This window comes from Winogradskyella marina (assembly GCF_015645385.1).
GTDB classification, from domain to species: domain Bacteria; phylum Bacteroidota; class Bacteroidia; order Flavobacteriales; family Flavobacteriaceae; genus Winogradskyella; species Winogradskyella marina.
This window is the reverse complement of record NZ_JADOET010000004.1, coordinates 1-57,671: the sequence shown is the minus strand read 5'-3', so window position 1 is coordinate 57,671 and position 57,671 is coordinate 1. Positions and strand designations below refer to the sequence as shown.

The following is a 57,671-nucleotide window of genomic DNA, read 5'->3' as shown; positions in this document are numbered from 1 at the left end:
TAATATTGCGGTTAAGCCAAACGGTATTTTAGACAACCTAACATTGCACCATCCAAATGAAGCTGCACGTCACAAATTATTAGATGTGTTAGGTGATTTAGCTTTAATCGGAACTCGTATTAGAGGTAAAGTTATAGCTAATAAACCAGGACATTTTGTAAACACTCAGTTTGCTAAAAAAATGTCTAAATTAATTAAAAACGAAAGACGAAATAACGTTCCTCAAATCGATTTGAATTCAGAACCTTTAATGGATGTGAATCAAATTATGGATATGTTGCCACACAGACAACCTTTCTTACTGTTAGATAAGGTTTATGAGTTAACTGACAATCACGTCATTGGTATGAAAAACGTGACCATGAACGAGGAATTCTTTAAAGGTCATTTTCCAGGTGCACCAGTAATGCCAGGTGTTTTAATTGTGGAAGCCATGGCGCAAACAGGTGGTATTTTAGTATTAAGCACTGTGCCAGATCCAGAGAATTACTTGACATTTTTTATGAAAATGGATAATGTAAAGTTCAAACAAAAAGTAGTTCCTGGCGATACCTTAATATTTAAGTGTTCGTTAATTACACCGATTAGAAGAGGTATTTGCCATATGCAAGGTTATGCTTATACTAACGGTAAATTGTGTGCAGAAGCCGAATTAATGGCACAAATATCAAAAGTTAAATAAAATACGTTGAATTACTGTTAAGCTGTTTAGTCGTTAAGTCGAGCAAATCAGCAGCAAACACGTCAACTACAAAACATATATTAAAATGAACCAACCGTTAGCTTATGTGCATCCTGGTGCAAAAATTGCAAAGAATGTTGTTATAGAACCTTTTACAACCATTCATAATAATGTGAAAATTGGAGAAGGTACCTGGATAGGAAGTAATGTAACGATTATGGAAGGTGCTCGTATCGGTAAAAACTGTAACATCTTTCCTGGCGCTGTTATTTCGGCAGTACCACAAGATTTAAAATATAACGACGAAGACACAACTGTAGAAATTGGTGATAACGTTACAATTAGAGAGTGCGTAACCATTAATAGAGGGACCACAGATAAAATGAAGACTGTAATTGGCGACAATTGTCTTATTATGGCATATTGCCACATCGCACACGATTGTATTGTTGGTAATAACTGTATCTTTTCAAACAATAGCACGTTAGCGGGACATATTAGTGTTGGCGATTATGTGGTTTTAGCCGGAATGACAGCAGTTCACCAGTTTTGTTCTATAGGAAATCATGCTTTTGTAACCGGAGGATCTTTAGTGCGTAAAGATGTTCCGCCTTTTGTAAAAGCAGCTCGTGAACCATTATCTTATGTAGGAATAAATTCTGTAGGTTTAAGACGACGAGGATATTCGTCTGAAAAAATTAGAGAAATTCAGAATATATATAGAATATTATACCAAAAGAATTACAATAACACTCAGGCTGCAGATTTAATAGAAGCAGAAATGGAAGCCACTCCAGAACGTGATGAAATTCTTCAATTCATTAAAAATTCGCATCGTGGAATAATGAAAGGTTATTTTAAATCGAATTAATTCTTAGTATTTTATAGACTAAAGAAGAATAAAAGGTTTTCTGATTAAGCAAATAGGATTAGGAAAACAACGCAACAACAAACAATTTAATAAAAAACAATAAATTAAAATTATGGCAAGTACTTCAGATATTCGAAACGGATTATGCATCAGATATAACAATGATATTTATAAAATTGTCGAATTTTTACACGTAAAACCAGGAAAAGGACCAGCTTTTGTAAGAACTAAAATGAAAAGTGTGACTACAGGTAAGGTTTTAGATAATACGTTCTCTGCAGGTCATAAAATCGAAGATGTACGTGTAGAAACACATAAATTTCAGTATTTATATAATGATGGTGAATTTTACCACTTTATGAATGAATCTGATTATAGACAAATCCGATTATTAGAATCTGCGATCGATAGAACAGATCTAATGAAAGAAGGGGAAGTCGTTACAATTCAAATTAATACCGAAGATAATATGCCGTTGTCTGTAGATTTACCAGCTTCTGTTATCTTAGAAGTGACAGCTACAGAACCTGGCGTTAAGGGAAATACAGCAACAAATGCAACCAAACCAGCAACTGTTGAATCTGGTGCAGAAGTTAATGTACCTTTATTTATCAATGAAGGTGATAAGATTAAAGTTGAAACAGAAAAAGGAACGTACAAAGAACGAATTAAAGAATAATCTCAGTTGGTAATCACAGTCCTAATGAGGCAGGCTGTAAACAATAACTGAGCATTGTAAACTGAGAGATGAAATTTCCAAAACCACATACTTTAAAACAAATTGCAACTTTAATTGATTGTGAATTTAGAGGTTCAGAAGATTTTGAAGTTTTAGGCATAAATGAAATTCATGTCGTAGAACCTGGCGATGTTGTATTTGTAGATCATCCTAAATATTATGATACAGCATTAGAATCTGCAGCAACTATTGTTTTAATAAATAAAGATGTTCCGTGTCCAGAAGGCAAAGCACTTTTAATATCAGATGATCCGTTTCGAGATTTTAATAAGATTACGGCTCACTTTAAGCCTTTTAAAGCTTCAAATAGTGCTATCGCTACTGATGCTGTAATTGGAGAAGGAACGATTATTCAACCCAACTGTTTTATTGGAAATAATGTAAACATTGGTAAAAACTGTACTATTCATGCTAACGTGAGTATTTATGACGATGCTATTATTGGTGATAACGTTACGATTCATGCAGGAGCAGTTTTAGGTGCTAGTGCATTCTATTACAAAAATAGACCAGAAGGTTACGATCAGTTAAAATCTGGTGGTCGTGTTATTATCGAAAACAACGTAGATATTGGTGCGCTGTGTACAATAGATAGAGGTGTTACAGGAGATACAACTATTGGAGAAGGCTCAAAATTAGATAATCAGATTCAAATTGGGCATGATACCATCATAGGTAAAAAGTGTTTAATCGCATCTCAAACAGGAATTGCTGGTTGTGTTGTCGTTGAGGATAATGTTACTATTTGGGGACAAGTAGGCATAAAGAGTGGTATTAAAATATCAAAAGGAACAGTAATCTATGCGCAAGCAGGATTAAATAATTCAACAGAAGAAGGTAAAACATATTTTGGTACTCCGGCACAAGAAGCAAGAGTATCTTTTAAGGACCTTGCTTATGTGAAAAAAATTCCTGAAATTCTTCAAAAATTAAAAAATATATAATGTCAGCTATAGAGGTGATTAAGCGATTTTACGATTCAGATATAGCTAATGATTCTAGTTTGGTTGCTACTCGTTCTAGCACATTTCTCAACAATTTGGGAAGTTAGAGATGGTAAATTAAATCGTGGTTTTGAGATGAGTCATCAAGCTGATGAATCTGATTAAAAAAGCATAGAATCCTATAAAGAAATAAAAATATAAAAGAGGTCGGTTTTGCATTTAAAATCTCTTATTTTTGCAGAACGAAATACATAAAACTTAAAATCAACAATATCAAATGAGCGTTTTAGTTAATAAGAATTCTAATATTATAGTTCAAGGTTTTACAGGTAGTGAAGGTACTTTTCATGCTGAACAAATGATTGAATATGGTACAAATGTCGTAGGTGGTGTAACTCCAGGAAAAGGTGGTCAAACACACTTAGACAAACCTGTTTTTAATACCGTATCAGAAGCTGTTGAAAAAGTAGCTGCAGATACTACAATTATTTTTGTACCACCAGCTTTTGCTGCTGATGCTATTATGGAAGCTGCAGATGCAGGTATTAAAGTAATTATTACAATTACAGAAGGAATTCCTGTTGCAGATATGATTAAAGCGTCAGACTATATCAAAGGTAAAGAATGTCGTTTAATTGGTCCTAACTGTCCTGGTGTTATTACTCCTGGTGAAGCTAAAGTTGGTATTATGCCAGGTTTTGTTTTCAAAAAAGGAAATGTTGGTATCGTTTCTAAATCGGGTACATTAACGTATGAAGCTGCAGACCAAGTTGTAAAACAAGGTTTGGGAATCACAACTGCTATTGGTATTGGTGGAGATCCAATTATTGGAACAACAACAAAAGAGGCGGTAGAGTTATTAATTAACGATCCAGAAACTGAAGCTGTGGTAATGATCGGTGAAATTGGAGGTCAATTAGAAGCTGATGCTGCACATTGGTACAAAGATAGTGGAAGTAAAAAACCAGTTATTGGTTTTATTGCTGGTGAAACTGCTCCTGCTGGTCGTACAATGGGACACGCTGGTGCTATTGTAGGCGGAAGTGATGATACTGCACAAGCAAAAAAGAAAATAATGAAAGCATGCGGAATTCATGTTGTAGATTCTCCTGCTGAAATAGGAAAGAAAGTAGCTGAAGTTTTAGGTTAATCAACAACCTATGCATAAAAATTGATGCTGAATCTCATTCAGCATAAACATAAAAAAACCTTACAAAATCTTGTGAGGTTTTTTTATGTCGCACAATTTGTAATTGCTATCTTTGAATTAGGTCTCAATGTGTAAATTTCTTGAAACCTTTTTTAATATTATATTGTAACACTAACTAATTATAAATTAATAATGAAACTTTTAGAAGGAAAAACAGCCATAATTACAGGCGCAAGTAGAGGTATAGGAAAAGGTATTGCAGAAGTGTTTGCTGACCATGGTGCAAATGTTGCATTTACATATAGCTCTTCAGTAGAAGCTGCAAATGCATTAGAAAAAGAATTAAATTCTAAAGGAGTAAAAGCAAAAGGTTATCAAAGTAATGCTGCAAGCTTTGATGAATCTCAAAAGTTAGCAGAAGACGTTTTAGCAGAGTTTGGTTCTATCGATATATTGGTAAATAACGCAGGAATCACAAAAGACAATCTCTTAATGCGAATGGGAGAAGACGATTTTGACAAAGTTATTGAAGTGAATCTTAAATCGGTTTTTAACATGACCAAAGCAGTTCAACGTACTATGCTAAAACAACGTAAAGGATCCATTATAAACATGAGTTCTGTAGTTGGTGTAAAAGGTAATGCTGGCCAAACAAATTATGCAGCCTCTAAAGCTGGAATCATAGGGTTTTCAAAGTCAGTTGCTTTAGAATTAGGATCACGTAATATTAGAAGCAACGTTATCGCTCCAGGTTTTATTGAAACCGAAATGACTGCAAAACTAGACGAAGAAACCGTAAAAGGTTGGAGAGCAGGAATTCCATTAAAAAGAGGAGGTTCACCAGAAGATATTGCCAACGCTTGTGTGTTTTTAGCAAGTGATTTAAGTGCCTATGTTACAGGACAAACACTTAATGTAGATGGTGGTATGTTGACTTAAACTATCATTCCTGCGAAGGCGGGAATCTTATGACACTCGTGAGATTTTAATGAATAACTTAACAATAATATACATAACAATTGCTGCAATTACAGCGCTTTTATTAGCGCTGTTTCAGTATTTGTATAAATCGAAATTAAAGTCGAATCTCAAATATGTACTTATAGCATTGAGAGCGATTTCAATTTTCGGTATTCTAGTATTGCTTATCAACCCAAAGTTTGAATCCTTTACGTATTTCGATGAAAAACCAACTTTAGTGGTTGCTGTCGATAATTCGGAATCGGTTTCCTATCTAAAACAAGATGAAAAGGCTAGGGAAGTGGTCAATGCTTTAAATACTAATTCAGTATTAAAAGACCGTTTTGATATTCAGACGTATAGGTTTGGAAAAACGGTAAACACTTTAGATAGTTTAAATTTTAATGAACGCCAATCTAATATGGCATTGGCTTTAAAACAGTTTGGTGAAGTGTATGCCAACCAAACAGCACCAATTGTAGTGTTGAGTGATGGTAACCAAACCTACGGTTCAGATTACAGTTACATAGCAAAAGGTGTTAAACAACCAATTTATCCTATAATTCTTGGAGATTCTACAGTGCATTCAGATTTAAGTATTAAACAGTTGAATGTAAATCGTTATGTGTACTTAAAGAATAAGTTTCCTGTAGAAATTATTGCCAATTACAGTGGAACTGAAGCGATAAACACAGAACTAAAAATTTGGTCTGGTAATTCTGTTGTTTTTAGAAAAAACCTTCAGTTTAATGCTTCCAAGTCATCTGAAATTGTGTCTACAGCTTTAATGGCAAATAGTGTTGGTGTAAAAACATATCGTGTAGAGTTGGTGGCTTTAGATAATGAAAAGAACAAAGTCAATAACATTAAGAATTTTGGAGTAGAAGTTATCGACCAGAAAACAAATGTAGCTTTAGTTTATGATCGTTTACATCCAGATTTAGGAGCCCTTAAAAAGGCTATTGAAAGTAATGAACAACGCAGTGTTTCAATATTAAGTCCTAAAGATGTTTTAAATAAGGTGAATGATTTTCAGTTAATTATACTGTATCAGCCGAATAATAACTTTAATGCGTTATTAAAAGAAATTAAAGCACAGAAAATTAATACATTCATCATTTCTGGCGCAACTACGAGTTGGAGTTTGCTGAATCAGACTCAGACCTATTTTAAGCAAGCCATTACTAATCAAACCGAAAATTTTCAACCTAGTTTAAATAGAAATTACGGAACGTTCATTGTAGAAAATTTAGATTTTAATAGTTTTCCACCTTTAATATCTGAATTCGGGGCACTTCAAATTTCGGTTCCGCACGAAACCTTATTGTATAAAAGTGTCAACGGAATTACAACAGAAGATATATTGTTAGCGACATTTGAAGTAGATGCTACAAAGCATGCCATCTTAAACGGTGAAGATATTTGGCGCTGGAGAGCACAATCATTTCTAAACACTAATAGTTTTAGCAATTTTGATGAATTTATTAATAAACTCGTTCAGTATCTAAGTTCAAATAAAAAAAGAACACGAATTAATATCGATTACAAATCGTTCTATAACGGTAACGATGATGTTATAATTTCAGCGCAATATTTCAATAAAAATTTTGAGTTTGATAATTCGGCTTCATTACGAATTAAATTAAAAAATAAGGATAACCAAAGTGTAAGAGAGGTGCCTCTTCTTTTAACTAATGGAAATTACACAGTCGATTTAAGTGGTATAAATGCTGGTTTATATGACTTTACAATTAAGCATAATACAGAATCGGTATCGGCCTCGGGAAGCTTTCAAATTCTGGAATATAATGTAGAGCAGCAATTTTTAAATGCAGATATTTCAAAATTAAAATCTATAGCAACTCATAGTAATGGAGCTGCATATTTTTCGACACAAACAAAAGATATCATAAATGCTTTAGTTAGCGATAATCGTTACAAAACCATTCAAAAAAGCACTAAAAATATTGTACCTTTGATTGATTGGAAATATTTGCTCGGTTTAATTGCGTTAAGTCTTTTTATTGAGTGGTTTATTAGAAAATATAATGGATTAATTTAAATTTAAAATAATGGAAAAATTAGCAAAGGTTGGCTTGCCAATTTTAATTGCAATAGTATTATTAATAATCGTTTTAGCTAAGTCTGCTGTCACTATAGACTCAGGTCATGCAGGTGTGTTATATGAAACTCTTAATGATGGTGTGAGTTCTGAAAAAGCGCCATTAGGTCCTGGTTTTCATATTATAGCGCCTTGGAATCGTGTGATTGATTATGAAACACGCCAGCAAGAAATGCCAGAAAAAATGTCTGTATTGTCTTCAAATGGATTAGATATAAAACTAGATGCTTCTATATTATTTCAACCAGAGTTTAATAGTTTAGGAAAATTGCATAACGAGAAAGGAGAAAGCTATGTTAGTAGAGTGCTTCAGCCTGCTATAAGAAGTGCAGCAAGAAGTGTTGTAGGTCGTTATACGCCAGAGCAATTATACTCAAGTAAAAGAGATGCCATTCAAGAAGAAATTTACGAAGAAACTAAAAAGCTTGTTGAGCCACAGTTTATTCAATTAAATGATATTTTAATTAGAGATGTGACGTTACCACCTACTATAAAGCAAGCAATTGAGCGTAAACTGAAGCAAGAGCAAGAGTCATTAGAATACGAATTTAGATTAGTAACCGCACAGAAAGAGGCTGAAAAAGTAATTATTGAAGCACAAGGTAAAGCTGATGCTAACCGTATTTTAAGTGCTTCGTTAACAGATAAAATCTTACAAGATAAAGGTATTGAAGCTACGGTGAAATTATCAGAATCACCAAACAGTAAAGTTGTGGTTATAGGTTCTGGAGATTCAGGAATGCCGATTATTTTAGGAAATCAATAATATTTAGGGCAAATATTAAAATTTCATTAAATATTTAATTTTATTAATATTTAATTAGGATTAGTGATTTTATTTAGAAATATTTGCACTATTAAATAAAAACAATGATACTTATTCAATTACATCATCATTTTCATATGATCGCTCAAGCGAGGTGAAATTGTATTGAATAAATTCAAAATATATTTTAAAACCCGTTTGAGAAATCAGATGGGTTTTTTTGTTTCCAATCATTTTGTAAATGATTGGAAATAGTCCCAACGAAGGTTGGGATCTTAATAAAAGTGTAAAAAATAAATTTCCGGTTATTCGGAAACAAAAAATAAATTTTTCGATGAGTAAATTAAAAATTGCAGTTCAGAAATCGGGTCGACTAAACGAAGACTCTATGAAAATTCTAAAAGAAATAGGTATTTCTGTAGATAATGGCAAAGACCAACTTAAAGCTTCGGCACGTAACTTTCCACTTGAGGTGTTCTATCTTAGAAATGGAGATATCCCACAATACTTAAGAGATGGAGTGGTTGATGCCGCTATTATTGGCGAAAATGTCTTAATAGAAAAAGGAAACGATTTAAAGATTGTTGAACGTCTAGGATTTTCAAAATGTAAAGTCTCTATTGCGGTGCCTAAATCGTCTAAGGTTAAAAGTTTAAAAGAATTAGATGGTAAACGTATTGCGACATCGTATCCAAATACAGTGAATCAGTTTTTAGAAAAAGACGGTGTTAATGCTAATTTACACATCATTAATGGTTCTGTAGAGATAGCACCAAATATTGGACTTGCAGATGCCATTTGTGATATCGTTTCTAGTGGAAGTACACTTTTTAAAAACGGCTTAAAAGAAGTCGAAGTGCTTTTAAAATCTGAAGCTGTTTTGGCAACATCACCTAAGATTTCAGAAGAAAACCAAGCATTGATTGATAAACTTCAATTTCGATTAAAATCTGTTTTAAAAGGAAGAGAAAGTAAATATGTTTTGCTCAATGCACCAAATGATAAATTAGATGATATTATAAAAATTCTTCCAGGTATGAATAGTCCTTCTATTTTACCTTTGGCTCGTGAAGGTTGGAGTTCTGTCCACTCTGTTTTAGATAAGAATGATTTTTGGAATATTATAGATGAATTAAAAGCCAATGGCGCAGAAGGTATTCTGGTTTGTCCTATTGAAAATATGGTGCTGTAAAAATGTCACACGGAGCACAGTCGAAGTGCTTTTAAAATTAATGATGAAATGAAACAATACATTAATCCACCAAAAGAAGAATGGGAATCTTTATTAACACGACCAACAAAATCGGTTGAAGTTATAGAAGATACTGTAGATGAAGTATTCAAAGCAGTTCAAGAACATGGAGATAAAGCGATTAAAGAATTTACGCTTAAATTTGATGGAGTAGAACTAGAATCAAATATAGTTTCACAAGAAGAGATTCAATCTGCCTTACAATTAGTAAGTGAAGATTTAAAAATCGCAATATATTTAGCAAAGACGAATATTGAAAAATTTCACAGTGCACAAAAAACGAGCAAAGTAGAAGTTGAAACCATGCCAGGTGTTCTCTGTTGGCAAGAGAAGCGACCAATTCAAAAAGTTGGTTTATATATACCTGGAGGAACAGCGCCTTTATTCTCTACGGTTTTAATGCTGGCAGTTCCTGCACAGATAGCGGGTTGTAAAGAAATTGTTTTGTGTTCACCACCCAATAAAGAAGGGAAAATTGCGAATGAAATTTTATATGCTGCGCAATTATGTGGTGTCACTAAAATTATCAAAGTAGGAGGAATACAGGCGATTGCAGGTTTGACCTTTGGGACAAAAACAATTCCCCAAGTACATAAGATTTTTGGTCCAGGAAATCAGTTTGTTACCGTTGCAAAGCAATTATCTACTAAATATGGTGTCGCTATTGATATGCCAGCTGGTCCAAGTGAATTATTAGTCATGGCTGACGAATCAGCAAATGCGGCTTATGTGGCTTCAGATTTATTAAGTCAAGCAGAGCATGGAAGTGACAGTCAAGTTATTTTAGTGACAACATCTCAAAATTTTGCAAACGATGTTTCTATAGAAGTTAATCAGCAATTAGAGGCGTTACCAAGGAAAATAATGGCAGAAAAAGCGATAGCAAATTCAAAGTCCATTATTGTGGATTCTAATGAGATTGCATTAGATTTAATAAATGAATACGGTCCAGAACATTTTATTGTAGCGACAACTAATAATGATTTCTTTGTAGAGCATATTAGTAATGCTGGTTCGGTATTTATCGGGAATTACACACCTGAAAGTGCGGGAGATTATGCCTCAGGAACCAATCATACATTGCCCACTAATGGATTTTCAAAAGCCTATTCTGGAGTTAATTTAGATAGCTTTCAAAAAAGTATGACATTTCAAAAAATATCAAAAGCAGGTATTCAAAATATCGGAAATGCAATTGAGCTTATGGCAGAAGCAGAAGGTTTACAAGCTCATAAAAATGCAGTGACCTTAAGATTAAACGATTTAATTAATGAGTAACGTCGTCACTTCGAGTGATTTTGAGGAACGAGAAATTGTATCGAGAAGCTACTAAAATGAAACAAAAATTCAACATAAATAATCTCTTAAGAGAAAACATCAAAAACATCAAGCCTTATTCCTCAGCACGAGATGAATATAAGGACATCACTGATGGAATGGTTTTTATTGATGCCAACGAGAACCCTTTTAATACGAATGTGAATCGTTATCCAGACCCTCAACAAACGAATGTAAAAGCACGTTTGTCTGAATTGAAGGGTATTCCGACGAACCAAATTTTACTAGGAAATGGAAGTGATGAAGTTTTAGATTTAATATTTAGAGCGTTTTGCGAACCGAATCATGACAAGATTATCACATTACCACCAACATACGGCATGTACAGTGTTTTATCAAATCTTAATGCGGTTGAAAATATTGAAATTCCATTAACTAGCGATTTTCAGCCAGATTTTGACGAGATATTACGTGCAGCACATTCACATACTAAACTGCTATTTTTGTGTTCGCCAAATAACCCAACAGCAAACAGTTTTGAAGCTGATGTAATTGAAGAACTAATAGAAGAGTTTCAGGGAATTGTAGTTATAGACGAAGCTTATATTGATTTTTCAAAGGATGAAAGTTGGTTAAGTCGTTTAAGTGAATTTCCGAATTTAATTGTAACACAAACGTTATCAAAAGCGTATGGTTTAGCAGGAATTCGTTTGGGTATTTGTTATGCTTCTAAGGAGATCATTTCAGTTTTGAACAATATAAAACCACCTTATAACATCAATCAGCTGACGCAAGCAAAAGCTTTAGAGCGGTTAAATGATATGGATGCTGTTCAGAGTGAAGTGAAAAGTATAATTTTTGAAAGAGAAAAACTAAGTAAAGCCTTAAAGTCAATTACGTTTGTAAAAAACGTATTTCCTTCAGATGCCAATTTTATTTTAGCAAAAGTAGATGACGCTAATAAACGCTATCAGCAATTGATAGAAAAAGAAATTGTGGTAAGAAATAGAACCAATCAACTTTTGTGTGACAATTGTTTGCGATTTTCAGTTGGGACTAAAGCCGAGAATGAGAAATTAATCGAAGTATTAAATCAATTATAATAAAGCTTGTCATTCCTGCGAAGGCAGGAATCCAAAATGATAAACTATAATTTAAAATAGATTCCTGCCTTCGCAGGAATGACAGAAAAGATGAAACCAGTATTATTCATAGACAGAGACGGAACACTAATTAAAGAACCAGCAGACGAACAAATTGATTCGTTTGAGAAATTAGAATTCTATCCAAAGGTATTTCAATATTTAAGCAAGATTGCTAAAGAATTGAATTTCGAAATTGTAATGATTACCAACCAAGATGGTTTAGGAACAGAAGTTTATCCTGAAGATACCTTCTGGCCAGTTCATAATTTTGTTTTAAAAACTTTTGAAGCGGAAGGAGTTGTGTTTAAGGAGCAGTTTATAGACAGAACATTCGCCAAAGACAATGCACCAACACGTAAACCAAATACAGGTTTATTAACTAAGTATTTTTCTGAGGATTATGATTTAGCGAATTCTTTTGTGATTGGTGATCGTCTTACCGATGTTGAATTAGCAAAAAACTTAGGTTCTAAAGGTATTTTTATCAATGATAATACTAATTTAGGAACAGATGAAGTTACGGTTAGTAATAATGAATTAGAAGATTACATCGCTTTAGAAACCAACGATTGGGAAGCGATTTATAAATTCTTAAAAACTACAGAACGTGTTGGTTCTATTGAAAGAAACACTAATGAAACCAAAATAAAAATTGGTTTAAACTTAGATGGTACCGGAAAGAGTAACATCGAAACAGGAATAGCTTTTTTTGATCATATGTTAGACCAAATTGCGCGTCATGGCCAAATAGATTTAGATATTAAAGTGGATGGGGATTTAGAAGTTGATGAGCATCATACTATAGAAGATGCGGCTATTGCTTTAGGAGAAGTCTTTGCAACCACTTTAGGTAATAAGTTAGGTATTGAGCGGTACGGCTTCTCTCTTCCAATGGACGATTGTTTAGCGCAAGTTGGTATTGATTTTGGAGGTAGAAATTGGCTTGTTTGGGAAGCCGAATTTAAACGTGAAATGATTGGAAAAATGCCAACTGAAATGTTCTATCATTTCTTTAAATCCTTTACAGATGGAGCCAAATGTAATTTGAATATTAAAGTAGAAGGAACTAACGAACATCATAAAATAGAAGCGATTTTTAAAGCTTTTGCGAAAGCGATTAAAATGGCTGTAAAACAAGATGTGGATAAGATGATTTTACCATCAACAAAAGGAATGTTGTAAACCTTTGTCATTCCTGCGGAAGCAGGAAGCCACTTTGAAACATAAAATAATTAGATTCCTGCCTTCGCAGGAATGACAACAAATTGTCAAAATGAAATTATCAATAGTAAACTACGGAGCAGGAAACATCAAAAGCATTCAATTCGCATTTAAGCGTTTAGGTGTTGATGCGGTTTTAACGGATAATCCAGAAGAAATAATGGCATCTGATAAAGTGATTTTTCCAGGCGTTGGTGAAGCAGGTTCTGCTATGAAAATGCTAAAAGAAAGTGGTTTAGACCAATTAATTCCGACATTAAAACAACCTGTTTTAGGGATTTGTTTAGGTATGCAATTAATGTGTAAATATACAGAAGAAGGGAATACTAAAGGTTTAGGTATTTTTGATGTGAATGTAAAACGATTTTCAAATAAAGTAAAAGTCCCACAAATGGGTTGGAATACGATTTCAAACTTAAAATCAGATTTGTTTAAAGGTATTAAAGACAATGAGTACATGTATTTGGTTCATAGTTATTATGCTGAAAACTGTGTGGAATCTATTGCAACTTCAGATTATGAACTAGAATATGCTTCTGCTTTAGAAAATGATAATTTTTATGGAGTTCAGTTTCATCCTGAGAAAAGTGGGTCTAAAGGTTCAAAAATTTTACAGAATTTTTTAGACCTGTAGATCCATTCTGAACTTGTTTCAGAATCTTTTTATCATGAAAAAATATTATTGTTATATATTATCAAATAAGAATAGAACAGTATTATATGTTGGTTATACTAATGATTTGAAAAGAAGAGTTTTACAGCATCAGCAAGGAAATGGAGCTTTATTTACCAAGAAGTATAATATAGTTGATTTAATATATTACGAAGAATTCGATAATTCTAAAGATGCTAGAAACAGAGAAAGACAGCTAAAGAATTGGCATAAAGACTAGAAACTAAATTTAATAAAAGATTTAAATCCAAATTTAAAAACTTTAAAAATTATAGAAAGACCCTGAAACAAGTTCAGGGTTGATTAACAAGTTAATCATGAGAATAATACCAGCAATAGACATCATAGAAGGAAAGTGCGTTCGTCTCACAAAAGGCGATTACGACACTAAAAAAATATACAATGAAAACCCATTAGAAGTCGCAAAGTCTTTTGAAGGAGCAGGCATCGAGTATTTGCATGTTGTGGATTTAGATGGAGCAAAAGCGAGTCACATCGTTAATTATAAAGTGCTAGAAAAGATTGCAACTCAAACCAATTTGAAAGTTGATTTTGGAGGAGGACTTAAATCTGATGAAGATTTAAAAATTGCGTTCAATTCTGGGGCGAATCAAATTACAGGTGGAAGTATTGCGGTTAAAAAGCCAGATGTATTTGAAGGTTGGATTTCTAAATATGGTTCAGATAAAATAATTCTTGGAGCCGACTGTAATAATGAGAAAATTGCAATTAGTGGATGGCAAGAGGAAAGTACTTTAGAAGTGATTCCTTTTATCAAAGACTATCAGTCTAAAGGTATTCAATATGTGATTTGTACAGATATTTCAAAGGATGGTATGCTAGAAGGTCCAAGTTTTGAGTTGTATGATAGAATTTTAAAGCAGAGTAATATCATTTCGACAAAGCGTAGCGACGAGAAATCTCATAATTTAAAACTAATAGCGTCTGGTGGTATTTCTAAGTTTGATGAATTACCTAAGCTAAGAGAAATGGGTTGTGAAGGTGTCATTATAGGAAAAGCCATTTACGAGAATAGAATTAGTTTGAAGGAATTAGAGAATTTTATAATTAAAAAATAATCAAAATGTTGTCATTCCTGCGAAAGCAGGAATCCACTCTGAAACATAAAATAATTAGATTCCTGCCTTCGCAGGAATGACAGAAAAGTATGTTAACAAAACGAATAGTCCCATGTTTAGACATTAAAAACGGTAGAACCGTAAAAGGTGTCAACTTTGTAGATTTAAGAGATGCAGGTGATCCTGTTGTTTTAGCGAAACAGTATGCAGATCTGGGAGCAGATGAATTGGTGTTTTTAGATATTGCAGCTACATTAGAAAATCGTAGAACCATGCATGATATGGTTTTGAAAGTGGCAGAACAAGTGAATATTCCATTTACGGTTGGTGGTGGAATTTCTTCTGTAGAAGATGTCGATGATTTGCTGCATTGTGGTGCAGATAAAGTGTCTATTAATTCATCAGCAGTAAAACGACCGGAATTGATTAATGAGCTTTCAGATAAATTTGGAAGCCAATGCGTGGTTGTTGCTATCGATGCCAAAGAAGTGGATGGTGAATGGTTAGTTCATTTGGCAGGAGGAACGATTCCAACCGAAATTAAACTATTTGAATGGGCAAAAGAAGTAGAGCAGCGCGGAGCAGGTGAAATTCTTTTTACTTCCATGAATCATGATGGTACAAAAGCTGGTTTTGCAAATAAAGCCTTAGCGAAATTATCAGATCTAGTGAATATTCCTATTATTGCATCAGGAGGTGCAGGAAATATTCAACATTTTGCAGATACATTTAAAGAAGGAAAAGCAGATGCAGCATTAGCAGCGAGTGTTTTTCATTTTGGTGAAATTCCAATTTTAGAATTAAAAGAAGCATTAAAAAATAAAGGGATTCCTGTAAGAATATAAATGTCATTCTGAGCGAAGTGAAGAATCTCGCAATTAAATATGAGATTTCTCGTCGCTATGCTCTGTCGAAATGACAAAAAAGAAATAATTATGAACGTAGATTTCAATAAAAGCCCAGATGGCCTTGTGCCAGCTATAATCCAAGATGCCACGACCAGCAAAGTTTTAATGCTTGGCTACATGAATGCAGAAGCACTTAAAAAAACGTTAGAATCTAAATTAGTCACGTTTTTTAGTCGAAGTAAACAACGGCTTTGGACAAAAGGTGAAGAGAGTGGTAACGTACTAAATTTAGTAGATATAAAATTAGATTGCGATAGTGATTCGTTATTAATTAAAGTCAATCCAAAAGGACCAACGTGCCATAAAGGAACAGATACCTGTTGGAATGAAGTTAACGAGCAATCTTTTGGTTTTATTTCTCAACTTGAAAACACTATTACTTCTCGAATTAATGAAGCTAATTCAGAAACCTCTTATGTTGCGTCTTTATTTGCAAAAGGCATTAATAAAGTGGCTCAAAAAGTAGGTGAGGAGGCAGTGGAAGTTGTTATAGAAGCTAAAGATAATAATGACGATTTGTTTTTAGAGGAAAGTGCTGATTTACTATTTCATTACTTAATGTTACTTCAGGCAAAAGGTTTTAAATTGAATGATGTGGTTTCTGTTTTAGAACAACGAGAGAAAAAATAAGCTGCCAAAATAATTAAATTTCGGCAGCTCTCTGTTCTAAATGAATAGTTAAGAAAGTTTATTCACTAACAAGAACAACTCTAAGATCAGGATAATTTTCCTTTAATTCTTTTTCTAAACCAATGACATGAGCTGCACCAACAATTACAATGTTTCGTTGTGAATTTGAAGCCGTAACTTGTTCACTAATGTTTTTGGCCATTCTCATATTGCGTTCATTCCAATAGCGTTCACCTTCTGTACAGCCTTCAGTTTGTACAGTAACATAAGTGAATGAGCTCGATTTATGCAGTTGTTCTAATGATTTTCGCTTATTAGTATGTTTTCCTAAGCCTCTAAAAATAGCTGGAAGGATGGCAGAATTGTAGGCTTTTTTGTTCATTTTAATGTTAATGGCATTATTCCCATTAGACCGTCCTTCTTTATTGCATTTAGTCCAAGCTTCATGATATTCCTTATTTGTTTGTTGGTCGTCCATAGACTGTAACAATTTTATATTTTGATGTAAAGCTAGTTTAAATGTGAGATCACCATCTTCATGTTGTGTTGGTTTTTTAGGGCCATCAATTCCATAGGTTTTTATATAACTGTAAAATTCATAATTAGCATTATCTCTCCGGTAAGCAAAAGTCGTTATCAAATACTCTAAGTCTTCAGAAGTCATGACTGAAAATTCTTTATCAAGAATAGCATTGTATTTATCCAGATTTGGTGTAAATACTTGTTGAAGCGAATCTGATAAATAATAAAAAGCTTTGTAACTTTTAGACCAGCCATCTTTTAAATAGTCCCAACTTAAGGAGTCTTTACCTTGTGGACTTTCAACATAAATTGCTGTAGGATTGTAATTTTTTGCACGTCTCAACATCGGTTTATAGCTTCGTTTTACAATATTTGGGACTTTATGCATTGTGCCTACAATTACTATTTCTTTTTGTGTGTCTTGTGCGTTTCCGGTTAAGGATGACATAAATAATACGGTAATAATAGCGAAAAGCGTTCTCATAATTAATGTGTTTTAGTGTTAAACTTTCTTGAAACAAATTTAATTATGAAAAGTAAAAGACATCAGTAATAATAGGTGTTTGGGGCGAAATAACCTTAGTTTGTGGCGGAATTAATCTGTGCTTTTATATCTTTTTGATAGGTTTTAGAAATAGGGACTTCTATGTGGTGGTTTAGTATTACAGAAAGCTTCCCGTTTTCAGATTTCCATTGTTGAAAATGAAAAGGATTTATGAGATAAGAACGATGTGCACGACGGAATTCTGGAAATTCATCGGCAACAACAGAAAGTTTATTTCTAATTAGTGTTTTCTTTAAGCTGTTTCCTGAGAGGTAAAAAACTTCAATATAATTGTCTGACGATTGAATGCTTATCACATCATTTAATTGTAATCGTAAACCCTCATAATTGCCTTCACCTTTAATTTCTATTTTCTGATCGTCTAACTGTTTTTCATAATATTTTCCAAAGCCGAAACGTCCAATTAAAATAATAGGTAAAATCGTAGCCATGGCAGGAAGTAATATAGTCGTCAGCATATACCCCAAAGTATAAGGGTTAGGTTCATTCGCTACAACGATAAATAAATAATAACAACGTGCAATAATAATAGTCACAATAGAAAACGTGAGTATAAAAGCTAATTCACTATAAACTGTCCATTGTTTTTTAAACGAAAAATATAAATACTGTTGAAAAGGTAAAAAGAGCAAATAGCAGAAACTAGCAACCAATCCATAACCAGGTAAATAAATTAGTTTTTCATTATTTGATAACTCATTAACGTCTAAAGGCTCTGTGAAAAATAAAAATACAAACACCCAAACGCCCAACAGTATACTAATGATAACGTGGTGTTTTATTAAAGGATCGAATGGATAATGTCTTTTCAAATTTAGAATTTTGAGCCATAAAAGTAAGTATTGCTTTTGGAATGGTCAATAAAATTGCGTTCTTGTCGGTATGTTTGATAAACGCTACTATTACCTTTTAAAAATTCAATATTTAGGCTATCGTTTTCACGGTTGGCAAAAGCAACCTGATGTAAAAACGATTCACTTAATGATAGATCGCACGTTAAAATATATTCTTCCAGATGTTAGGTTTAAAACCTTAGGCGCAGGACGAACAGATGCCATGGTATCTGCTAACGATGCGGCTTTAGAACTGTTTATCTATAACGAACCTATTCAAAATTTTGAAGAGTTTTTAGCTTTATTCAATCATAATTTACCGCAAGATATTCGTGCTTTATCTATAGAGGAAGTTGATAAGAAATTTAATATCATTCAAGATTCTAAGTTAAAAGAATACCATTATGTATTTTCTGAAGGCCAAAAGAATCATCCATTTTGTGCACCAATTCTAACCACTATATTAGAACCACTAGATGTTGAATTAATGAAAAAAGGTGCCAAATTATTTGAAGGCACTCATAATTTTAAAACCTATTGTTATCGTGCTACAGATAAAGGTGAATACGTACGGACAATTGAATTTTCCGAAATTGTAGACAATGATTTGTATACGGCCAATTTTTTTCCCGAGAAATCTTATGTGTTAAAAGTTGTTGGTAAAGGATTTATGAGAAACCAAATCCGATTAATGGTTGGTTGTCTAATAAAACTAGGTAGAGGAGATGTGACGTTAGATTATATTGAGAATACGTTGAAATTGGAAAGTACAGAAGTGATGGATTATATTGCGCCGGCTTCAGGATTAATTCTGCATTCCGTAGATTTTAAATAAAAAAGGCACAAGTTTTATATAAACGAGTACCTTTTTTGGGATTGGTTGGTTATTTTTTTGATTACTTAATCCAGCCTTTAGAAATCGATTTTTTAGAAAACCAGATTAAAAAGAGACAAACTAAAATGACCATAATTGGCATTATTAGTGTTGTCGTAGACATTTCAACATTTAGAAATAGGTACATATGCTGAACAATAGCACCTATTGCAGAAAAAACGAATAATACATAAGCCCATTTTTTTCGAATTAATAGCATAAAACACCCTAGTGCGCCACAAAAAACGGCTAAGGCGAAAGCTGCTGTATACCATACGGGATAGTCTACTAAAAATTCTGCTTGTTGCTCTATTGGTAATTGTGCAATTTGGTCATCGGTAATAAAGGCTCTAAATAGGTATGCCATTACACCAACAATATTCCATATTAATGCTAAGACACTAATAATCCAAAAACTAATAGGTGGTTTATTTCTTAGAGTTGTCATAAATTTAGTTGATTAGTCAGTTAAAAATGGGCACTAAAAAGCACCATACGAATCAACAATGTATGAAAAAAATAAGAAATATTATTTCTTGTAAAAAATTAACTGAAAAATTAAGGCTTAGAAAGCTTTATTCTGCAACGTGAACTTTTGGGTCTTTATCTACAAATTTACCATCTACAGATTCGCCTAAAATGATAACTTCTTTTGAGCGTTCGTACATTTTTATAGCACGATGCATTTGTAATTTGGTGCCGCTATAGAGTTTAACACCCGATTTTGAGCCTTTGTTTCTGATCTCAATATAGTAACCGTCCTTTAGTTTTGTTGGTCTTGTTGCTGGTCTACCCATAAAAGTATTGTCTAATTTAAAAGTAGTGCATAATAGGCAAAAATCTCAAAATCCACAAGTTTATTTCAAAACATTTATTAATGTAGTTATTTACATTCTTAAATAGAATTAATAATCAGTGTGTTACGGTAGTGATATAATTGTCGTTTATACCTTATAATCCCTGAATGATTTGACTTAGTAAAAAATCTATATGTTGAACATAATTGTTACTTTTTATATAAAAATGACAATTAGAGAACAATAATGTGATAGCGTTAAAACTCCTGAGAATAGAGCTAATAATATAATCGTTTCATTACGATATTCATCCCTATAATTTTTTAGATTAAATAAATTACTATAATGAAAGAACAATTTAATAAATCATTAGAAAACTTAATAGACAAACTAATCAGGTGGTTTAATACAATTATAGAGAACATACCAAACTTTATTCTTGCTATCTTAGTAATGATAGCAGCATATTTTACTGCTAAATATATTAGTAAACTGGTGGTTAAGCTTGTTGGTAAAAAAGTAGAACAAGACTCTATAAAAAAGGCAATTGCCAGAGTAAGTGCTGTAGTAGTTGTAACCTTAGGTTTATTTGTGGCGCTAGGTGTTTTAAATTTAAGTAAAGCGTTAACATCGTTACTGGCAGGTGCTGGTGTGGTTGGTTTGGCTATTGGTTTAGCTTTGCAAGGCACCTTGGCAAATACGTTTGCAGGTCTCATGTTGTCTTTTAGAAAAAAAATACAAATCGGTCATTGGGTAGAAACTACTGGGTATTCAGGTGAAGTTATAGACATTAATCTAAAGGATTTTACTTTAAAAGAAGCTGATAATAATTTGGTTATCATTCCTAATAAAACCATTTTAGAAAACCCCTTAAAAAACTATTCTTTAACTACGAGAATGCGCGTGTTTCTTGAGTGTGGAGTTGGCTATGAATCCGATTTAGAAAAAGTGGAACAATTAACGAAACAGGTTATTGCCAATTCTTTTGATCAGGTAAAATCTGCTGACGATGTAGAGTTTTATTATACCGAATTTGGAGATAGTTCTATAAATTATTTGTGTCGTTTTTGGATTGAAGCAGAAAGTATGCTTGCAAAATTAAGAGCCAAAACAACGGCAATAATTGAAATTAAAAAAGCGTACGATAAAGAAGGTATAAACATTCCATTCCCAATTAGAACTTTAGAGTTTAATAATAAATTAAACCTTCAATCTAATCAAGATTCAAGTAAACCTTCTAATTAAGCCTTTATTCTATTGCGTTAAAAGTCTTAGGTTTAGAGCAAAGCTTATCCTTAAAACAACACGATATTTGAATAGTAGTAACCACTAAAAACCAAAAACAATGAAAAAGTTTAGTTATTTATTTATAGCCTTATTTAGTTTAAGTATTATGACAACAACAAGTTGCAGAGAACAGAAAGATACAGGTGATAAAATCGAAGATGCAGTAGACGATACAGGAGATGCAATTGAAGATGCTGCAGATGATGTAGAAGACGCAATTGACTAATACATCTTAAATTATATAATATTAAAGCCATCTAGTCGATGGCTTTTTTTATTTTTATAAAAAGAAATTCAAGACTTATAATAAATACATCGAATGAACCATACCATACCAAAAGACATATTTCCATTTTTAGTAAAACTTAAAAACAATAATGAACGCGAATGGTTTAACGAGCATAAACCAGAGTTTAAAGCACTAGAGACAAAAATGAAAGTTGCTTTTAACCATTTAGGTGAATTAATGAATGTACACGATCAAATTGAAAAAATCAAAGTATTTAGAATTTATAGAGATGTACGATTCTCTAAAAATAAGTTACCGTACAAAACACATTTTGCAGGTTCTTTTGCTAGAAAAAAACCAGAGCTTAGAGGTGGCTATTATGTGCACATTCAACCAAATAACGAATCTTTTATTGCAACAGGATTTTGGGATCCTAATAAAGAAGACTTATTACGAATTAGAAAAGAATTTGAAACAGACGACAGTGAAATGCGAGCTATTTTAAAAGATAAATCCTTTAAAAATACTTGGGGAGAGTTATCAGGAGATGAATTAAAAACAGCACCCAAAGGTTTTGATAAAACTCATCCGTCAATAGACCTTATAAGGAGAAAGCAGTTTATCTTTGTCAAAACATATACAGACCAAGACGTTTTAGCAGCTGATTTTCTTCAAGAGGTTAATGATGCATTTAAAACGGTAAGACCATTTTTTAATTACATGAGTGATGTGCTTACCACGAATTTAAATGGTGAATCCTTATTATAAAATAGCGTAACTGATCGTTTAAGAAATGGTTGGCTATGCTACAGACTAAACTTCCTGAAGAACTTCTGGCGCAGTAAATAATTGAATACTTTGAATCAATCGCTCTTTTACAATAGTCATCATGCGTTTATTTAAAGCAGATGAATTTTTAATATACGTTTCATATTCTTCAACTGTAAATTGGCCAATAATCATACCTTTTAAAGAATTTCTGAATTTTATGTCTTTCTGAATAGCGTTGCCAATATACTTTAGTTGTTCTTCTAGAGTCAGATCGTAGAAAATATTTTTATGTTTTACTACATAATTTTTAAAAACAGCAATAAACAAATCGTGTTGTAATTTAATTATTGGTCGTAATGTTTTGTTTTGAAATGCTTCGTCTGCACTTGTTTCATTATAAATTTTTGCAGATAAAATTTCGGGTCTAATGGAGAGTAGGTTATTAAATCTTGTAGTCATCATGAAATGATTTAAGGATTAATTTGAAATAAAAATACGGAATTAGGTAGCGCTTCAATTTGTATGCGTATTATCTTGTTAACGGTCTTATTAACATAGCATATTTTATTATTCAAAAATCAAATAGAATTAAACGCCATAAAAACGAAAGAAGTTTTACCTTTATACTAAACAAGAATTTTAAAGAAAAACTATGAGATTTCACACAAGAAAATGGGTAAAACCCGAAGATTTAAATCCTAATGGCTCACTGTTTGGTGGACGACTGTTAGCATGGATAGATGAAGAAGCAGCACTCTATACAACCATTCAGTTAGAAAACTCTAAAGTGGTTACTAAATACATTTCTGAAATTAATTTTATGGCTTCCGCTCGTCAAGGTGATATTGTAGAAATTGGTATCGACGTTAAAAAGTTTGGCACCTCGTCATTAACCTTAATTTGCGAAGTTAGAAACAAGATGACAAGAGAGACGATTCTTACCGTAGATAATATTATTATGGTCAACTTAGGAGCCGATGGAACTCCATCTCCACACGGAAAAACTAAAATTGAATTTGTGAGAGATAGACTGCCTAGTTAGTATTATTTCCTAACGAAAGCTCGTAAATTTCCAAATCAAAATACTTTACCGAAGCTAGAATATGGTCGAAGATATCACCTAAGATATATTCATAATTCTTCCAACGTTGATCGCTACTAAAGGCGTAAATCTCCATTGGTATGCCTTGAGGAGTAGGCTCTAATTGACGTACCATTAAAGTCATGTTTTTGTTTATGGCCGAGTGGTTTTCAATATAGGTTTGAAGGTATTTTCTAAACACACCAAAATTAGTAAGGTTTCTACCGTTAATTAAAACAGATTTGTCAATATCGTGTTGGTTATTAAAGGTTTCAATTTCGGTAGAACGTGTTTTTAAATAGTCAGAAACTAATTGAATTTTACTCAAACGCTCAATATCTTCAGGGGTTAAAAAGTTGATTGTAGATGTTTTTACAATAACAGATCGTTTAATACGTCGTCCTCCAGAATCCATCATGCCTCTCCAGTTCTTAAATGAATCGGAAATTAAAGCATAGGTTGGAATGGTAGTGATGGTTTTATCCCAGTTCTGAACTTTTACAGTTGCCAAGTTAATTTCTATAACATCACCATCTGCACCATACTTTTCAAAGGTAATCCAGTCTCCAATACGTACCATATCATTTATAGAGACCTGAAGACTAGCTACAAAACCTAAAATGGTATCTTTAAAAATTAATAGAATAACGGCTGAAGCTGCACCTAAAGTTGTGGCGAACTTAAGAAATGAAACACCTGTAATAATGGCTAAAATTGAAAATATCCCAAGGAGCCATGCAAAAATCATAAAGACCTGAACATAACTATCAATAGGTTTGTCTTTATAATTCGGTAATGTTTTTAGGTAATCTTTAATAGAGCTTAAAAAACTTCTTATAATTTGAAGTGTAAGCACAATAGTGATAATTACTATGGTTTTTTCGATGATAATATTTGCAGTATCAAAATCTGAAAATACCTGAGGCACAAATTCTATTAATAGTAATAACGGAATTATATGCGCTATGTTTCTTGGTAATTTATTGGTAATTAAAATATTGTCAAAATCGGTTTTAGTTCGTTTTGCAATACTTGCCGAAAATCGCCAAAGGAATCGTTTCGTAATATAGTCAACTATAAACGCTATTAATATGAGCGCTAATAAAAGCCCAAGCATATTAAGGTACTTGGCAGTATCTTCTGAAAAGCCTTTTTCTATTAGAAAATGATATAAAATGTGTTTAATGTTTAGCACGTCCAGACTTTGTTAAATATTTTTTATCAATATAAAATGTACCAAAAGGAATGATAGAAGCAAATAAAATAATCCAAAGTGTGCGTGTTGGCCACTTCATATCAGAACTTATTAATACAGCAAATACAACATAGGCCATGAATAAAATACCATGCGGCATTCCTAGCATTGTTACATATTGTGGATCGTCAGATAAATACTTTATCGGTGTAGCAATAAACAACAATAATATGTAAGAAACCCCTTCAAGCAAAGCTATAATCCTAAAAACAGGTAATAATTTTTGCATAAAATTAAACTTTACGCAAAAGTACTTTAGAATTAACTAATAAGAGAAGAATTTAACAGCTTTTAAGAAATTTTAAAGAACTAAATTTTTATTATTTATTTTAGACAAAATTTTAACCAACTAACTTTTAAACATGAAAAAAATTCTAGTCCTTGTCGTCTGTTCGTCTATCATTTTATCTTGTGCAACAGCACAGTCTGCTGGTAAGAAAAAAGCCAACAATCAATCAGCACAAGTGCAATCAAAAATGTCTAAAAAGACTAATGGCAACATTAAAGACTACGAAAAAGTGATAACTAAAGATGCTATTTCAGATAGTGGTTTATTTGATGTGCATATCGTAGGTGAAAAATACTATTTTGAAATCCCAATGGAACACCTCAATACCGATATGTTATTGGTGAGTCGTTTTGCTAAATTACCTTCAAATTTAGGTGGAGGTTATGTTAATGCTGGTACAAAAACCAATACGCGAATGATTAATTGGGAACGTTTTAAAAACAAAATTTTAATTAAGGAAAAGTCATCAAGTGCTGTGGCTGCAGATAGTTTACCTATTCATGTTTCGGTAAAGTCTAATAATTATGAACCAACATTATATGCTTTTGATATCGCAGCATTTTCAAAAGATTCATCTGCTGTAGTTATTGATGTTACCAGCTTCTATAGCTCAGATGTAAAATCTATTAGTGGCTTGTCTTCAAGATTGCGTTCTTCTTATAAGGTGAAAAATTTAGACAAATCGAGAAGTTTTATTAATTCGGTTAAAAGTTTTCCTGAGAACATAGAAGTTATTCAAGATTTTACTTATAACGCTGCAGAACCTCCAGTAAATACTGGTGACGAAACGATTAGCGTACAGATGAATCAGTCTATGATTTTACTGCCAAAAACACCGATGCAACCACGTCTTTATGACGAGCGCGTAGGTTGGTTTACAACAAGTAAATATGATTATAGCAGTGAAGAATTAAAGTCTGATGAAAAGACCTATTTAAGACGATGGAAGTTAGTTCCAAAAGATATTGCAGCGTATAATCGTGGAGAACTCGTTGAGCCTGTAAAGCCAATCGTTTACTATTTGGATCCAGCAACCCCAATGAAATTTAGGTCGTACATGAAAGAGGGTATCGAACTGTGGCAAAAAGCTTTTGAAGCAGCAGGATTTAAAAATGCTATTATTGCAAAAGACCCTCCAACTAAAGAAGAAGATCCAGATTTTAGTCCAGAAGACATAAGGTATTCAGTAGTACGATATGTAGCGAGTACAACAAGAAATGCAACAGGACCAAGTGTTTCCGATCCTAGAAGTGGAGAAATTATTGAAAGCGATATTATTTGGTACCACAATCATTTGCGTTCGTATAGAAACCGTTACTTGTTAGAAACGGGAGCTGCAAATCCTTTAGCGAGATCTTTAAATACACCAAAAGAAGAAATTGGTGAAATGATGAAAATGGTTATAGCACATGAGGTTGGACACACCCTAGGTTTACCACACAACATGAGTGCAAGTTACGCTTACGATGTTGAAAGTTATAGAGATGGTGATTTCACACAAAAAAATGGCATTGCGGCAACCATTATGGATTACGCACGCTACAATTATATTGCGCAACCAGGTGATGAAAACATTAGGTTTATTAGACAATTAGGACCTTATGATGCGTATGCCATTAATTATGGTTACCGCTATATCGATGGAGCAAAATCGGCAGAAGATGAGATAGAAACCTTAAAAGGTTGGGTGAATGAAAAAGCAGGTAATCCAATCTATAAATTTGGTGCTCGTGGCAGCCACGATCCTACTGCACAAACTGAAGACATTGGAAATAATAGTATTAAAGCAAGTACGTATGGACTCAAAAACTTAAAAATAGTTGCTAAAAACTTAACAAGTTGGACGAGTGATAAAACAGATAACTATGAAGACCTTGAAGAGCTTTATGGTGAATTACTAAGTGTTTGGAGTCGTTATGTTGGTCACGTTGTAACTCATATTGGTGGAGTAGAGGAAGTGACAAAAAATCCATCTCAAGACGGTGATGTTTTTAGTCCTGTGTCTAAAACATATCAGAAATCAGCATTACAATGGTTGCAAGAAAACGCTTTTGAAACACCAACGTGGTTAATTGATAAGTCTATTCTTCAAAATATAAATTATGCAGGTTATACAGATCGTATTAGAGGTTTGCAAGCAAGACACTTAAATAACATATTGAGTTTTGAGCGTTTAGGCCGACTTATAGATCATAATGCGTTAGATTCTAAAAACTATTCAGCATTAGAATTATTGACGGATGTAAGAGCAGGAATTTGGTCTGAAGCAAAATTAGGTGCCAATGTTTCAGTTTATAGACGTAATTTGCAACGTGTTTATTTAGACGCGATGTTCGATTTAATGACAGACGAATTAGATCCAAAACGTAGTCGACAATATTTTAACGTTAATCAATCTGATATTAGAGCTTTGGTTAGAGGTGAATTAAATGTTATAAAACGCATGCTTACATCAGCATCAAAAAGAAACATAGATACTGAAACAAAATACCATTATCAAGATGCTATTGAACGCATTAATACTATCTTAGATCCAAAATAAGAATTTTAAACTATGAAAAAATTAATTTTATTAGCACTACTATTTAGTCTTTCCGCTTCAACTTTTGTAATGGCGCAGTCTAAAAAAAGCCAACAGGAACTATTTGCTTCAACTTATCACAATTCAAAAGTGGCCGTTAAATCACAACATTATCAATTTGTTGCAAATGTTGTGCATAACAGTCAAGAAAGAGAAATTCTAGATGGAGCAATCAACCAATTACGTATTAATAAGTTTGAGGTTGAAGGTCAGTTGCATGAGTTTTCAAAAACAGGTACTATTCACACTATAAAAGACGACAAAAGTAAAATTAACACCGCTTTTGATGATGAAAAACAGCAGATATCAATTGTGATGAAAACTACAGATTACGCGATTGCTATTGATGTAAAACCAAATGGAAACGCTTTTTTAACTTTAACAGGAAATGGCTCAGATAAAGTGCTATATACAGGTAAGTTAGTTAAGTTGTAGTCGCTATGATTGTTCAATAAGTTAATGAACATAAGTCACCGATGATTTAAAAGCATTGTGTAATTTAGGTGTCGAAAATGAGGTGTTAAAACACTCTAATCACAGCTCTAGAGTACATTTAGTAATTGTTTATAAGCTTTAAAATTTAATATTTGGTATAGAAATTGTATCTTTGTAATCAGTTTATTGAAGATATACTACACAAATAACATTATTCTTAAAGTTATTTTTCTAGATTTTAATACTATTCATTGTTAAGTTGATTAACTTGTTTGCATTATAGATATTTTCAAAAGCACACACACATATTAATTTTTAAAACTACGAATGGCTAAATCACAACAGACTTTTAGTAAAAGTGAAAAAGAAAAAAAACGATTAAAAAAACGAGAAGATAAGCGTAAGAAAATGGAAGCGCGTAAACTCGAAAAAGAAGAAAACGGTACAGGAGGAATTCCTATGGCTTATGTAGACCATAATGGAAATCTTACAGACACACCACCAGATCCTTCAATGAAGGTGAAAGTTAAGGCTAAAAACATTGTCCTTGGTGTACCTACAAAAGAAGAATCTGACGAAGAACCGTTTGATCCAATTAGAACAGGAAAAGTTTCTTTCTATGATAATTCAAAAGGGTTTGGATTTATTATCGATACGGAAACGAATGAAAAGCATTTTACGCACGTCAGTGGTATTATTGATGATATTGCAGAAAACGACAAAGTTACTTTTGAATTAGAAAAAGGACAACGAGGAATGAATGCCGTAAGAGTTAAGCAAGCGTAACAGTTTTAGTTACAATAGAACACATATTAAAAGCCATTATCTATGATAGTGGCTTTTTTTATTACAACCCGTTTTACCGTAACATACAGGTTTCGAAACCTATTGGAATCAAAATTATAGTTCTGGCGTTTGGTTAAGTGTACTTACCATGTCAATAAATAAAGCCTTTCCAAATAAATAAAAGCACTTGTTAGATTAAATAATTAAGTTTTTTAAAACCGCTCTATCAAAAACGTCGTAGGTAGAGAAACAATTCATTTAAAACTTAAACTATGAAAACGAGAACATTTATTTCAACATTAACATTGGCAGCAGCATTACTATTAGGAACAGCAGTAACGGCTCAGAGTAAAATGCAAAAGGATACAAAAATGGTTGGTGGTGCAGAAATGTATCCTTCTAAAGATATCGTGTCTAACGCAGTAAATTCTAAAGATCATACCACTTTAGTTGCTGCTGTAAAAGCTGCTGAACTGGTAGAAACATTACAAGGAGATGGACCATTTACTGTGTTTGCACCAACAAATGCTGCATTCGAAAACTTACCAGAAGGAACTGTTACAGCATTATTAAAGCCTGAAAACAAAGGAACGCTACAATCTGTATTAACCTATCATGTTCTTGCTGGAAAATTTAGTAGCAAAGATATAATGAAGGCCATTAAAAAAGGCGGAGGAAAGGTCACTTTTAAAACGGTAAACGGAGCTATGATATCAGCTATGTTGGACGGAAAACAATTAATACTAAAAGATGTTTCAGGTAATACATCTACCGTGACAATTGCAGATGTTAACCAGTCTAATGGTGTTATTCATGTCATTGACACTGTAGTGTTACCGAGTAACTAAAACATAATTTTTAGTTGGATAAAGAATTAGTATAAGATTATTGGTTGGTGTTCATACTAATTCTTTTAAGCACAAGTTTAAACGCTTGTGCTTTTTTTATATATTCACGATTCAAAAGTCCTTTAGACCTATGATTCCTAAAATAAAAAACTGCTCTGAAATTAAGGTAATTGGTTTGTCTGCTAAAATCAAAATGAATGAACAGCATAAAATCATGGCGCTTTGGAAACAGTTTATGCCGAGAAAACATGAAATAGAGAATTTGGCGTCTGAAGACTTAATCGCCATACAAATTTATTCTGATTTCAACAATCTCGAAAAGCCTTTTGATATTTGGGCATGTGCAGAAGTTTTAGATGATCATAATCTTCCAGAGGCTATGGAAACGTTTATGATTCCTCAAGGAGACTATGCTATATTTAATCATAAAGGAATGGATGCAGGTGCAACATATCAAAAAATAATGACGGAATGGTTACCAACATCTGGCTATGATATTGACGCTAGACCACATTTTCAAGTGATGGGAGAAAAGTATAAAAATGGTAGTTCAGATTCTGAAGAGGATTTTTATGTGCCTATACGTTTAATTAAAAATTAACCCTAAAATCACAACCACTTTTATAATTACTACATCCAAAAGCTGTTTTTCCTTTTAAGATTTGTCCTGTTTTACATTTAGGACATGTGTCGCCAACTTTAATTGTTGTTTTTTTGGCAGTTTGTTTAGGTTCAAATTTTAATTTAAAAGCTTCATCAAAACGCAGTAAACCTTGTTGTGTGCTGCCATCAATTTTAAAGCCTTTTAGATTTACTGTAGACCCTTTAGTTAATAAACGAATGTATTGCTTTTCAGAAATTTTCTTATCACCAAAGTTAAATGGTAAAGTAAAATCACAAGACTTACCGTATAGATTACAACCATAAGCCGATTTTCCTTTTAATAGGGATCCGGTTTTACATTTAGGACAAGCGCTACCTACCAGTGTTGACGTCTTTGATTTCGTTTTCGGCTTCGATTTCGATTTCGAAATGGGTTTATTGTTTACCGCAGAAATTCTAGTTTGTACCTTTTCACTTCGTACTTCATAAACTAAAGCATCAACCATACGTTTCATGCCTCTTATAAATGCACTCGCGCTAAATTCACCTTTTTCAATATCCTTTAATTGCTTTTCCCAAGATCCTGTGAGTTCTGCCGACTTTAGTAATTCGTTTTGAATCGTATCAATCAACTGAATTCCTGTAACTGTTGGTAAGATCTGTTTCTTATTTCGCTTTATGTATTTACGTCTAAAAAGTGTTTCAATAATATTGGCACGTGTAGACGGACGACCAATACCATTTTCTTTCATTAAATCTCTTAATTCATCATCCTCAACTTGCTTTCCAGCGGTTTCCATAGCACGCAGCAGTGACGCTTCTGTATACTGTTTTGGTGGTTTGGTTTGTTTCTCTAAAAATGAAGGTTCGTGTGGTCCTTTTTCACCTTTTTCAAAAGTAGGAAGTAGTTTGTCTTTTGTTGTACTGAGCGCAGTCGACGTGTCTTTCTTTTCAAATACAACGCGCCAACCTTTAGATAAAATTTCTTTTCCAGTGGTTTTAAAATTAACATCGGCCGCTTTTCCTATCACTGTAGTGTTAGATACTTTACAATCGTCATAAAAAATAGCAATAAAACGTTTTACAATAATATCATAAACCTGCTGCTCATTGTACTGCAGATGTGTTTGCATTCCGGTTGGAATAATAGCATGGTGATCGGTTACTTTTTTATCATTAAAAACACGCGACGACTTCTTTATTTTTTTGTTTAGAATAGGTTCTGTAAGCGTCGAATAATCAGTTAGTTTTGATAAAATACCTTTTACTTTTGGGTAAACATCATTTGGTAAAAATGTGGTATCAACTCGCGGATAGGTTACCGCCTTTTTTTCGTATAGTTTTTGCGCAATTTTAAGCGTATCATCGGCCGAGAATCCAAACTTTGTATTGCAATACACCTGCAATCCTGTGAGGTCGAATAATTTTGGTGCGTATTCTGTGCCTTTCTTTTTGGTAATAGACACAATTTCAAAGTCTTGTTCTTTTACTTTATTTGCTAAAACTTCACCATCTTCCATCTTGAGAAAACGACCTTCTTCATAACTAAAAAGGGTATCTCTATAGAGTGTTTGTAATTCCCAATACGGTTGTGGTACAAAGTTTTCAATCTCTTTAAAACGATTCACCAGCATCGCCAATGTTGGTGTTTGCACGCGCCCTACAGATAGTACTTGCTTATAGCCACCATGTTTTACAGTGTATAATCGTGTTGCATTAATGCCTAAAAGCCAATCGCCAATAGAACGCGAAAAGCCTGCATAATACAAATTGTCATAATTCTCAGCAGGTTTTAAATTATTGAAACCTTCCTTTATGGCTTCGGTAGTTAATGATGAAATCCATAAGCGCTGTACTTTACCGTTATAATTGGCTTTGTTAATAACCCAACGTTGAATTAATTCTCCCTCTTGACCAGCATCACCACAATTTATAACGACATCTGCTTTATCAAATAAACTTTTTACAATTTTGAATTGCTTTTTAATGCCTTCATTATTGGCCACCTTTACCTCAAACTTCTCGGGTAACATAGGTAAGTTGTTTAAATCCCAACTTTTCCAATAAGGCTTATAATCTGCAGGTTCAAATAAGGTGCAAAGGTGTCCGAAGGTGTAGGTTACAGCATAGCCATTGCCTTCGTAGTAGCCATCACGCTTGGTGGTGGCTCCTAATACAGAGGCGATTTCTCTAGCAACACTTGGTTTTTCGGCAATACAGACTTTCAATTTGGATTATTTTTTAGAACGTGCAAATTACAGAATTTTCAAAATACTAAACGAAAAATACATAAATAGATTCTCTTAATTTCCTTTGGCATTTACAGTCAATAATCTATTATTTTTTAGATTATTCAGAATAAATCTTAATTCTCAATGCTAACAGCGAAGTGGTATTTTGGCTTAATTTATATTTCTAAAACTAATTTTTGACCAATTTTTAACGGAGACGATTGTTTAATGGCATTAGTTTTACAAAGTCTTGAAATAGACATGTTGTTTCGTCTCGAAATCCCATAAAGCGTATCTCCCTTTTTAACAATATACATTTTAGGTCGACGGGCTAAACTTTCTAATGCAGCTTCGTCTGCCGATTTTATAACTTTAACCTTACTCACACGTCTTGAGTTATGAAACCTAGCATGTGTCCACTTTTGAGTAACCCAAACCTGCTCTGATCTTATAGCATTCTTAGACGAAAAATCGAAAAGATATTCAGGGTGAATTTGCTCGCCTTTATAACTCAATTCTAAATGGAGGTGACTGCCTCTAGAATTTCCGGTGTTGCCACCTTTTCCAATATATTGACCTTTAACTAAGGTGTCGTTAGCCTTAACTCCAATATGCGATAAGTGTGCATATGTCGATTCTAAACCATTAAAGTGTCGCACTACAACCGCGTTTCCAAAGCCATTGGTATATTTCGCAAAACGCACAATGCCATCTAAAATTGTAACCACAGAATCACCAGTAACTAAATCGATATCAATGCCATTATGTGGTCGTCCTCGTCGCCAGCCATAACGCGATGTCACAACTTTTATATGCGGAACAGGTGACGCATACGTGCTGTCTGTGAAATTTAATTCTAAAGGAAATTGTTGAACGGTATCTACATAAGGATTGTGAACACTAGTATCCCAATGGTCTGCTTTAATATCAATAGCTAACGCTTTTTTTGTTACTAAAGGAATTTCAACGGTCTCAATGACGAGTCCTCTTTTAATTTTATAAGATTGTAATTCAATTTTTAAAGCATTGGAAATCGAATCGTTTTGAGTAAATGCGAATAATGAACTACACAAAAAGACAATACTAATAAGGAGGTATTTCATAGAGGGAAAAAAAAATCTAATAAATAGTGGAAACGTAAATATATGATAAAATATTATTTGAGAATATATTTTTTTTAATCTCCTCAGAACTTTTAAAGTTTAAAAAAATATAACTTTCATGAAACTGAGTGCTTATCAATTGCTGTGATACTTTTTTTGTGTTATAAAGTGTTGTAAATTTGCAATTTCAAAATATAATCCGAAACTAAATTTATGTCTCAAACAAATCAAGCTGTTCAAGAAAAAAAAACCGATAAAGAATTATACGACTACCAACAAGGTGCCATAAGTCAGATTTTCGAAAAGTTTGATAACGAACGTGATGATTATCACTTATTATACCAGCTACCAACAGGTGGTGGAAAAACGGTTATTTTCTCTGAAATGGTACGTCAATACCTAAAAAATCATAACAAGAAGGTTTTGATAATGACGCACAGAGTGGAGCTTTGTAACCAAACATCTAAAATGTTAGATGGTTTTGGTGTGACCAATAAAGTGGTGAATAGTAAGGCGAATTTAGATGACCAAGCAGAATATTCTTGTTTTGTTGCAATGGTTGAAACTTTAAATAATCGTTTAAATGATGATAAATTAGATATTTCAGATGTTGGTTTAGTGATTATTGATGAAGCACATTACAATTCTTTTACCAAACTTTTTAAGTTTTTTGATAAATCATTTATCCTTGGCGTTACAGCAACTCCTTTAAGTTCTAATAAAGAGTTACCAATGAAGGATAACTACGATGAACTTATTACAGGTGAAACGATTGAAAACCTTATAGAGAATGAGTTTTTAGCACGAGCAGAAACATATGCTTATGATATGGGTTTAACATCATTAGAAGTGGGCTCTAACGGAGATTATACGGTAAAATCGTCTGAGGATTTATATTCGAGTCCAGCGATGTTGCAGAAACTAATCGATGCTTATAAAAAACACTCGCTAGGGAAGAAGACACTAATTTTTAATAATGGTATTAATACGTCTATTAGTGTGTATTATGCATTTCGTGAAGCCGATTTGCCAATTATGCACTTAGACAATACAGCTACGAAAAAACAACGTAAGCAAATTTTACAATGGTTTCATGAGACACCAAATGCCATTTTAACATCGGTTAGTATTTTAACAACTGGTTTTGATGAACCAACAATTGATACCATTATCTTAAACAGAGCAACAAAATCTTTGACCTTATATTATCAAATGATTGGTCGTGGCTCTCGTATTTTGAATAATAAATCGAAATTTACAACGATTGACTTAGGAAATAATCTTTATAGATTTGGACCTTGGGGAGCAGATTTAGATTGGCAGCTTATTTTTAAATCACCAAATTGGTATGCTGATAGAATTAAGGATGATGAAGCCATTGAGTCTAATTTTAAGCACGATTTATCAGATGAAATTAAAGAAGAGTTCTCAAAGTCTGAAGATACCTATTTTGATATTAAGCAAACCTACAAAGATGCTGTTGATAGTGGAGAATCTTCAAAAGTAGTTTTAGAACGGTCTATTGAGCACCATGCTAAAATTTGTATCGAAAACAGTGAAGATGTTTATGATGCTCTCGCGTTGGCTAAATTATTAAAAGAAGATATAGACAACAGAATTGCAGTCTATGCCAAATGCATTAGTAGGAGTACGTATAATTTTCTTAAATGGTTAAAAGATGATTATAAAAAGAAATTAAACTCGTATTTAAGAACTAATTTTGATGAGAAGTTTGAGGAAATTCACGGGTTTCCGCCAGAGGATTAGTTGCATGAGTTATTGTGGGATGTGGTTTAATTAACTGAATTAGCAATAACTTGTTTATAAAAAAATTGTATTCCTGAAAAAAGAAATGAAAAACGATAATTCCGAGCAGAAAGCTGACATCCCAATCGAAGAGATTGAAAATTGCATTTCTATTTTAGAACGCTTAGTTACTGATACTGATCAAATTTTTGAAATCCCAAAACCGCAAAGAACGGCTTTAATTAAAGCTTCTGGACAATTATCTAGGCCAAGTAGAGACGAGTTTTCGCGTCGAAAAAAAGACGCCAAAAAAGCAGCAAAACGTAAGCAAGCTGCTCGTGATAAAAATGCACGAAAAGAAACAGGCATTAGAAGCGCACGAGAAGCACATATTTTCGTGGCTCCAAAATTATTGCCTGAAGCAGAGTTAAAAGCCAAAGATCAATTAGAACTAGAATCACCTCGAAACTGCTACGTTTGTAAAACCTTATTCACCAAGTTGCATCATTTTTACGATACCATGTGTGAGGAGTGTGGCGATTTTAATTATGCCAAACGTTTTCAAACTGCAGACGTAAAAGGACAGGTGGCTGTAATTACAGGCTCACGATTAAAAATTGGATACCACATTACATTGATGTTATTACGTGGAGGTGCTACTGTTATTGCAACAACGCGATTTCCTGTAGATTCTGCCTTACGTTTTTCTAAAGAAGAGGACTTTACAGAATGGGGACATCGTCTAAAAATTCACGGTTTAGATTTAAGACATATTCCGAGTGTGGAAATCTTCTGTAATTTTATAGAACAACGCTACGAAAAGCTCGATATTCTAATTAATAATGCGGCACAAACCGTAAGACGTCCAGCAGGTTTTTATAGTCATTTAATGCCAAATGAAGAGCGACCGATAGAGGAATTACCTAAGTTTGCTCGCGATTTATTGAACGACCACACAGAGTGTTTAGTAGAGTTAAAACAATTAACTTCAGGAGCATCCCCTAATAAAAATATGCCTGTGACTTGGCATGGGCCAGAACCAGGAATAGGATTAAGAGCTTCGGCTAAATTATCGCAAATTCCATATAGTTTTGATAATACATTAGTATCACAAGAAGTCTTTCCGGAAGGGAAATTAGATGCCGATTTACAACAAGTTGATTTAAGAAAAACCAATAGTTGGAGACTTAAATTAGGTGAAATTGAAACCACGGAAATGATTGAAGTTCAGTTGGTTAATTCGGTAGCTCCTTTTGTGTTATGTAATCGTTTATCTGAAGTTATGAAAAAACATCCTACAGGTCAGAAGCACATCATTAATGTTTCTGCGATGGAAGGGAAGTTTCATTCGTTTTTTAAGGAAGATCGTCATCCACATACCAATATGGCAAAAGCCGCTTTAAATATGTTAACGCATACAGCTGCAGGAAGCTTGGCTAAGGAAGGGATTTTTATGAATGCAGTGGATACCGGTTGGGTAACCGACGAAGATCCTGCGGAATTGGCAAAACGCAAACAAGAGTTACACGATTTTCAACCACCATTAGATATTGTTGATGGTGCTGCTCGTGTAATGGATCCACTTTTTGACGGTATTAATACAGGGAAACATTGGGCAGGAAAATTCTTGAAGGATTATCGCCCAATTAGCTGGTAATACATTATCAACCGTTTCATATTGGCTTTATGCTTTAGGTTGATAACTTAAATCTAGAAATATTTAGAACTGCTTTATATTTAAAAGACTGTTAATGTCATTGTAATTTCAAGATTTAGGTAGTATCTTAAGTCATTATGATTAAAAGACTAAATAATAAAAAACTAGGCATACTTTTCGGTATAGCTGTGCTCGGTTTGTTGTGGAATTGTAAATCTACCGACGTCACTAAGGGCGAAAGCTACCTTAGCGAGATTCATAGTTTAGAACAGTTAATGCAAAACGACACTTATTATATAGAAGTCGATGTAGCGTATCCGTTTGTAACTGCGGCAACACAACAAGTGGCTAATGCCATATTAATGCCTGGAACTGGAAATAGTGCGAGTAGAATTGATGTGGCTGGCGATGGTCATTTTATTGAAATACAAGCCGATACTGTTAAAGGTGATTTATCCTTTTTTGGTGAAAGACGTTTAAATGGCGGTTCATATGGACGCGCCAATGGCGGAATTGTTTTTGAAGGTATTCCTAAAGCCTATGAAAAAACAATAAATAAAGAGAACAGAACGCTTAATATTGAATTTAATATAAGTGGTGAAGGGACCGAGAATTACGATATAAACCTTAAAATATATCCAAATCATAAAGCTGTTGTAGACGTGAGGTCTAATTTTAGAACTGTGATGCGTTATGATGGGCGGCTTAAACCTAAGGATAACTCCCAATAATATACATTCATAAACCTTAGTTTTTACAGTCATATTTTCTAGTTAAAACAAACGGTTTCTTCCGAAGTATAATTACATTAATTCATCTGTATAAGGATGAATTCAATGCTGAAAAAATAATAGTCTTAGTAATTGCTGTTATGCTTTTTTAGATAAAAAAATATTATTTAATCGATTGTTGTTTAAAAGTTTATAAGTACTTATTGCAACTATTAATTCATTGTTAAATTTAACGGTTTAAGGTTAAGTTTTCTTAATTTTTTTGTTAATCATAGATGATTTTTTTAGCTTAAAGAGAACCAAAAAATTTAATGATGAAAACGATATTAATTATAATAACCTTCTTATTTACTTTTAATGTATCTGCTCAAGATCCGATATTACAAAAGGACCATAAAGCGTTAGAAGCTGTGGCTACAAAAATCACCAAAACTTATGATGATCAATTAGGATTAGATGGCAAGCAATTTATTCTTTTCGAAAAAAAAGTTGAAGAATTTTTAATCAAAGAAGAAAATATTCATCGCCAGTTTGTTGGGGAAGAAAAACTTAATATGTTATATAAATTACGAAAAGCAGAAACTTTAGAAATACGAAATGTGTTGACTCAGCCACAATTTGATTTATACAAACGTATTAAACCACAACTTCAACCTATAGCCATGATAAATTCTACTGATGATACGGACCATAAATAGTCGTTCATTTTATTAAGACACTTAAAAGACAGTCTAATTACGGTTAGATGGTCTTTTTTTTATTGTATAATATTAGTATTATAGACGTATAATACCACGCGTTAAAGTTACCTTTGTATTTTTTAATTATAAATTATGACAACATTTTCAGAACTAGGCGTTCACAAATTTTATATAAAAGGCTTAAAAGAGCTTAATATTGTTAAGCCAACGGAAATACAAGAAATTGCTATTCCCATTTTATTAGAATCTAAAACCGATTTAATTGGTTTAGCACAAACGGGAACGGGCAAAACAGCCGCTTTTGGGTTACCGGTTTTACATACTATAGACCCGAATAATTCAGATGTTCAGGCATTGATTATTGCACCTACACGAGAGTTGGTGCAGCAAATTCAAAAACAACTCTTTAGATTTACAAAGTATATAGATCACAAGATATTTGCTGAAGGTGTTTATGGAGGTGAAAAAATAGATAAGCAAATTCAAAATTTAAAAAGAACCACGCATATTGTGGTTGCCACTCCAGGACGTTTACTCGATTTAGTAGAGCGAGGAGCTGTAGATATTTCAAAAGTAAAGACCTTAGTTTTAGATGAAGCTGACGAAATGTTAAGTATGGGGTTTAAAGAAGATTTGAATAAGATTTTAAAATTCAACACGTCTAGACGACAAACATGGTTGTTTTCTGCAACGATGCCAGACGAGATTAAGTCGATTATAAAGAATTATATGTCACCAAATGCAGCTCGAGTAGAGGTGAACAAAAACGCTTTGGTAAACGAAAATATTTCACATCATTTTATTCATACGTCTATAAAAGACAAAGTGAATATGATTATCCGTATTTTAGACAAACGACAAGAAGAACGCGGAATTATTTTTTGTAGAACCAAAGCAGGTACAAAAGCCTTAGCTGAACAATTACAAAACGAAGGTTTTGCTGTTGGTGCTTTAGAAGGTGACATGCAACAAAAAGAACGCGATAAAGTAATGCGTGCGTTTAAGAATGAAAGTTTACAAGTTTTAATTTCAACAGATGTTTCAGCACGAGGAATCGATGTTAATAATCTTGCTTTTGTATTACACCATCAATTACCAGAACAATTAGATTACTACACGCATCGCAGTGGACGAACAGCCAGAGCGGGTAAAACAGGGCAATCTATTGCATTAATCATTCCAGGGGAAATGCAAAAGATCATAGATACACAAAAAGCTTTAGGGATTACCTTTAGAGAAATAACGATGTAATTGTTTTGAACAGATCGTTGTCATTTCAATAGAACGAGGAACGAATGATATGTAGTTTAATTCGTAACATGCTGTAATTTAATACGGTGTGTTTTTGTGTGTTGTAGCATTCCGATTGACCAATAAGAAGCGGTTGTAGTTTCATATTATTAGTATTACCTTGTCTCTCTAAATAATAAATACTCAAATTTACACCTATGAAATCATTTTCAATAGAAGATATAAATGCCATTATTAACGGAGAGGTTTTTGGCGAAACCACCAATGAAATTACAGGATTAGAGCAAATTCAGAAAGCGAATAAACATCAGGCTACCTTTATCGGAAGTCGGAAATTTGCAGGGTTATGGAAAGACTCAAAAGCCAGTTTAGCTATTGTTAATGAGAATATTGATATTGAACCAGGTGACAATCGTGTGTTTATTAAAGTAAAAAATGCCGATTTAGCCATGGCAAAATTACTAGAAACGTTTACGCCAAAAGCACCACATTTTGAAACTGATATTCATCCTTCAGCAACCATAGATCCTTCTGCTAAAATTGGCAGTGGAAGTAGAGTAGGTGCAGGTTCTTACATTGGTAAAGATGTAGTTTTGGGAGACCATATAACGATATATCCAAACGTGACTATTTTAGATGAAACCACCATTGGAGATCATACTACAATTTGGTCTGGAACCATAATTAGAGAGCGCTCTGTCATTGGTAGTCACTGTATTTTTCATAATAATGTGAGCATTGGAGCCGATGGATTTGGATATAGACCAAGTGACGATGGAAGAGGACTGGTTAAAATTCCACATATAGGAAATGTTGTGATTGGGAATGCTGTTGAAATTGGAGCCAACTCTTGTGTAGATCGTGGTAAATTTAGTTCTACGATATTAGGAGACGGCTGTAAGATCGATAATTTGGTTCAAATTGCACATAATTGTGTGCTTGGACGATCTTGTATTATGGCAGGAAGTTCAGGTTTAGCAGGTTCAGTGACCTTAGGAGATGGTGTTGTTATTGGTGGTTCTGCATCCATAAAAGATCATACGACTATTCATTCTGGAGCGACTGTTGGAGCAGGTTCTGGAGTGATGAACGATGTAGAAGCAGGAAAAACAGTATTAGGTTATCCTGCTGTAGATTCTAGAGAAATGTTGAAGCAGTGGGTAGCATTGCGCAAGCTTGCACGTTAAATGATTTACCACTATTTATACTAAACTATAATGTCACTTCGAGTGCCATTCCTTTTTCTGGAATTTATTATCGAGAAGTTTTTGAAAACTAATTGTTCTCGATACCAATTTGCTTAGGCAGGTGCACTCGAACTGACGTTTATATGTTATACGTTTAAGCTGTTTTTTGTTCTACATTTTGCTTTAAATGTAATAATCCGGCGACCATACCATCTAGTTCGTGTTCTAAGAAGGTGGCATTTCTTTTGCTAAATCCTTTAATGGTATTGGAGTATAGTTCTACACCACAATGCTTTACACAAACACTGTACGTGTCGTTTTCTGCATCTAATTTTACTGAAGTTCTGTAATCGCTTGATACTAATAACCAGTAACATAAACTATTAATCTGGTTAAACAATGAGAATTTTGTTTCCATAATATTTAGATTTAATAGATAGAGGGAGATCTGAGGTCAAAGTTATAAGGAATTGGTTTTGAGATACAACTTGTTAGCTGTAGGTTCTGATTATTCCGATAAACCGTTTGTAAAAGCTCAAAAATCAGATAATTAACACCTCAAAAATTGTTGGCACCATATTTGAATACTAAACCATATTTGAATACTAAAATGTAATGTCGTAGCATTCGAGCTTACAGCAGACAAAAAAGGATTAAACGCGATAAACATAAAAGTTATCTAAGACATATATATAACTTAACCTCAGTTATAGGGCTCATTACAGATTGTGATGGGCTTTTTTTATGGCCTTAATCTATCGGGTTAAGAGAATTTGCAAACGCGACAATAATATCGCACTACAATAATTAATTTAGAGCATTCCGATATTGGAATTTAAGACTATAAAAAAGAAAACGACATGTTAAAACCAAGACAGAAAACACCAGATTTATCTATAAATTTAACGAACGGTACAGAGTGGACCTTAAGCAAACAAGACCCAGAAAACTTTTCACTAATTATTGTTTATAGAGGCTTGCACTGTCCGGTGTGTAAAACATACTTAGAAGAACTACAAACCAAATTACCTAAGTTTAAAAAGCTCGGAGTTAATGTGGTAGCTGTTAGTAGTGAAACAAAAGCATTAGCAGAGAAAACTACCGAAGAATGGGATATAGGCGACGTACCTTTGGGCTATGATTTTCCGATTGAAGACGCTAGGGAATGGGGTTTATATATTTCTAAAGGCATAAAAGATGAGCCAGAACTGTTTATTGAACCTGGTTTGTTTGTGATACGTCCAAATCAAGAGTTGTATTGTGCGTCTATTCAAACGATGCCCTTTGCACGACCAGAGTTAGATGATGTTATTAATGCTATAAAGTTTGTGTTACATAAGGATTATCCGGCTCGAGGAGAAGCTTGATTTTTAGGGATTAGGGATTAGGGATTAGGGATTAGGGATTAGGCATTAGGGATTAGGTGTGAGGGATTAGTAGTGTTAATTAGGTTAAAAGAAACAATATATATGATATGAGTGAAGCTCAAAACTTTAAAATTCAGCATTTACCTAAATTATTAGTTGCTTCTGGTCAATCGTGGTTTAATGGAGAGCCATTTCAGCGTAGTGCTATTGTAGCTTACTATGCTGTTTTGTCTTTACCAGCTTTGATAATTATTATTCTCAAAATTGTGGGCAGTGTTTGGGGAGAAGCTATTGTACAAGGTGAGTTGTTAGCTGAAATTTCTAAGGCTATAGGAAGTGATGCTGCAGATGCCATAAGAACCATGATTGAAAACCAAAGTGGGGAAAACACGTCAATTTTTGCCACTATAATTGGTATTGGAACCTTACTATACGGTTCTACAGGAGTGTTCTTTCAATTACAATCTGCTTTAGATAACATATGGGAACAAGAACCCTCGTATAAAAATGATGTTGTTGCGACCTTAATGAGTCGTGTGAAGAGTTTTGGGTTTATTTTAATTCTAGGGTTTTTACTCTTAACAAGTTTTGTCTTAACCTCATTACTCAGTACGTTTAGTAGACAGTTAAGTCAATTTTTACCAGATAATTTATTCGATTATTTATTTGTAGTCGATTTTTTGGTGTCCTTAACGTTTATCTATGTGCTTTTTGCAACGATGTTTAAATATTTACCATCAGCTAAAATATCATGGAAATCCGTAAGTGTAGGTGCCGCCTTAACAACAATTCTGTTTTTAATTGGTAAGTATCTTTTAGCTTTATATTTTAATACTATGGAACCAGGCTCAACATACGGAGCAGCAGGCTCTATTATTTTAATTATGTTATGGGTGTCGTATTCGAGTTTAATTTTATTGTTTGGTGCACATTTTACCAAGCAATATGCTGATAAGTACGTTAAAAACGATTACATCTCGTAATGTTATTTCTAAGACTAGACTAGTGGTTCCTGAAATAGTATTTTACATAATATAAATTATAGGACAATTATAACCATTTGTGGAATAGCGCCTTTTAGCGGTATTTGACATTATCATAGTTCTATGACAGTATAGCTGTTATATAACGTCAATGATTATGTACAAGCAAATTGTGTGTTTGAAACGCTATCGTAATGATTTACAAAACCTATATATTCTTACAGGACCATTATAACCATTTGCGGATTAGCGCTTTTTAGCGGTATTTGATATACGCATAGACATTATATGATGAATTTGTAACGTTCCTGTAATTGAATACTTCAAAATTGTTTTCCTTTAATTGTGCTATATGATTTTATAACATTTATACCGACATTTACCCGAATTAGACACGGCTTTCATACGGAGTTAACACGAGGTTACTACGGGTGAACCTCTAAGTTACTATGCTTAATTACGGCCTTCGCGTCGCTGTTAAATGCCTTTGTATGTTGGGATTTTAGCTGTTTTTAGAGGTTGTAATATGATGTTTTAATATTTAGGCACGTTTTAGGGCCTCGTTTTTATGCTTAAAAGTGTGTGTTTGGCAGCTTATATTGATCCGTTTAGTAGCGTATTATCTGTATGAAAATTCATAATTCCATTCAACTAAGTTTTTAGTTTATTAGCCGTTTTTCTTGCGGTCTGGTTGAGATACTACATTCTAAAATACATTTTCAGGATCTAGAAAACTCATATTTATTTGCGATTGTGACCTTAGGATGTGCTAAAAAACCACCTCACCTATAAACCTATAAATCAGTACGATAAACGAAAATATTATTATAACACATAATTAATATTGATCTTTATAGGATAATAATCATGTTTGTATTTCATTCAAGCACAGCACTTAATAGACATTAATCAATTATATATGGCATAAAACTACGCGTTAGATTCTTCATTAGTGCTTTCGTTTTTTCGATACATCTTCTTCTTTACTGAAGATTAATGGCACGTGATTTTTTCGCCTGTATTTTATGTTAATACCAACAGAAAATGGCGAACAAGACACTTATTACATTGTTGACTATAGCGGTTGCGGGCTTTGCAGTTCTATATTTTTATGCCCCTCGCACTACTTCTTCAAATTATTCAGATTATGACCTCTTAGCGGTTTCAGATCATGAAAAACTTACTTCAGGATCTTACACGCTTCAACACTTGCCAGATAACCATAGTATCGCCACATTTGAAAGACGTGATCCTATTATTAATTCAAATACATCTCAGACTGCTGTATTCGATAATCCGGCGATTAGCGCTGTGGCCATTGCTAAATTCCTTAATGGAAATTTACCTACCACTACTCCTCCATCCGATAACACTGGTATTCCAGCCTTATTATCACAAACCGGAGCTTTTGCTAATTTAAGTACCTTGTCCCCTAGTCCAGGGCTCATTCCCTATGATATGATTGAACCTTTTTGGTCTGATGGAGCTGCCAAAAAACGATGGATGGCGATACCTAATGATGGCTCATACAATACTCCAGACGAGCAAATAACATTTTCAAATGATGAGGCTTGGGACTTTCCACAGGGTTCTGTTTTAATTAAGCATTTTGAAGTTGGTGGACAACGTCTTGAAACACGATTTGAAGTTAAGGGTGATGATGACGTTTATTATTATTTAACTTATAAGTGGAATGCTGCGCAAACCGATGCTACGCTGTTAAATGGTGCTGTTGATGAAGACGTTGTTGTGAACGGAGTGACCCAATCTTGGCATTACCCAAGCAGAACCGAGTGTGCGTCGTGTCACTTTCCTCAAAATGGTAGTGTTTTAGGGCCAAAAACAAGACACCTAAATAAGGAGATACTGTATCCAAGCTCTGGAATTACGATGAACCAACTGGTTAATTTTAGTGAGCTAGGCCTTATTACTGAAACTATAACCGACAGCAATGTTAGCAGTTATTCAGCTGTTGCAGCCAAAGATGATTTAAGTGCTTCATTAGAAGATAGAGCGCGCTCTTATATTGATGTGAACTGTTCTAGTTGTCACAACCCATCCGTTGATAATATCGCAATGTTTGACGCGCGTTATACGACTCCATTAGCACATCAAAATATTATTTATGGTGATGTTGCTTATGATGAAGGTTTAAATGACCCTAAGGTGATTATTCCTCAAGATGTTCCGAATTCAATGGCGCATTTTAGAATGAATTCTACCCAAACGGGTATTGAAATGCCTCCAATAGCCAAAGATGTTGTTGATGTCGCTGGTGTTCAATTAATTGAAGATTGGATTAATAGTCTGTCTCCAACAACGTCGTCTCCACCAGAGGCTTTGTTTTCAGCGTCTACGGTCCATGGCCCTGCGCCTTTGAGTGTTAATTTTGATGCGTCTGCCTCTACGGACCCTGATAATGATCCTTTAACTTATTCGTGGGATTTTGGAGACGGTAACACTGCTACAGGTGTTACCACTAATCATGTCTATGCGACTTCAGATGAATATACAGCAACATTAATTGTTAGTGATGGTTTACAATCTGACCAAACAAGTACCGTAATTGCTGTGAACACGAGTAATCCAGGAGGAAACACTGTAGCATTTACAGATGGCACTTCGCTTTTGGGGCAAGATAACTTTAGTGGCTTACCTATGGGAGTCATTGATATGAACGGTGATGGAAAAGATGATATTGTGCAATTTAATAATACTAGAAGTCTGCGTATTCAGTATCAAAATGGAGCTGGACAACCGTTTACAAGCTATGATCACGGTAATGTAAGTAATAACAACCAATGGGGAACTGCCATTGCTGACTTTGATCATAATGGCTATAATGATGTGATGTCAGGTGGTGCGTATGACAATTTAAAAATTATTAAGAATAATGATGGTAACAGCTCATACTCGCAGTCTTTTATAGCAAACTCAGGCATATTCTTGCAAGGTGCAAATTTTGCTGATATCAATAACGATGGTTGGGCTGACATTTTTGCTTGTCATGATGACGGTGAATCACGAGCATTTCAGAATAATCACGATGGGACCCTCTCATATGATCCGAATTTAATAAGCACAGAAACGACTCCAAGTAGTGATAACTCAGGAAATTATGCAAGTATGTGGGTGGATTATGATAATGATGGTGATTTGGATTTATATATATCTAAATGTCGTATTGGTGTAAATAATAGTAGTGACCCTCGCCGTGTAAATATGCTATGGCAAAATGATGGTAATAACAACTATACTGAAGTTTCTGAACAAGCGAATCTTAAAATAGGAGCGCAAACTTGGTTCTCTGATTTCGGTGATATTGATAATGATGGTGATTTAGATGCTATTATAGTCAATCATTATGAAGCTCCTAATTTAATGCGTAATAATGGTGATGGCACCTTTACTGATATTACTTCAGGTAGCGGCATACCATCTCTAACTTCACAAGGTAATTTGGCCATTCAAGGTTTCTTTAAGGATTTCAATAATGATGGCTATTTAGACTTAATGATATCAGGAACCGAAAGCCACTACCTATTATATAATAATGGTGATGGTACGTTTCAGAATGCCATAAATCCATTTAACTCCAATCAAATTCAGTCGTTCTCTGTAGGAGATATTAATCATGATGGTTTCTTAGATATTTATGCTGGCTATGCTAATGGATTAAATTCACCAAGTTCTATAAAAGATAGAATATGGCTAAATCAAGGGAACTCCAATAACTATCTTAATATTCAATTAGAAGGTACCGTTAGTAATATAAACGGTATAGGTGCTCGCGTGGAATTACATGGTTCTTGGGGCATACAAATACGAGATGTTCGCTCGGGAGAGGGCTATGGTTTGGTAAATTCGTTTACGCAACATTTCGGAATTGGAGTTAGCACTCAAGTTGATAAAGTGGTTGTTAAATGGCCTTCAGGAATTGTTGATGAAATTCTTGATCCGGCTATTAATCAATTTTTAAAGGTTATTGAAACCGAGCCAACGCCAACCTGTTTTGATGGCTTTCAAAATGGTGATGAAACTGGAGTTGATTGTGGTGGATCTTGTCCTGATGCTTGCCCAGAACCACCTCCTTGTACAGATATCGTGGTATCTATTACCTTAGATAACTATCCGGAGGAAACAGACTGGTCTATTGAAAACAGCGCTGGTGAAACTGTTGCTGCCGGAGGACCTTATGGTGGTGAAGCAGATGGCTCTACGGTAACTATTGACGTATGTCTTGAGGATGGGTGTTATGACTTTATTATTAATGATGATTATGGAGATGGTATTTGCTGTTCATATGGCAGTGGATCATATGATGTAACAGTTAATGGATTAGTAGTTGCTTCTGGTGGAAACTTTGGAACTTCTGAGACCACTAATTTCTGCGTGGGTCCAGTTCCATGTGAAGGTATTGACTTAACTGTTATTGATGTAGATTTTGAAAACGGAACTGGTACAGATTGGACAACATCAGGAACTGCTACTTCTGGAACCTTTATTATTGCGAATCCAACAGAAGAATCGGATGGAGGTGTACAAACACAACCAGAAGATGATCATAGTACGACAGGAACAAACGCATTTTTTACAGCAACAAATACTTCAGTAGGTTCAAATGATATTGACGGTGGTGTTTCAATTGCTACTTCACCTATCTATTCCATTCCTGCTGAGTCCAATTTATCAATTTGGTATTTCTTTGGTCAACGTGATGCTGGTGGTGATGCAGGTGATTTCTTTTTATTAGAATATTCAATTGATGGTGGCAACATCTATACGACCCTTGCATCATATGGAGATGAAACTGTACAAGCACATTGGACTGAAGCCACAGCGGAAATTCCAGAAAACTCAAGTTTAGTCATTAGAGTATCTGCGGCTGATGGCCCGAATAATGGTGATATTATTGAAGCAGGAATTGATGACTTTGTGGTTACCAAAATCTGCCAAGAACCAATAATTTATACCTATAATAACGACGCTTGGTCACCGAGTGATCCTAATAACGTTTCTACCTCTAATGATACTATTGTGATCGCAGCCGGTGAAGCTGTCATTTCTATGGATACTGACATTAATGAGATTACTGTTGAAGCTGGTGCCGCATTAACTGTAAATGCCGGTGTTACATTATCTGCTAATATCACGACTTTAAAATCAACCTCTCAATTATATTCTAGTTTAATTGTTGATGGAACCGTTGAAGGCGTCGTGACATATGAGCGCTTTGTGAATTCTAATACTGGAGGCAATGATTTAATTTCAGCACCACTTTCTGGACAGACATGGGCCGACTTTTTAGCTGCAGGGACTAATGCTGCAGACTTATTAAATTCGGGTAGTACAAACCCAATATCCTATCTTTTTGGACCTTTTGATAAAACAACTGATGCTTATATAAATTACACAAATGCTGAATCACCGAGTTTAACATTAGTAAGCGGAACAGGCTACAGAGCTGGTACAGACCCTAGCTTAGATCCTGGTGCTAATTTAACATTTACAGGTACCGTACCAGCATCACCTATTGCTATGAATATTCTAGATACTGGAGCTCAATTTCCAGATTGGAACTTATTAGGTAATCCCTACCCTTCTTATCTTGATATGGAGGTGTTTTTAAACTATGTGTTATTTGATAACGGCAGCGATCCAACCATAACCAATATGGCTATTTTAGAGGATATGTCTGGTATTTATGGTTATGCTGGTGGTGATGTGGCTAACAAATGGGACGTTATTACGTTGGCTAATGCGAGTACTAAATTAATGGCGCCAGGACAAGGTTTCTTCGTCGCTGCTAATGCAAGTTATGTCAATGATTTTGATATTGTTTTTGATCCATCGATGCGTGCTATAGGTGCAAATGATGATTTTATTGCAGGACGTCATTCAGATCTATTAACCTATTTAAAGCTTAACATTAATGCTTCTCACACGGATTATAGTACTGAATTCTATTTTAACGACAACGCTAGTTTAGGATTAGACCTAGGATACGATGGTAAAATTTTGGGCAATGTCGCTCCAAGTTATGCCCTCTATTCGCATTTAGTAGAAGATAACACTGGATTGCCATTAGCGTTGCAAGCTCTGCATCCTTCAGATTTAGATCATACTATAATTCCTTTGGGTGTGAATTCAAATCAGGGAGAACAACTGACCTTTAGTATCAGTGAAACCACATTACCTAGTGATGTAGACGTTTATTTAGAAGATACAGTAACGAATACCATAACCTTATTAAATACGGGGAATTATACAATGACACCTAATGTAGCGTTGCATGGTACTGGTCGTTTCTACCTTCACCTCTCTTCGTCTACATTATCTGATACTAGCCAGACGTTTGATTATTTACAGATTTATAACACGACTACCCCAAAAACCATAGTGGTAGAAGGCGTATTACAGGCTAAAACGACGTTGAATTTATATGATATACAAGGACGCTTAGTATTGAATACAGCCCTAGACCACTTTGATGTCATAAACACCATTGATGTTTCAAGGTTAAACAGTGGTGTGTATTTTGTAAAGGTATTTAATGCTAATCAAAGTAAAACACAGAAGCTTATCATTCATTAGATTGAAGCTCTAATGTTTAAAATAGAAAAGCAAGTTTTTATAGGCTTGCTTTTTTATGGTTTCATATTTGTTTTCGTATCATTTGGGTAATAACTTATGTTATAATATAAGCCTCCTGCTTTCTCAGGAATTTGCTTGATCATGGTATTTGGTTTATTGCTAAATCATTGGATATAAAATTGGTTTGTTTGGTTATGAGATTCTTGCTTTTGCATGAATTTAAAAATTTATAAGGTTTTGTAAAAACTTACGACCAAGCTTTTGTTACGAATGCTAAAGTAGCTGCAGCTGCTGGATATTGTGCTTTACCATTGCTGGTTTAGGACGCTATTTTTAACTTAAAATGAATACTAAAATTTATAATACAAGACAAATGCATATTTTTAATAAAGTCAGTAATTTTATTGCCGCTGGGCTCATGGTATTTTTTGCCATACCCAAATTAATAGGAGTTGAAAAAAGCGTTCAAGGCTTTGAACAATTCAAATCTTTAGTACCGCTAGATCCTACTTTTTTTAGACACTTTACTGGTGTTGTAGAACTCGTTATTGCGGTGCTTCTTCTGGTGTATGCTATAAAGCGTACCAAAATCTTAGGTCAATTGGCCTATTTTTTATTGTTGTCAACGATGCTTGGTGGATTAACTATGGAGTTTTTTGCACGACCAGAACCAGAAATGATGCTTGTAGTGATCGCTATCATTCTTTCGGCACTTTCGATATATAAACTTAAAACATTGTTGCGTCAATCTCATTAGAATTTACGTCACCTCTACTCTATAATAGCCTATTATTTTAAATATTTTAGGCTATTGTCGTATGGTTTCGTTTTTGGTGTTCTAAGGCTTTTCAGGATTTTGTAGTCTTAAAATGCTTAAATTTGTAAGATTTTATTACCTCTTAATCATTTTTGAATAATCACTCATGACGGATTCTATAGCCCACATTAACGTTTTAGATTTAGACAGTGTTCCTGTTAATTTAATTGATCTTTATAAGGACCAAATTCTGTTGCTTATTATCTATAACAATGACTGTTTGGGTTGTACAGGTCGTGCGATTCCTTTGGCTTATGAGTTTCAGCAGGAATTTCCGAGTATACAAGTGGTTGGGATTCATGCGGATTTTGTGGGTCGGACTGGTGATAAAGCCAATATTACAGCCATTTTTACGAGTGGTGAAGTGCCGTTTCCGATTTATATAGATCGTGATCACCAGGTGTATGATCAGTTTGCGTCTGAAGGGACTCCGCAATGGGTGTTACTTGCTGCTGATGGTACGGTTTTTCGTTCTGTGTTTGGCTCTCAGGCGAATGCTAAGAACCGTTTGTATTATGCTTTGGAAAGTTTGGTGGGCGCTGATTCACCGAGTTAAGTTATTGTTTTTGTAAGTTATAAAAAGTATGTTGGTATTTTGACAGCGGGATGAATGCTTGATGAAACCTCTTACATTAGTGAGATTCCTCTTCGTGCCTCATTCGGAATGACAAGCTATGCTTGGTTATCTAGGTAGCGATTAAAACTCTGTACTTTCCTTGCAGTGACTTTGGTTGCTGTAAGCTATAAAAAGTATGTTGGTATTTTGAGAGCGTGAAGAATGCTTGACGCGACGTCTTATACTATTGAGATTCCTCTTCGTGCCTCATTCGGAATGACAAGTTATGCTCGGTTGTTTAGGCAATGATTAAAATTCTGCACTTTCGTTGTAGTTGCTTTATTTGTTGTAAGTTATAAAAATTATGTTGGTGTTTTGACAGCGGGAAGAATGCTAGACGAGACGTCTTACACTAGTGAGATTCCTCTTCGTGCCTCATTCGGAATGACAAGCTATGCTCGGTTATCTAGGTGACGGTTAAAACTCTGCACTTTCTTTGCGGTGACTTTAGTTGCTGTAAGCTATAAAAAGTATGTTGGTGTTTTGATAGTGCGAAGAATGCTTGAGGAGACCTCTTATACTAATGAGATTCCTCTTCGTTCCTCATTCGGAATGACAAGCTATCCTCGGTTGTATAGGCAATGATTAAAACTCTGCACTTTCGTTGTAGTTACTTTAGTTGCTGTAAACTATAAAAAGTATGTTGGTATTTTGACAGCGTGAAGAATGTTTGACGAGACGTCTTACACTAGTGAGATTCCTCTTCGTGCCTCATTCGGAATGACAAGCTATGCTCAGAAAAGAATTTCATTCTTTTGTTTATAGCACCGCAATGCACTCCATGGCTTTTGCTGTTTTTATACTTTCAAATTCGTTATTCTGCTGTTTGAGATAGGTGATGCCTAGCCAGATGGTATGTGCTACGTTTGTTGGTGTGTTGTTGGTGTTTGGACTTTGCAACTGTAAGCTTATATGGCGATGGGCTGTTTTACATTCTAGTGGTTGACTTTGTACGGCTACGCCTAATGCGTTACAGTTTGGTTCTTCTGTAATGTATTTATTTTCAATAGGTTGGTGTGCTATATTTGAAACGGTACTTAAAGCTACTGTTAGTTGAAAATGCGTGGCGTTTTCTGGAATTTGGTTGTGGTTATGGGGATCACTTTTAGGAATATTGACTGTGATTATGGTTCGGTTGGCGTTTGTACTCACCACCGTTTTTGCGGTATAGATGTGCTGCAATGGCAACTCTTTTTTGAGCGGAAACCCGATGATGGCATTAGGATGATTAAACAGGTTGGCCTCGCGTTCTCCTAAGGCACCACTCCCCTTTTGGATGACTTTACGGCAACGACCAGTTAAACGGCTTGCCATATACGTATCTTGAAATGCTTTGCCTGTATCTCCTAAACCTCGTCTGATGGCTTTTGAAAGGTGTGTTGCGGCTGCAAATTCTTGGTTATTGCGCTTTACGTTAACAAATGCTGGATCTGTATTGATACGCTCTCTTGATGGTCCAACGGCTTTGCGCACAATGTATTCTCCATTGAGTTGGTAGTAGCATTGGCCGCTTATTGTGCCTTTGAATTTGAATATGCCTTTTTGTTTAGGCATTTGATTTTGTGTTGGTTATGGGAGTTGAAGTTAGTGATTTTTTTTTGGTTGGTGGTTTAGGGGTTAGAGGTTAGAGATTAGAGGTTAGAGATTAGATGTTAGAGGTTAGAAGCTTGTAGCATAAAGACTATAGAGAATAGACTAAAGACCAAAGAGATTAGAGGTTAGATGTTAGAGGTTAGATGTTAGAGGTTAGAGATTAGAGCTTGTGGCGTTATGGTTTTGGTGAAATGGGACAATTTAATATGGTATTGCGTCAATATAAATTAGCTGATCTTCTTAATTTGAACAGATGCATTGTGCATGTGAAGCCTATGCTATACCAACTACAATTATGACGAATTAACCCATGGCTATGGTGTATTTTGGGTTCGTTTATTGTATCTTATGGTATGTGATTTGTCTTCATTATTAACTTAAAAACAACGTATTATGACTTATTATTTTAGTAAAATCTTAAAAGGCGATTTTAACGACACTGTAGACCAAGTTACCGCAGCTCTTAAAACGGAACAGTTTGGTGTATTAACGGAAATTGACATTAAAGCCACCTTGAAAAAGAAACTCGATGTTAATTTTAATAATTACAAAATATTAGGAGCTTGTAATCCTCCGTATGCGCACCAAGCCTTATTAGCGGAAAATAAAATTGGAACTATGCTGCCTTGTAATGTTATTGTACAGGAATTAGATTCTGGTGATATTGAAGTGGCAGCTGTCAACCCAATGGCGTCTATGCAAGCGGTGGACAATGACGATTTAAAAGGGATTGCTGAGGAGATTACGGTGAAGCTTAAGACTGTGATTGAGGGGCTGTGAGAGTTGGAAGCTTGAAGTTGGAAGTTGGAAGTGGGGAGTTTGAAGTTTGGAGTGGGAAGATTAGAGTCAAGAGCCAAGATGCTGTGAGCCAGGAGTTGTGAGTTGTGAGCTAAGATACTGAGAACCAATAGCTGTGAGCTGTGAGCTATGAGTCAAGAGAAGTTACTGGGTTTAATAATACAATCTAAAATCTAGTAATGTGCAGACCTTATAATGTCTTTGGTGTAATTCTTCTACAACGGCCAACATGTCATCATCTTCTTTGAATAAATTAAAGAAAGCCTCATCTAGTTTTGTGCTGGCGATGCCATTATAGGGATGACCATAGCCAGAAATCGCTTTGGCTCCCGTAATATCTAAAAAGTATTGTGCTTCTTCTTCGTCTAAATCGAGATGTTTTACGTTTGAAAAATGTAAAATCTTTCCGTTTAATTGGCCTTCAAAAAGTTCTGCAATTTCTTGTAAACTATAGTAATAATCATTTAAACAAATGGTATTGGCTTCTCCCCTCATCACCAAATAGATGATTTCATAGTCCTTAAAATTATGATCATCTAATACCAATGCGTTTAAGCTATCTTCTAAGCCTTCAATGGTGTCGCAGGTTTTGTAGATGCTTGCTATGCCATAATTTAGGGCCATTTGCTCTAAGTTGTGTTGTGTTTCGGTTACCGTGTTATCCTCTATATCATCTACTCCTTCTAAGCAATAAATAAAATACTCTGTGTCTGTGATCTGTTCTTGTGGGACTTGTTGTCTTTTTTCTAGCACGCTTTTAAATTTAGGCGATGTTTGTAAAGTGCGAAATTAATAGAATGCTTTTGATTTTTTTTGTGGTTTGGGGTGGAATTTTATGAAGTAGAAGCTCGTTTTAATTAAGCTAGTAATCAATTTTTGTTATTTAAAATCTTTCTCTATTATTTTGAAACGTTTGTAATCGGCTTTTAAATCATTCATTGTAGGTGGTGAGTGTTGTTCTTCTGGATGACTATGTGCTCTAATAAACCCACTAGCACGCCCAAACATTCCATCTATTTCAGCTTTATGCTTTTCAATCATATCTCCTTTTACAGCAGGGAATAGAGTCATCATAATATTATTTCTGTATCTACCAACTATTTCCTTAAAAATTGAATTAGACACTAATAGTTCTAATCCTGCGCGCAGATAGGCATAGCCTTCAGAAGCAACTTCATTTTCATTTTTACCACCTAATCCATTATTACAGATTATATTTAGTTTACTTGTATATGTTTTTAATTTATTTATAGGTGTTCCCTCAGATAAAAGACCTGTATTAATACCATTAGTATTAACTTTATAAAAATTAAAATCAGTATTAGTTTTATACGTAACATGACTTTGTAATGCGAAAAAAGCATTATAAAAAAGGACATTATGAGTAAATACAATAACTTGTCTTTCTTTAGATAAGTCAGCCAACCTTTTGGCTACATCCTGCATTACGTTGTGGTCAAGTGAATTTACTGGGTCATCAAAGACAACTGGTGCGACAGTTGTATCTAGTTGTAATTCTGTTAAAAATTCGCAGAGAGCAATAGTTTTTTGCTCTCCTTCGCTTAAAACTTTATTTATGTCATATTGACGAATATTTTGTCTTATTCTTGAGCTACCTTGTTGCGAAAAAAAACCAATATTAACATCGAGATGCTGTTTTCTGAACCCTTTTAATTCAGCTGTAAACTTGTCTTGAAAATCTTGAGCTACGAGTTCTTCACGTGCTTGAGTTGTTTTTGCACTTAAAGACATTGTATTAAATTGAACCTTATTGTCATCAAGTAGTTTTCGTGCCGAAAGGTTTGAAATACAAGTAAGCACTTCTTGTTTGTGCACTGATAAGAGTTTTCTATCCTTTAGTTCGGCTATTTCTTTTTTTAATTTTATTTCAGCTGTTTCTAAATTAGCCAATGCTTTGATTAGTGAATCTCTTGAAGTAATAAGCTCTTTTTGTTTTTTTTCAAGAAACTGAATTGTTACTTTATAATTAATTTCGAACTCAGTATTTGGACTCACACTATCATTAACAATATGACTTTTATATAATTTAACTTTTGAGTTGAAATCAATAATTTCTTTAGGTTGTACAATTGAGTTATTTTCTAGTAAACCAAAAGCTGGATAATGAAACATAATACCATCATTCAATAAATTAACCCGTTCAGCAATATCAGTTTTTAGTTTTTTATATTTTACAATTTCTTCTTGAGTAGTGTCATTTAATATTTTGCTATAGCTTTCAATCAAGTTTCGTGCATGTTCATTTTGCAAATCTTGTTTGCAATACACACAGGTATCATCTGCATTATTAGGATAATTTTCTTTTGCAATTAATTTAATATATGAATCAGCAGACTTTAGGAAAGTGTTAAACTCAACAGTATTAAACTGTTCTAAACCATGCGTTTCAGCTAATCCAGCAATACCTTTTTTGGTTTTAGCTTTTAAAATTTGTAATGCAGCATTATATTTTATAATTATATCCCAGTCATTTTTTGTGAGATTTGATTGTATGTTTCTAACCATTGAAATATTTGTGGCTAGTTCAGTAAGAATAAAATCAATGTTTTTTAAATTAACTTCTAGAGTAGCTTTATTAAGTTTTTTTAATTCATCTTCTTTCTTCGATAATTCATCTTGATTCACTTGAGTATACAATGATAGTTCTTCAAGTTTTTGCTTATCAGAATTAGGAGCTAACGAATCGATATATAACTTTTGTGGAGTACCTTCAATAAGTTGTTCACTCCAATGCATTTTAATAGGATACAATGAGTATTGTTGAGTATGCATAGCACTCAATGCAGTCAATTCATTTGTAATTAAGGAAAAAAGATAAAAACCTTTTGGTGTAACTAGTAATTCACGATTGCTAGATAAAGATATATTTACACAATCACTATTAAAAACAGAAACTGCATTTAAATCAGATGGGAGATTTATACCTTCCCAATTTATATAGAATGGATTTCCATCCAAAGTAAACTCTATTTTAGCACTTTGCCCAACCTGTTCTTCATGAACATTGGAAAGTATATCATTATTGCTATCAAAACTGTAACCTTGAGCCTTAAGCACACGACTGTAGCCTGTTTTTCCAACACCATTATTTCCATAGACTACTGTAATGTTTGGGCTAAACTCCATCACTTGGTCTTCAGCCAATCGATTTACGCCTTTAACTTCAGATAACTTTGTAAGAGAAATTTCCCTGGTTGGTAGTGTAAAAGTAGGTTTACTTATGTTTATTGGTGGAAGTGGTGGTTCAAATATAAATGTGATTTCTTGTAGATAATAATTGAAAACCTCTTGCTTTTCAATCTGGGTCAATGGAGCTTGTGATGTAGTTACTTTATGAACTAATAGTTTAGCCCAAAATCCTTTGGACTCTGCCCATTCCCATAAATAGTCAATCAATTCTCTTTGTGTATTTCCGGTAGTCATATTTTGTTGATTTCTAAAAGAAGTTCATAAATTTACATAATATTATACGTTTGTATATGAGGGAAACCATAAATATCAAATGTTTATATAACTAAATTAGCCCTCTCATCTGTAATACCAACCTCAACAGCACTACTCGAATTGAAATTTAAAAAATCAGATTCAATGCCATCACTAAAAATGATGCCTTTTGTGGGGCTATGGGATTCTATTTTAAAGTGTTAGTCGTGTTTATGATGCCGTAACAAACTGCTTTATTTTATAATTTGATGTCAGTCTGATATAGTGGATTCCTGCCTTCGCAGGAATGACAGGTTTTTATTGGTAATGCTATTTTTATTACTACTTCTAATATTGCGATTTAAAAATGCTATTTGTTTGGTTCTCGATACATCCCGACGAAAAGGGTCGGGATACTCGAACTGACGTCAACGGTTTTGAGGTGTTTATTAGATTGCCTATTGTTTAATAAGGTTCTCGATACATTTCTTAATGCTTCGTTGCACTACTCATTAAGAAACACTCGAACTGACGTGAAGGTTCTCGATACATCCCGACCAAAACGGGTCGGGACACTCGAGCTGACGTCAACGCTTTTGAAGTGTTTATTAGATTGTCTATTGTTTAATAAGGTTCTCGATACATTTCTTAATGCTTCGTTGCACTTCTCATTAAG

Annotated in this window: 52 protein-coding genes (1 of these 52 running past the window's edge); 39 read left to right on the top strand and 13 right to left on the bottom strand. The window is 34.0% G+C overall.

Annotated elements, in window-relative coordinates; all coding sequences use genetic code 11:
- The 17 genes from ITJ86_RS06505 to hisIE all read left to right on the top strand — a co-directional run.
- Positions 1–682, top strand: the end of a protein-coding gene (locus tag ITJ86_RS06505) for a bifunctional UDP-3-O-[3-hydroxymyristoyl] N-acetylglucosamine deacetylase/3-hydroxyacyl-ACP dehydratase (RefSeq protein ID WP_195870817.1). The gene continues 725 nt to the left of window position 1, outside the view; the window shows 682 of its 1,407 coding nt (coding positions 726–1,407); the start codon falls outside the window, past its left edge; it ends in the stop codon at positions 680–682.
- An 85-nt stretch (positions 683–767) separates the two neighbouring features.
- A complete protein-coding gene (gene lpxA, locus ITJ86_RS06500) occupies positions 768–1,553 on the top strand; it encodes an acyl-ACP--UDP-N-acetylglucosamine O-acyltransferase (protein WP_195870816.1) in 786 nt (261 codons plus the stop codon).
- Positions 1,554–1,665: 112 nt separating this feature from the next.
- Positions 1,666–2,232: an elongation factor P gene (gene efp / locus ITJ86_RS06495; RefSeq protein ID WP_195870815.1), complete on the top strand. Its 567-nt coding sequence runs from the start codon at positions 1,666–1,668 to the stop codon at positions 2,230–2,232.
- A gap of 68 nt (positions 2,233–2,300) precedes the next feature.
- Positions 2,301–3,236: a UDP-3-O-(3-hydroxymyristoyl)glucosamine N-acyltransferase gene (locus ITJ86_RS06490; protein WP_195870814.1), complete on the top strand. Its 936-nt coding sequence runs from the start codon at positions 2,301–2,303 to the stop codon at positions 3,234–3,236.
- 277 nt (positions 3,237–3,513) lie between these two features.
- Positions 3,514–4,386, top strand: a complete 873-nt coding sequence (gene sucD, locus ITJ86_RS06485) for a succinate--CoA ligase subunit alpha (RefSeq protein ID WP_195870813.1) — start codon at positions 3,514–3,516, stop codon at positions 4,384–4,386.
- 192 nt (positions 4,387–4,578) lie between these two features.
- The gene (gene fabG / locus ITJ86_RS06480; RefSeq protein WP_195870812.1) at positions 4,579–5,325 is read left to right on the top strand and encodes a 3-oxoacyl-[acyl-carrier-protein] reductase; all 747 of its coding nucleotides are present in this window, start codon (positions 4,579–4,581) and stop codon (positions 5,323–5,325) included.
- 49 nt (positions 5,326–5,374) lie between these two features.
- A complete protein-coding gene (locus ITJ86_RS06475) occupies positions 5,375–7,408 on the top strand; it encodes a VWA domain-containing protein (protein ID WP_195870811.1) in 2,034 nt (677 codons plus the stop codon).
- A 10-nt stretch (positions 7,409–7,418) separates the two neighbouring features.
- Complete coding sequence (locus ITJ86_RS06470) at positions 7,419–8,234, top strand: prohibitin family protein (RefSeq protein ID WP_195870810.1); 816 nt, start codon at positions 7,419–7,421, stop codon at positions 8,232–8,234.
- 334 nt (positions 8,235–8,568) lie between these two features.
- On the top strand, positions 8,569–9,426 hold the full coding sequence (hisG, locus tag ITJ86_RS06465; protein WP_195870809.1) for an ATP phosphoribosyltransferase: 858 nt from the start codon (positions 8,569–8,571) through the stop codon (positions 9,424–9,426).
- Positions 9,427–9,474: 48 nt separating this feature from the next.
- On the top strand, positions 9,475–10,764 hold the full coding sequence (gene hisD, locus ITJ86_RS06460) for a histidinol dehydrogenase (RefSeq protein ID WP_195870808.1): 1,290 nt from the start codon (positions 9,475–9,477) through the stop codon (positions 10,762–10,764).
- Positions 10,765–10,820: 56 nt separating this feature from the next.
- Positions 10,821–11,867 carry a histidinol-phosphate transaminase gene (gene hisC, locus ITJ86_RS06455; protein ID WP_195870807.1) on the top strand — a complete coding sequence of 349 codons (1,047 nt, stop codon included), beginning with the start codon at positions 10,821–10,823 and terminating at the stop codon, positions 11,865–11,867.
- Between the two features lie 90 nt (positions 11,868–11,957).
- Positions 11,958–13,091 (top strand): bifunctional histidinol-phosphatase/imidazoleglycerol-phosphate dehydratase HisB, encoded by a 1,134-nt coding sequence (gene hisB / locus ITJ86_RS06450; protein WP_195870806.1) that lies wholly within the window; start codon positions 11,958–11,960, stop codon positions 13,089–13,091.
- Positions 13,092–13,182: 91 nt separating this feature from the next.
- Complete coding sequence (gene hisH, locus ITJ86_RS06445; protein WP_195870805.1) at positions 13,183–13,764, top strand: imidazole glycerol phosphate synthase subunit HisH; 582 nt, start codon at positions 13,183–13,185, stop codon at positions 13,762–13,764.
- Positions 13,765–13,798: 34 nt separating this feature from the next.
- Positions 13,799–14,023 carry a GIY-YIG nuclease family protein gene (locus tag ITJ86_RS06440; protein ID WP_195870804.1) on the top strand — a complete coding sequence of 75 codons (225 nt, stop codon included), beginning with the start codon at positions 13,799–13,801 and terminating at the stop codon, positions 14,021–14,023.
- A gap of 97 nt (positions 14,024–14,120) precedes the next feature.
- On the top strand, positions 14,121–14,882 hold the full coding sequence (gene hisA / locus ITJ86_RS06435; protein ID WP_195870803.1) for a 1-(5-phosphoribosyl)-5-[(5-phosphoribosylamino)methylideneamino]imidazole-4-carboxamide isomerase: 762 nt from the start codon (positions 14,121–14,123) through the stop codon (positions 14,880–14,882).
- An 89-nt stretch (positions 14,883–14,971) separates the two neighbouring features.
- Complete coding sequence (gene hisF / locus ITJ86_RS06430) at positions 14,972–15,727, top strand: imidazole glycerol phosphate synthase subunit HisF (protein ID WP_195870802.1); 756 nt, start codon at positions 14,972–14,974, stop codon at positions 15,725–15,727.
- Positions 15,728–15,784: 57 nt separating this feature from the next.
- On the top strand, positions 15,785–16,420 hold the full coding sequence (gene hisIE / locus ITJ86_RS06425) for a bifunctional phosphoribosyl-AMP cyclohydrolase/phosphoribosyl-ATP diphosphatase HisIE (RefSeq protein ID WP_195870973.1): 636 nt from the start codon (positions 15,785–15,787) through the stop codon (positions 16,418–16,420).
- A 58-nt stretch (positions 16,421–16,478) separates the two neighbouring features.
- On the opposite strand, the gene ITJ86_RS06420 is transcribed toward hisIE, so the two are convergent.
- Complete coding sequence (locus ITJ86_RS06420) at positions 16,479–17,426, bottom strand: DUF5694 domain-containing protein (RefSeq protein ID WP_195870801.1); 948 nt, start codon at positions 17,424–17,426, stop codon at positions 16,479–16,481.
- A gap of 95 nt (positions 17,427–17,521) precedes the next feature.
- A complete protein-coding gene (locus ITJ86_RS06415; RefSeq protein WP_195870800.1) occupies positions 17,522–18,319 on the bottom strand; it encodes a LytTR family DNA-binding domain-containing protein in 798 nt (265 codons plus the stop codon).
- 70 nt (positions 18,320–18,389) lie between these two features.
- On the opposite strand from ITJ86_RS06415, the gene truA reads away from it, so the two are divergent.
- Positions 18,390–19,175, top strand: coding sequence for a tRNA pseudouridine(38-40) synthase TruA (gene truA / locus ITJ86_RS06410; protein ID WP_195870799.1), 786 nt, complete (start codon positions 18,390–18,392; stop codon positions 19,173–19,175).
- Positions 19,176–19,236: 61 nt separating this feature from the next.
- Here truA and ITJ86_RS06405 read toward each other — a convergent pair whose 3' ends face one another.
- Positions 19,237–19,662, bottom strand: a complete 426-nt coding sequence (locus ITJ86_RS06405) for a hypothetical protein (protein ID WP_195870798.1) — start codon at positions 19,660–19,662, stop codon at positions 19,237–19,239.
- Positions 19,663–19,789: 127 nt separating this feature from the next.
- Positions 19,790–20,011, bottom strand: coding sequence for a hypothetical protein (locus tag ITJ86_RS06400; RefSeq protein ID WP_195870797.1), 222 nt, complete (start codon positions 20,009–20,011; stop codon positions 19,790–19,792).
- A 345-nt stretch (positions 20,012–20,356) separates the two neighbouring features.
- Here ITJ86_RS06400 and ITJ86_RS06395 point away from each other — a divergent pair, with 345 nt between their 5' ends.
- The 3 genes from ITJ86_RS06395 (at position 20,357) to ITJ86_RS06385 (ending at position 22,295) form a co-directional block, all read left to right on the top strand.
- A complete protein-coding gene (locus ITJ86_RS06395; protein WP_195870796.1) occupies positions 20,357–21,256 on the top strand; it encodes a mechanosensitive ion channel family protein in 900 nt (299 codons plus the stop codon).
- A gap of 100 nt (positions 21,257–21,356) precedes the next feature.
- Complete coding sequence (locus ITJ86_RS06390) at positions 21,357–21,524, top strand: hypothetical protein (protein WP_195870795.1); 168 nt, start codon at positions 21,357–21,359, stop codon at positions 21,522–21,524.
- 93 nt (positions 21,525–21,617) lie between these two features.
- Positions 21,618–22,295: a DUF2461 domain-containing protein gene (locus tag ITJ86_RS06385; protein ID WP_195870794.1), complete on the top strand. Its 678-nt coding sequence runs from the start codon at positions 21,618–21,620 to the stop codon at positions 22,293–22,295.
- A 45-nt stretch (positions 22,296–22,340) separates the two neighbouring features.
- Here ITJ86_RS06385 and ITJ86_RS06380 read toward each other — a convergent pair whose 3' ends face one another.
- Positions 22,341–22,757, bottom strand: coding sequence for a glyoxalase (locus ITJ86_RS06380; RefSeq protein ID WP_195870972.1), 417 nt, complete (start codon positions 22,755–22,757; stop codon positions 22,341–22,343).
- Positions 22,758–22,950: 193 nt separating this feature from the next.
- On the opposite strand from ITJ86_RS06380, the gene ITJ86_RS06375 reads away from it, so the two are divergent.
- Positions 22,951–23,340: an acyl-CoA thioesterase gene (locus ITJ86_RS06375; RefSeq protein WP_195870793.1), complete on the top strand. Its 390-nt coding sequence runs from the start codon at positions 22,951–22,953 to the stop codon at positions 23,338–23,340.
- Here ITJ86_RS06375 and ITJ86_RS06370 read toward each other — a convergent pair.
- Together ITJ86_RS06370 and ITJ86_RS06365 are read right to left on the bottom strand one after the other, a co-directional pair.
- On the bottom strand, positions 23,333–24,574 hold the full coding sequence (locus ITJ86_RS06370) for a mechanosensitive ion channel family protein (protein WP_195870792.1): 1,242 nt from the start codon (positions 24,572–24,574) through the stop codon (positions 23,333–23,335). The two genes, ITJ86_RS06375 and ITJ86_RS06370, sit on opposite strands and share 8 nt — an antisense overlap.
- Positions 24,561–24,863: a DUF3817 domain-containing protein gene (locus tag ITJ86_RS06365; RefSeq protein ID WP_195870791.1), complete on the bottom strand. Its 303-nt coding sequence runs from the start codon at positions 24,861–24,863 to the stop codon at positions 24,561–24,563. The genes ITJ86_RS06370 and ITJ86_RS06365 overlap by 14 nt, the downstream gene beginning before the upstream one ends.
- 133 nt (positions 24,864–24,996) lie before the next feature.
- Here ITJ86_RS06365 and ITJ86_RS06360 point away from each other — a divergent pair, with 133 nt between their 5' ends.
- From ITJ86_RS06360 to ITJ86_RS06340, 5 genes are all read left to right on the top strand, one after another.
- A complete protein-coding gene (locus ITJ86_RS06360; RefSeq protein WP_195870790.1) occupies positions 24,997–27,465 on the top strand; it encodes a zinc-dependent metalloprotease in 2,469 nt (822 codons plus the stop codon).
- A 12-nt stretch (positions 27,466–27,477) separates the two neighbouring features.
- Positions 27,478–27,939, top strand: coding sequence for a hypothetical protein (locus tag ITJ86_RS06355; RefSeq protein ID WP_195870789.1), 462 nt, complete (start codon positions 27,478–27,480; stop codon positions 27,937–27,939).
- 327 nt (positions 27,940–28,266) lie between these two features.
- Positions 28,267–28,725 carry a cold-shock protein gene (locus tag ITJ86_RS06350; protein WP_195870788.1) on the top strand — a complete coding sequence of 153 codons (459 nt, stop codon included), beginning with the start codon at positions 28,267–28,269 and terminating at the stop codon, positions 28,723–28,725.
- A gap of 272 nt (positions 28,726–28,997) precedes the next feature.
- Positions 28,998–29,573 carry a fasciclin domain-containing protein gene (locus ITJ86_RS06345; protein ID WP_195870787.1) on the top strand — a complete coding sequence of 192 codons (576 nt, stop codon included), beginning with the start codon at positions 28,998–29,000 and terminating at the stop codon, positions 29,571–29,573.
- A gap of 130 nt (positions 29,574–29,703) precedes the next feature.
- Positions 29,704–30,174 carry a GyrI-like domain-containing protein gene (locus ITJ86_RS06340; protein ID WP_195870786.1) on the top strand — a complete coding sequence of 157 codons (471 nt, stop codon included), beginning with the start codon at positions 29,704–29,706 and terminating at the stop codon, positions 30,172–30,174.
- Here ITJ86_RS06340 and ITJ86_RS06335 read toward each other — a convergent pair.
- The gene (locus tag ITJ86_RS06335; RefSeq protein WP_195870785.1) at positions 30,164–32,404 is read right to left on the bottom strand and encodes a type IA DNA topoisomerase; all 2,241 of its coding nucleotides are present in this window, start codon (positions 32,402–32,404) and stop codon (positions 30,164–30,166) included. The genes ITJ86_RS06340 and ITJ86_RS06335 overlap by 11 nt on opposite strands.
- Positions 32,405–32,583: 179 nt before the next feature.
- Positions 32,584–33,510 (bottom strand): peptidoglycan DD-metalloendopeptidase family protein, encoded by a 927-nt coding sequence (locus ITJ86_RS06330; RefSeq protein WP_195870784.1) that lies wholly within the window; start codon positions 33,508–33,510, stop codon positions 32,584–32,586.
- 213 nt (positions 33,511–33,723) lie between these two features.
- On the opposite strand from ITJ86_RS06330, the gene ITJ86_RS06325 reads away from it, so the two are divergent.
- The 6 genes from ITJ86_RS06325 (at position 33,724) to lpxD (ending at position 40,783) form a co-directional block, all read left to right on the top strand.
- Complete coding sequence (locus ITJ86_RS06325; RefSeq protein ID WP_195870783.1) at positions 33,724–35,277, top strand: DEAD/DEAH box helicase; 1,554 nt, start codon at positions 33,724–33,726, stop codon at positions 35,275–35,277.
- An 85-nt stretch (positions 35,278–35,362) separates the two neighbouring features.
- A complete protein-coding gene (locus ITJ86_RS06320; RefSeq protein ID WP_195870782.1) occupies positions 35,363–36,913 on the top strand; it encodes an SDR family NAD(P)-dependent oxidoreductase in 1,551 nt (516 codons plus the stop codon).
- A 137-nt stretch (positions 36,914–37,050) separates the two neighbouring features.
- On the top strand, positions 37,051–37,644 hold the full coding sequence (locus ITJ86_RS06315) for a DUF4251 domain-containing protein (protein WP_195870781.1): 594 nt from the start codon (positions 37,051–37,053) through the stop codon (positions 37,642–37,644).
- Positions 37,645–37,958: 314 nt separating this feature from the next.
- Positions 37,959–38,342 (top strand): hypothetical protein, encoded by a 384-nt coding sequence (locus ITJ86_RS06310; protein WP_195870780.1) that lies wholly within the window; start codon positions 37,959–37,961, stop codon positions 38,340–38,342.
- Positions 38,343–38,477: 135 nt separating this feature from the next.
- Positions 38,478–39,596 carry a DEAD/DEAH box helicase gene (locus tag ITJ86_RS06305; RefSeq protein WP_195870779.1) on the top strand — a complete coding sequence of 373 codons (1,119 nt, stop codon included), beginning with the start codon at positions 38,478–38,480 and terminating at the stop codon, positions 39,594–39,596.
- 197 nt (positions 39,597–39,793) lie between these two features.
- Entirely contained in the window at positions 39,794–40,783 is a 990-nt protein-coding gene (gene lpxD, locus ITJ86_RS06300) for a UDP-3-O-(3-hydroxymyristoyl)glucosamine N-acyltransferase (protein ID WP_195870778.1), read from the top strand.
- 154 nt (positions 40,784–40,937) lie between these two features.
- Here lpxD and ITJ86_RS06295 read toward each other — a convergent pair whose 3' ends face one another.
- Positions 40,938–41,201 carry a hypothetical protein gene (locus ITJ86_RS06295; protein WP_195870777.1) on the bottom strand — a complete coding sequence of 88 codons (264 nt, stop codon included), beginning with the start codon at positions 41,199–41,201 and terminating at the stop codon, positions 40,938–40,940.
- 442 nt (positions 41,202–41,643) lie between these two features.
- Here ITJ86_RS06295 and ITJ86_RS06290 point away from each other — a divergent pair, with 442 nt between their 5' ends.
- The 5 genes from ITJ86_RS06290 (at position 41,644) to ITJ86_RS06270 (ending at position 51,100) form a co-directional block, all read left to right on the top strand.
- Positions 41,644–42,150: a peroxiredoxin-like family protein gene (locus tag ITJ86_RS06290; protein ID WP_195870776.1), complete on the top strand. Its 507-nt coding sequence runs from the start codon at positions 41,644–41,646 to the stop codon at positions 42,148–42,150.
- Between the two features lie 107 nt (positions 42,151–42,257).
- The gene (locus ITJ86_RS06285; protein ID WP_195870775.1) at positions 42,258–43,133 is read left to right on the top strand and encodes a YihY/virulence factor BrkB family protein; all 876 of its coding nucleotides are present in this window, start codon (positions 42,258–42,260) and stop codon (positions 43,131–43,133) included.
- Positions 43,134–44,177: 1,044 nt separating this feature from the next.
- Positions 44,178–49,727 carry an FG-GAP-like repeat-containing protein gene (locus tag ITJ86_RS06280; protein WP_195870774.1) on the top strand — a complete coding sequence of 1,850 codons (5,550 nt, stop codon included), beginning with the start codon at positions 44,178–44,180 and terminating at the stop codon, positions 49,725–49,727.
- Positions 49,728–50,070: 343 nt separating this feature from the next.
- Positions 50,071–50,484 carry a DoxX family protein gene (locus ITJ86_RS06275; RefSeq protein WP_230080239.1) on the top strand — a complete coding sequence of 138 codons (414 nt, stop codon included), beginning with the start codon at positions 50,071–50,073 and terminating at the stop codon, positions 50,482–50,484.
- 166 nt (positions 50,485–50,650) lie between these two features.
- A complete protein-coding gene (locus ITJ86_RS06270) occupies positions 50,651–51,100 on the top strand; it encodes a TlpA family protein disulfide reductase (protein WP_195870773.1) in 450 nt (149 codons plus the stop codon).
- A gap of 819 nt (positions 51,101–51,919) precedes the next feature.
- On the opposite strand, the gene ITJ86_RS06265 is transcribed toward ITJ86_RS06270, so the two are convergent.
- Positions 51,920–52,714, bottom strand: coding sequence for a hypothetical protein (locus ITJ86_RS06265; RefSeq protein WP_195870772.1), 795 nt, complete (start codon positions 52,712–52,714; stop codon positions 51,920–51,922).
- A 432-nt stretch (positions 52,715–53,146) separates the two neighbouring features.
- On the opposite strand from ITJ86_RS06265, the gene ITJ86_RS06260 reads away from it, so the two are divergent.
- Positions 53,147–53,533 (top strand): DUF302 domain-containing protein, encoded by a 387-nt coding sequence (locus ITJ86_RS06260; protein ID WP_195870771.1) that lies wholly within the window; start codon positions 53,147–53,149, stop codon positions 53,531–53,533.
- Positions 53,534–53,704: 171 nt separating this feature from the next.
- Here ITJ86_RS06260 and ITJ86_RS06255 read toward each other — a convergent pair whose 3' ends face one another.
- Complete coding sequence (locus ITJ86_RS06255; protein WP_195870770.1) at positions 53,705–54,304, bottom strand: DUF6642 family protein; 600 nt, start codon at positions 54,302–54,304, stop codon at positions 53,705–53,707.
- Between the two features lie 126 nt (positions 54,305–54,430).
- Positions 54,431–56,995: an AAA family ATPase gene (locus ITJ86_RS06250; protein WP_195870769.1), complete on the bottom strand. Its 2,565-nt coding sequence runs from the start codon at positions 56,993–56,995 to the stop codon at positions 54,431–54,433.
- Positions 56,996–57,671 lie beyond the last annotated feature (676 nt).

What these genes read in the sequence shown, in the direction of transcription:
- ITJ86_RS06280 (WP_195870774.1), top strand. Translation starts at nt 44,178, where the DNA reads ATGGCGAACAAGACACTTATTACATTGTTGACTATAGCGGTTGCGGGC.
- ITJ86_RS06320 (WP_195870782.1), top strand. Translation starts at nt 35,363, where the DNA reads ATGAAAAACGATAATTCCGAGCAGAAAGCTGACATCCCAATCGAAGAG.
- ITJ86_RS06330 (WP_195870784.1), bottom strand. Translation starts at nt 33,510, where the DNA reads ATGAAATACCTCCTTATTAGTATTGTCTTTTTGTGTAGTTCATTATTC.
- ITJ86_RS06420 (WP_195870801.1), bottom strand. Translation starts at nt 17,426, where the DNA reads ATGAGAACGCTTTTCGCTATTATTACCGTATTATTTATGTCATCCTTA.
- ITJ86_RS06270 (WP_195870773.1), top strand. Translation starts at nt 50,651, where the DNA reads ATGACGGATTCTATAGCCCACATTAACGTTTTAGATTTAGACAGTGTT.
- hisIE (WP_195870973.1), top strand. Translation starts at nt 15,785, where the DNA reads ATGCTCTGTCGAAATGACAAAAAAGAAATAATTATGAACGTAGATTTC.
- lpxA (WP_195870816.1), top strand. Translation starts at nt 768, where the DNA reads ATGAACCAACCGTTAGCTTATGTGCATCCTGGTGCAAAAATTGCAAAG.
- ITJ86_RS06345 (WP_195870787.1), top strand. Translation starts at nt 28,998, where the DNA reads ATGAAAACGAGAACATTTATTTCAACATTAACATTGGCAGCAGCATTA.
- hisG (WP_195870809.1), top strand. Translation starts at nt 8,569, where the DNA reads ATGAGTAAATTAAAAATTGCAGTTCAGAAATCGGGTCGACTAAACGAA.
- ITJ86_RS06475 (WP_195870811.1), top strand. Translation starts at nt 5,375, where the DNA reads ATGAATAACTTAACAATAATATACATAACAATTGCTGCAATTACAGCG.
- ITJ86_RS06470 (WP_195870810.1), top strand. Translation starts at nt 7,419, where the DNA reads ATGGAAAAATTAGCAAAGGTTGGCTTGCCAATTTTAATTGCAATAGTA.
- ITJ86_RS06285 (WP_195870775.1), top strand. Translation starts at nt 42,258, where the DNA reads ATGAGTGAAGCTCAAAACTTTAAAATTCAGCATTTACCTAAATTATTA.
- efp (WP_195870815.1), top strand. Translation starts at nt 1,666, where the DNA reads ATGGCAAGTACTTCAGATATTCGAAACGGATTATGCATCAGATATAAC.
- truA (WP_195870799.1), top strand. Translation starts at nt 18,390, where the DNA reads ATGTTTGATAAACGCTACTATTACCTTTTAAAAATTCAATATTTAGGC.
- hisD (WP_195870808.1), top strand. Translation starts at nt 9,475, where the DNA reads ATGAAACAATACATTAATCCACCAAAAGAAGAATGGGAATCTTTATTA.
- ITJ86_RS06275 (WP_230080239.1), top strand. Translation starts at nt 50,071, where the DNA reads ATGAATACTAAAATTTATAATACAAGACAAATGCATATTTTTAATAAA.
- fabG (WP_195870812.1), top strand. Translation starts at nt 4,579, where the DNA reads ATGAAACTTTTAGAAGGAAAAACAGCCATAATTACAGGCGCAAGTAGA.
- ITJ86_RS06350 (WP_195870788.1), top strand. Translation starts at nt 28,267, where the DNA reads ATGGCTAAATCACAACAGACTTTTAGTAAAAGTGAAAAAGAAAAAAAA.
- ITJ86_RS06250 (WP_195870769.1), bottom strand. Translation starts at nt 56,995, where the DNA reads ATGACTACCGGAAATACACAAAGAGAATTGATTGACTATTTATGGGAA.
- ITJ86_RS06325 (WP_195870783.1), top strand. Translation starts at nt 33,724, where the DNA reads ATGTCTCAAACAAATCAAGCTGTTCAAGAAAAAAAAACCGATAAAGAA.
- ITJ86_RS06395 (WP_195870796.1), top strand. Translation starts at nt 20,357, where the DNA reads ATGAAAGAACAATTTAATAAATCATTAGAAAACTTAATAGACAAACTA.
- ITJ86_RS06315 (WP_195870781.1), top strand. Translation starts at nt 37,051, where the DNA reads ATGATTAAAAGACTAAATAATAAAAAACTAGGCATACTTTTCGGTATA.
- sucD (WP_195870813.1), top strand. Translation starts at nt 3,514, where the DNA reads ATGAGCGTTTTAGTTAATAAGAATTCTAATATTATAGTTCAAGGTTTT.
- ITJ86_RS06295 (WP_195870777.1), bottom strand. Translation starts at nt 41,201, where the DNA reads ATGGAAACAAAATTCTCATTGTTTAACCAGATTAATAGTTTATGTTAC.
- lpxD (WP_195870778.1), top strand. Translation starts at nt 39,794, where the DNA reads ATGAAATCATTTTCAATAGAAGATATAAATGCCATTATTAACGGAGAG.
- hisH (WP_195870805.1), top strand. Translation starts at nt 13,183, where the DNA reads ATGAAATTATCAATAGTAAACTACGGAGCAGGAAACATCAAAAGCATT.
- ITJ86_RS06310 (WP_195870780.1), top strand. Translation starts at nt 37,959, where the DNA reads ATGAAAACGATATTAATTATAATAACCTTCTTATTTACTTTTAATGTA.
- ITJ86_RS06340 (WP_195870786.1), top strand. Translation starts at nt 29,704, where the DNA reads ATGATTCCTAAAATAAAAAACTGCTCTGAAATTAAGGTAATTGGTTTG.
- ITJ86_RS06380 (WP_195870972.1), bottom strand. Translation starts at nt 22,757, where the DNA reads ATGACTACAAGATTTAATAACCTACTCTCCATTAGACCCGAAATTTTA.
- hisF (WP_195870802.1), top strand. Translation starts at nt 14,972, where the DNA reads ATGTTAACAAAACGAATAGTCCCATGTTTAGACATTAAAAACGGTAGA.
- hisA (WP_195870803.1), top strand. Translation starts at nt 14,121, where the DNA reads ATGAGAATAATACCAGCAATAGACATCATAGAAGGAAAGTGCGTTCGT.
- ITJ86_RS06360 (WP_195870790.1), top strand. Translation starts at nt 24,997, where the DNA reads ATGAAAAAAATTCTAGTCCTTGTCGTCTGTTCGTCTATCATTTTATCT.
- ITJ86_RS06290 (WP_195870776.1), top strand. Translation starts at nt 41,644, where the DNA reads ATGTTAAAACCAAGACAGAAAACACCAGATTTATCTATAAATTTAACG.
- ITJ86_RS06385 (WP_195870794.1), top strand. Translation starts at nt 21,618, where the DNA reads ATGAACCATACCATACCAAAAGACATATTTCCATTTTTAGTAAAACTT.
- ITJ86_RS06365 (WP_195870791.1), bottom strand. Translation starts at nt 24,863, where the DNA reads ATGCAAAAATTATTACCTGTTTTTAGGATTATAGCTTTGCTTGAAGGG.
- ITJ86_RS06305 (WP_195870779.1), top strand. Translation starts at nt 38,478, where the DNA reads ATGACAACATTTTCAGAACTAGGCGTTCACAAATTTTATATAAAAGGC.
- ITJ86_RS06400 (WP_195870797.1), bottom strand. Translation starts at nt 20,011, where the DNA reads ATGGGTAGACCAGCAACAAGACCAACAAAACTAAAGGACGGTTACTAT.
- ITJ86_RS06390 (WP_195870795.1), top strand. Translation starts at nt 21,357, where the DNA reads ATGAAAAAGTTTAGTTATTTATTTATAGCCTTATTTAGTTTAAGTATT.
- ITJ86_RS06355 (WP_195870789.1), top strand. Translation starts at nt 27,478, where the DNA reads ATGAAAAAATTAATTTTATTAGCACTACTATTTAGTCTTTCCGCTTCA.
- ITJ86_RS06260 (WP_195870771.1), top strand. Translation starts at nt 53,147, where the DNA reads ATGACTTATTATTTTAGTAAAATCTTAAAAGGCGATTTTAACGACACT.
- ITJ86_RS06375 (WP_195870793.1), top strand. Translation starts at nt 22,951, where the DNA reads ATGAGATTTCACACAAGAAAATGGGTAAAACCCGAAGATTTAAATCCT.
- hisC (WP_195870807.1), top strand. Translation starts at nt 10,821, where the DNA reads ATGAAACAAAAATTCAACATAAATAATCTCTTAAGAGAAAACATCAAA.
- ITJ86_RS06440 (WP_195870804.1), top strand. Translation starts at nt 13,799, where the DNA reads ATGAAAAAATATTATTGTTATATATTATCAAATAAGAATAGAACAGTA.
- ITJ86_RS06490 (WP_195870814.1), top strand. Translation starts at nt 2,301, where the DNA reads ATGAAATTTCCAAAACCACATACTTTAAAACAAATTGCAACTTTAATT.
- hisB (WP_195870806.1), top strand. Translation starts at nt 11,958, where the DNA reads ATGAAACCAGTATTATTCATAGACAGAGACGGAACACTAATTAAAGAA.
- ITJ86_RS06405 (WP_195870798.1), bottom strand. Translation starts at nt 19,662, where the DNA reads ATGACAACTCTAAGAAATAAACCACCTATTAGTTTTTGGATTATTAGT.
- ITJ86_RS06265 (WP_195870772.1), bottom strand. Translation starts at nt 52,714, where the DNA reads ATGCCTAAACAAAAAGGCATATTCAAATTCAAAGGCACAATAAGCGGC.